Annotated in this window: 61 protein-coding genes (1 of these 61 cut by a window edge); 29 read left to right on the plus strand and 32 right to left on the minus strand. The window is 56.3% G+C overall.

Going from position 1 to position 56,037, the window contains the following annotated elements; translation table 11 throughout:
• From tilS to AC0IM9_RS06870, 17 genes are all read left to right on the plus strand, one after another.
• Window positions 1–107, plus strand: partial view of a tRNA lysidine(34) synthetase TilS gene (gene tilS, locus AC0IM9_RS06790; RefSeq protein ID WP_482803492.1) — the 3' end only. It extends 1,252 nt beyond the left edge of the window; the window shows 107 of its 1,359 coding nt (coding positions 1,253–1,359); the start codon falls outside the window, past its left edge; it ends in the stop codon at window positions 105–107.
• The gene (locus AC0IM9_RS06795; RefSeq protein ID WP_482803493.1) at window positions 91–309 is read left to right on the plus strand and encodes a hypothetical protein; all 219 of its coding nucleotides are present in this window, start codon (window positions 91–93) and stop codon (window positions 307–309) included. Before tilS ends, AC0IM9_RS06795 begins: the two co-directional genes overlap by 17 nt.
• Window positions 310–311: 2 nt before the next feature.
• Window positions 312–506: a hypothetical protein gene (locus AC0IM9_RS06800; protein WP_278209305.1), complete on the plus strand. Its 195-nt coding sequence runs from the start codon at window positions 312–314 to the stop codon at window positions 504–506.
• A gap of 158 nt (window positions 507–664) precedes the next feature.
• A complete protein-coding gene (pyrG, locus tag AC0IM9_RS06805) occupies window positions 665–2,305 on the plus strand; it encodes a CTP synthase (RefSeq protein ID WP_278209304.1) in 1,641 nt (546 codons plus the stop codon).
• Between the two features lie 12 nt (window positions 2,306–2,317).
• Complete coding sequence (kdsA, locus tag AC0IM9_RS06810) at window positions 2,318–3,154, plus strand: 3-deoxy-8-phosphooctulonate synthase (protein ID WP_482803494.1); 837 nt, start codon at window positions 2,318–2,320, stop codon at window positions 3,152–3,154.
• A 43-nt stretch (window positions 3,155–3,197) separates the two neighbouring features.
• Entirely contained in the window at window positions 3,198–4,481 is a 1,284-nt protein-coding gene (gene eno, locus AC0IM9_RS06815; RefSeq protein ID WP_140913026.1) for a phosphopyruvate hydratase, read from the plus strand.
• A 166-nt stretch (window positions 4,482–4,647) separates the two neighbouring features.
• On the plus strand, window positions 4,648–4,881 hold the full coding sequence (locus AC0IM9_RS06820) for a septum formation initiator family protein (RefSeq protein ID WP_445372986.1): 234 nt from the start codon (window positions 4,648–4,650) through the stop codon (window positions 4,879–4,881).
• Between the two features lie 503 nt (window positions 4,882–5,384).
• The gene (gene ispD, locus AC0IM9_RS06825) at window positions 5,385–6,083 is read left to right on the plus strand and encodes a 2-C-methyl-D-erythritol 4-phosphate cytidylyltransferase (RefSeq protein WP_482803540.1); all 699 of its coding nucleotides are present in this window, start codon (window positions 5,385–5,387) and stop codon (window positions 6,081–6,083) included.
• Entirely contained in the window at window positions 6,080–6,553 is a 474-nt protein-coding gene (gene ispF, locus AC0IM9_RS06830; protein ID WP_256612312.1) for a 2-C-methyl-D-erythritol 2,4-cyclodiphosphate synthase, read from the plus strand. The genes ispD and ispF overlap by 4 nt, the downstream gene beginning before the upstream one ends.
• A 15-nt stretch (window positions 6,554–6,568) precedes the next feature.
• Window positions 6,569–7,048 (plus strand): hypothetical protein, encoded by a 480-nt coding sequence (locus tag AC0IM9_RS06835; protein WP_186289608.1) that lies wholly within the window; start codon window positions 6,569–6,571, stop codon window positions 7,046–7,048.
• Window positions 7,049–7,065: 17 nt separating this feature from the next.
• Window positions 7,066–8,109 carry a tRNA pseudouridine(13) synthase TruD gene (gene truD / locus AC0IM9_RS06840; RefSeq protein ID WP_482803495.1) on the plus strand — a complete coding sequence of 348 codons (1,044 nt, stop codon included), beginning with the start codon at window positions 7,066–7,068 and terminating at the stop codon, window positions 8,107–8,109.
• A gap of 125 nt (window positions 8,110–8,234) precedes the next feature.
• Complete coding sequence (locus AC0IM9_RS06845; protein WP_482803496.1) at window positions 8,235–10,385, plus strand: type I secretion system permease/ATPase; 2,151 nt, start codon at window positions 8,235–8,237, stop codon at window positions 10,383–10,385.
• Window positions 10,382–11,746 carry an HlyD family type I secretion periplasmic adaptor subunit gene (locus AC0IM9_RS06850; protein ID WP_482803497.1) on the plus strand — a complete coding sequence of 455 codons (1,365 nt, stop codon included), beginning with the start codon at window positions 10,382–10,384 and terminating at the stop codon, window positions 11,744–11,746. The genes AC0IM9_RS06845 and AC0IM9_RS06850 overlap by 4 nt, the downstream gene beginning before the upstream one ends.
• Before the next feature lie 27 nt (window positions 11,747–11,773).
• Window positions 11,774–12,424, plus strand: coding sequence for a response regulator transcription factor (locus AC0IM9_RS06855; protein WP_278209298.1), 651 nt, complete (start codon window positions 11,774–11,776; stop codon window positions 12,422–12,424).
• Entirely contained in the window at window positions 12,421–13,749 is a 1,329-nt protein-coding gene (locus AC0IM9_RS06860; protein WP_482803498.1) for a TolC family outer membrane protein, read from the plus strand. The genes AC0IM9_RS06855 and AC0IM9_RS06860 overlap by 4 nt, the downstream gene beginning before the upstream one ends.
• Before the next feature lie 262 nt (window positions 13,750–14,011).
• Window positions 14,012–14,926 (plus strand): abortive infection family protein, encoded by a 915-nt coding sequence (locus AC0IM9_RS06865; protein ID WP_482803499.1) that lies wholly within the window; start codon window positions 14,012–14,014, stop codon window positions 14,924–14,926.
• A 700-nt stretch (window positions 14,927–15,626) separates the two neighbouring features.
• Window positions 15,627–15,923: a hypothetical protein gene (locus AC0IM9_RS06870; RefSeq protein ID WP_482803500.1), complete on the plus strand. Its 297-nt coding sequence runs from the start codon at window positions 15,627–15,629 to the stop codon at window positions 15,921–15,923.
• Window positions 15,924–16,082: 159 nt separating this feature from the next.
• Here AC0IM9_RS06870 and AC0IM9_RS06875 read toward each other — a convergent pair whose 3' ends face one another.
• From AC0IM9_RS06875 to AC0IM9_RS06895, 5 genes are read right to left on the minus strand one after another with little or no spacing between them, the layout of a single operon-like run.
• Window positions 16,083–16,304, minus strand: coding sequence for a formate dehydrogenase subunit delta (locus AC0IM9_RS06875; RefSeq protein WP_140913036.1), 222 nt, complete (start codon window positions 16,302–16,304; stop codon window positions 16,083–16,085).
• A 4-nt stretch (window positions 16,305–16,308) separates the two neighbouring features.
• Window positions 16,309–17,148 (minus strand): formate dehydrogenase accessory sulfurtransferase FdhD, encoded by an 840-nt coding sequence (fdhD, locus tag AC0IM9_RS06880; protein WP_278209294.1) that lies wholly within the window; start codon window positions 17,146–17,148, stop codon window positions 16,309–16,311.
• A gap of 18 nt (window positions 17,149–17,166) precedes the next feature.
• The gene (gene fdhF, locus AC0IM9_RS06885; RefSeq protein WP_482803501.1) at window positions 17,167–20,019 is read right to left on the minus strand and encodes a formate dehydrogenase subunit alpha; all 2,853 of its coding nucleotides are present in this window, start codon (window positions 20,017–20,019) and stop codon (window positions 17,167–17,169) included.
• A gap of 21 nt (window positions 20,020–20,040) precedes the next feature.
• Window positions 20,041–21,585 (minus strand): formate dehydrogenase beta subunit, encoded by a 1,545-nt coding sequence (locus tag AC0IM9_RS06890; protein WP_482803502.1) that lies wholly within the window; start codon window positions 21,583–21,585, stop codon window positions 20,041–20,043.
• Between the two features lies 1 nt (window position 21,586).
• Window positions 21,587–22,060 carry a formate dehydrogenase subunit gamma gene (locus tag AC0IM9_RS06895; RefSeq protein ID WP_445372987.1) on the minus strand — a complete coding sequence of 158 codons (474 nt, stop codon included), beginning with the start codon at window positions 22,058–22,060 and terminating at the stop codon, window positions 21,587–21,589.
• Window positions 22,061–22,297: 237 nt separating this feature from the next.
• Here AC0IM9_RS06895 and AC0IM9_RS06900 point away from each other — a divergent pair, with 237 nt between their 5' ends.
• Window positions 22,298–22,489 (plus strand): (2Fe-2S)-binding protein, encoded by a 192-nt coding sequence (locus AC0IM9_RS06900; protein ID WP_140913040.1) that lies wholly within the window; start codon window positions 22,298–22,300, stop codon window positions 22,487–22,489.
• 67 nt (window positions 22,490–22,556) lie between these two features.
• Here the strand turns inward: AC0IM9_RS06900 and AC0IM9_RS06905 are convergent, their stop codons facing one another.
• From AC0IM9_RS06905 to AC0IM9_RS06925, 5 genes are read right to left on the minus strand one after another with little or no spacing between them, the layout of a single operon-like run.
• Entirely contained in the window at window positions 22,557–23,531 is a 975-nt protein-coding gene (locus AC0IM9_RS06905; protein WP_482803503.1) for a peptidylprolyl isomerase, read from the minus strand.
• Between the two features lies 1 nt (window position 23,532).
• Entirely contained in the window at window positions 23,533–23,808 is a 276-nt protein-coding gene (locus AC0IM9_RS06910) for a BolA family protein (RefSeq protein WP_278209290.1), read from the minus strand.
• Entirely contained in the window at window positions 23,805–24,107 is a 303-nt protein-coding gene (locus AC0IM9_RS06915; RefSeq protein WP_482803541.1) for a YciI family protein, read from the minus strand. The genes AC0IM9_RS06910 and AC0IM9_RS06915 overlap by 4 nt, the downstream gene beginning before the upstream one ends.
• The gene (locus tag AC0IM9_RS06920) at window positions 24,107–24,649 is read right to left on the minus strand and encodes a septation protein A (protein ID WP_140913043.1); all 543 of its coding nucleotides are present in this window, start codon (window positions 24,647–24,649) and stop codon (window positions 24,107–24,109) included. Before AC0IM9_RS06920 ends, AC0IM9_RS06915 begins: the two co-directional genes overlap by 1 nt.
• 22 nt (window positions 24,650–24,671) lie before the next feature.
• A complete protein-coding gene (locus AC0IM9_RS06925; protein WP_140913044.1) occupies window positions 24,672–25,001 on the minus strand; it encodes a hypothetical protein in 330 nt (109 codons plus the stop codon).
• Window positions 25,002–25,114: 113 nt separating this feature from the next.
• Here AC0IM9_RS06925 and AC0IM9_RS06930 point away from each other — a divergent pair, with 113 nt between their 5' ends.
• From AC0IM9_RS06930 to AC0IM9_RS06945, 4 genes are all read left to right on the plus strand, one after another.
• Window positions 25,115–25,420, plus strand: a complete 306-nt coding sequence (locus AC0IM9_RS06930) for a DUF1244 domain-containing protein (protein WP_140913045.1) — start codon at window positions 25,115–25,117, stop codon at window positions 25,418–25,420.
• Entirely contained in the window at window positions 25,417–26,157 is a 741-nt protein-coding gene (locus AC0IM9_RS06935; protein WP_140913046.1) for a class I SAM-dependent methyltransferase, read from the plus strand. Before AC0IM9_RS06930 ends, AC0IM9_RS06935 begins: the two co-directional genes overlap by 4 nt.
• Before the next feature lie 64 nt (window positions 26,158–26,221).
• Entirely contained in the window at window positions 26,222–27,973 is a 1,752-nt protein-coding gene (locus tag AC0IM9_RS06940; protein ID WP_482803504.1) for an SPOR domain-containing protein, read from the plus strand.
• A gap of 10 nt (window positions 27,974–27,983) precedes the next feature.
• Entirely contained in the window at window positions 27,984–28,877 is an 894-nt protein-coding gene (locus tag AC0IM9_RS06945) for a 5'-nucleotidase (protein ID WP_445372665.1), read from the plus strand.
• Here AC0IM9_RS06945 and AC0IM9_RS06950 read toward each other — a convergent pair.
• Window positions 28,861–30,357, minus strand: a complete 1,497-nt coding sequence (locus AC0IM9_RS06950; RefSeq protein WP_140913049.1) for a cyclic-di-GMP receptor FimW-related protein — start codon at window positions 30,355–30,357, stop codon at window positions 28,861–28,863. The two genes, AC0IM9_RS06945 and AC0IM9_RS06950, sit on opposite strands and share 17 nt — an antisense overlap.
• Window positions 30,358–30,458: 101 nt before the next feature.
• Here AC0IM9_RS06950 and lnt point away from each other — a divergent pair, with 101 nt between their 5' ends.
• Window positions 30,459–32,000: an apolipoprotein N-acyltransferase gene (lnt, locus tag AC0IM9_RS06955; RefSeq protein ID WP_482803505.1), complete on the plus strand. Its 1,542-nt coding sequence runs from the start codon at window positions 30,459–30,461 to the stop codon at window positions 31,998–32,000.
• 337 nt (window positions 32,001–32,337) lie between these two features.
• Here the strand turns inward: lnt and AC0IM9_RS06960 are convergent, their stop codons facing one another.
• A complete protein-coding gene (locus AC0IM9_RS06960) occupies window positions 32,338–33,588 on the minus strand; it encodes an urease accessory protein UreH domain-containing protein (RefSeq protein WP_482803506.1) in 1,251 nt (416 codons plus the stop codon).
• Window positions 33,589–33,767: 179 nt separating this feature from the next.
• Between AC0IM9_RS06960 and AC0IM9_RS06965 the strand changes: the two genes are divergently transcribed.
• Window positions 33,768–34,148, plus strand: a complete 381-nt coding sequence (locus tag AC0IM9_RS06965; protein WP_482803507.1) for a hypothetical protein — start codon at window positions 33,768–33,770, stop codon at window positions 34,146–34,148.
• Window positions 34,149–34,255: 107 nt separating this feature from the next.
• On the plus strand, window positions 34,256–34,513 hold the full coding sequence (locus tag AC0IM9_RS06970; RefSeq protein WP_482803508.1) for a hypothetical protein: 258 nt from the start codon (window positions 34,256–34,258) through the stop codon (window positions 34,511–34,513).
• 110 nt (window positions 34,514–34,623) lie between these two features.
• Here the strand turns inward: AC0IM9_RS06970 and arsB are convergent, their stop codons facing one another.
• The 7 genes from arsB to AC0IM9_RS07005 all read right to left on the minus strand — a co-directional run bounded on the left by arsB (window position 34,624) and on the right by AC0IM9_RS07005 (window position 39,754).
• Window positions 34,624–35,685, minus strand: a complete 1,062-nt coding sequence (arsB, locus tag AC0IM9_RS06975) for an ACR3 family arsenite efflux transporter (RefSeq protein WP_482803509.1) — start codon at window positions 35,683–35,685, stop codon at window positions 34,624–34,626.
• A 55-nt stretch (window positions 35,686–35,740) separates the two neighbouring features.
• Window positions 35,741–36,184 carry an ArsI/CadI family heavy metal resistance metalloenzyme gene (locus AC0IM9_RS06980; protein WP_482803510.1) on the minus strand — a complete coding sequence of 148 codons (444 nt, stop codon included), beginning with the start codon at window positions 36,182–36,184 and terminating at the stop codon, window positions 35,741–35,743.
• The gene (locus AC0IM9_RS06985; protein ID WP_482803511.1) at window positions 36,181–36,717 is read right to left on the minus strand and encodes an arsenate reductase ArsC; all 537 of its coding nucleotides are present in this window, start codon (window positions 36,715–36,717) and stop codon (window positions 36,181–36,183) included. The genes AC0IM9_RS06980 and AC0IM9_RS06985 overlap by 4 nt, the downstream gene beginning before the upstream one ends.
• 9 nt (window positions 36,718–36,726) lie before the next feature.
• Window positions 36,727–38,484, minus strand: a complete 1,758-nt coding sequence (gene arsA, locus AC0IM9_RS06990; protein ID WP_482803512.1) for an arsenical pump-driving ATPase — start codon at window positions 38,482–38,484, stop codon at window positions 36,727–36,729.
• 16 nt (window positions 38,485–38,500) lie between these two features.
• Window positions 38,501–38,857 (minus strand): arsenite efflux transporter metallochaperone ArsD, encoded by a 357-nt coding sequence (arsD, locus tag AC0IM9_RS06995; protein WP_445372675.1) that lies wholly within the window; start codon window positions 38,855–38,857, stop codon window positions 38,501–38,503.
• 17 nt (window positions 38,858–38,874) lie between these two features.
• Window positions 38,875–39,357: an arsenate reductase ArsC gene (locus tag AC0IM9_RS07000; RefSeq protein ID WP_505331285.1), complete on the minus strand. Its 483-nt coding sequence runs from the start codon at window positions 39,355–39,357 to the stop codon at window positions 38,875–38,877.
• A gap of 67 nt (window positions 39,358–39,424) precedes the next feature.
• A complete protein-coding gene (locus tag AC0IM9_RS07005; RefSeq protein WP_140913056.1) occupies window positions 39,425–39,754 on the minus strand; it encodes an ArsR/SmtB family transcription factor in 330 nt (109 codons plus the stop codon).
• A gap of 198 nt (window positions 39,755–39,952) precedes the next feature.
• Here AC0IM9_RS07005 and AC0IM9_RS07010 point away from each other — a divergent pair, with 198 nt between their 5' ends.
• Both AC0IM9_RS07010 and AC0IM9_RS07015 read left to right on the plus strand, forming a co-directional pair.
• The gene (locus AC0IM9_RS07010) at window positions 39,953–41,545 is read left to right on the plus strand and encodes an alkaline phosphatase (protein ID WP_482803513.1); all 1,593 of its coding nucleotides are present in this window, start codon (window positions 39,953–39,955) and stop codon (window positions 41,543–41,545) included.
• Window positions 41,545–42,375, plus strand: coding sequence for a hypothetical protein (locus AC0IM9_RS07015; RefSeq protein ID WP_482803514.1), 831 nt, complete (start codon window positions 41,545–41,547; stop codon window positions 42,373–42,375). Before AC0IM9_RS07010 ends, AC0IM9_RS07015 begins: the two co-directional genes overlap by 1 nt.
• 513 nt (window positions 42,376–42,888) lie before the next feature.
• Here the strand turns inward: AC0IM9_RS07015 and AC0IM9_RS07020 are convergent.
• The gene (locus tag AC0IM9_RS07020) at window positions 42,889–44,316 is read right to left on the minus strand and encodes a helix-turn-helix transcriptional regulator (protein ID WP_482803515.1); all 1,428 of its coding nucleotides are present in this window, start codon (window positions 44,314–44,316) and stop codon (window positions 42,889–42,891) included.
• A gap of 219 nt (window positions 44,317–44,535) precedes the next feature.
• Complete coding sequence (locus tag AC0IM9_RS07025; protein WP_482803516.1) at window positions 44,536–45,933, minus strand: flavin monoamine oxidase family protein; 1,398 nt, start codon at window positions 45,931–45,933, stop codon at window positions 44,536–44,538.
• Window positions 45,934–46,268: 335 nt separating this feature from the next.
• Here AC0IM9_RS07025 and AC0IM9_RS07030 point away from each other — a divergent pair, with 335 nt between their 5' ends.
• A complete protein-coding gene (locus tag AC0IM9_RS07030) occupies window positions 46,269–46,622 on the plus strand; it encodes a c-type cytochrome (protein ID WP_482803517.1) in 354 nt (117 codons plus the stop codon).
• A 2-nt stretch (window positions 46,623–46,624) separates the two neighbouring features.
• The gene (locus AC0IM9_RS07035) at window positions 46,625–48,013 is read left to right on the plus strand and encodes an FAD-dependent oxidoreductase (protein ID WP_482803518.1); all 1,389 of its coding nucleotides are present in this window, start codon (window positions 46,625–46,627) and stop codon (window positions 48,011–48,013) included.
• A 365-nt stretch (window positions 48,014–48,378) separates the two neighbouring features.
• Here AC0IM9_RS07035 and AC0IM9_RS07040 read toward each other — a convergent pair whose 3' ends face one another.
• The 11 genes from AC0IM9_RS07040 to AC0IM9_RS07090 form a co-directional block, all read right to left on the minus strand.
• Complete coding sequence (locus AC0IM9_RS07040; protein ID WP_140913063.1) at window positions 48,379–48,963, minus strand: hypothetical protein; 585 nt, start codon at window positions 48,961–48,963, stop codon at window positions 48,379–48,381.
• A gap of 1 nt (window position 48,964) precedes the next feature.
• On the minus strand, window positions 48,965–49,483 hold the full coding sequence (locus tag AC0IM9_RS07045; RefSeq protein WP_140913064.1) for a GNAT family N-acetyltransferase: 519 nt from the start codon (window positions 49,481–49,483) through the stop codon (window positions 48,965–48,967).
• Window positions 49,484–49,538: 55 nt separating this feature from the next.
• Window positions 49,539–49,799, minus strand: a complete 261-nt coding sequence (locus AC0IM9_RS07050) for a type IV pilus assembly protein FimV (protein WP_140913065.1) — start codon at window positions 49,797–49,799, stop codon at window positions 49,539–49,541.
• A gap of 62 nt (window positions 49,800–49,861) precedes the next feature.
• Entirely contained in the window at window positions 49,862–50,191 is a 330-nt protein-coding gene (locus AC0IM9_RS07055) for a DMP19 family protein (RefSeq protein ID WP_186289611.1), read from the minus strand.
• 110 nt (window positions 50,192–50,301) lie between these two features.
• A complete protein-coding gene (locus AC0IM9_RS07060) occupies window positions 50,302–50,745 on the minus strand; it encodes a hypothetical protein (RefSeq protein WP_140913067.1) in 444 nt (147 codons plus the stop codon).
• A gap of 82 nt (window positions 50,746–50,827) precedes the next feature.
• Window positions 50,828–51,331 carry a hypothetical protein gene (locus AC0IM9_RS07065; protein ID WP_140913068.1) on the minus strand — a complete coding sequence of 168 codons (504 nt, stop codon included), beginning with the start codon at window positions 51,329–51,331 and terminating at the stop codon, window positions 50,828–50,830.
• An 87-nt stretch (window positions 51,332–51,418) separates the two neighbouring features.
• Entirely contained in the window at window positions 51,419–51,712 is a 294-nt protein-coding gene (locus AC0IM9_RS07070) for a DUF3144 domain-containing protein (protein WP_222101912.1), read from the minus strand.
• 204 nt (window positions 51,713–51,916) lie between these two features.
• Window positions 51,917–52,357: a hypothetical protein gene (locus tag AC0IM9_RS07075; protein WP_140913070.1), complete on the minus strand. Its 441-nt coding sequence runs from the start codon at window positions 52,355–52,357 to the stop codon at window positions 51,917–51,919.
• An 81-nt stretch (window positions 52,358–52,438) separates the two neighbouring features.
• Window positions 52,439–53,017: a hypothetical protein gene (locus AC0IM9_RS07080; protein ID WP_482803519.1), complete on the minus strand. Its 579-nt coding sequence runs from the start codon at window positions 53,015–53,017 to the stop codon at window positions 52,439–52,441.
• Window positions 53,018–53,488: 471 nt separating this feature from the next.
• On the minus strand, window positions 53,489–55,264 hold the full coding sequence (locus AC0IM9_RS07085; protein ID WP_482803520.1) for a bifunctional metallophosphatase/5'-nucleotidase: 1,776 nt from the start codon (window positions 55,262–55,264) through the stop codon (window positions 53,489–53,491).
• A gap of 4 nt (window positions 55,265–55,268) precedes the next feature.
• Entirely contained in the window at window positions 55,269–55,829 is a 561-nt protein-coding gene (locus AC0IM9_RS07090) for a VPLPA-CTERM sorting domain-containing protein (RefSeq protein ID WP_482803521.1), read from the minus strand.
• Between the last annotated feature and the right edge of the window lie 208 nt (window positions 55,830–56,037).

Below are 56,037 nucleotides of genomic sequence, written 5' to 3' on the forward strand. Positions count from 1 at the left end.
CGGTAGCGGGCTTATGGGTCGCGGAATGGGCTTGGGCCAGCGGTGAGGCGGCTTGTTATCGAGTGGATTGGAAGGCCAGTCGCTGGCTTGATGATTCCGTTTTTTGACCAGGGGGTGGAGATGTTTCCGGATGTTCTGCAGAGTGCGATTGTCGGGATGATGGTGGCTATCCCGACCATCGTGGTTTATAAAAAGGCCGGTTTGCATCCGGCTTGGGCTGCGTTGGTATTTTTGCCGGTGTTCGGCTTGTTGTTGGTATTCTTGCAGTTGGCGTTCCAAGGATGGCCTAACCTGAAACAGGAGCGGTGACCATGGAATTGTTTTTTATCCTTTTGCCGGCCTACATTCTCTTCTGTCTTTGGCTGGGCAATCGCATTTTGCAAAAAGCCGGGTTCGACGGGCGTTGGGCGCTAGTGTTGCTGGTGCCGGTGGTGAACATCATCATGATTTGGGTGTTCGCATTCAGCTCCTGGCCGAATTTGCGGTCGGGCGCAAAGTTGGAATGATCGGGAGTTGCCGGCCTGTTAAGCAAAGTCGGCCTTCGGGTTCCGCTTTGGTGCTGTTTGGATTGATCGGGCTAATTTAGCGGCAAGCTGCGGCCAAAGCTGCTAAAATCGTCGTTTGTTTTGATCCTGCTATTCGCTAAACAGGGCGCAAATCCTTAATGACAAAATTCATCTTTATCACCGGCGGCGTGGTGTCTTCCTTGGGAAAAGGCATTGCCGCTTCATCGCTGGCGGCGATTCTGGAAGATCGCGGCCTGAAAGTCACCATCACCAAACTCGATCCTTACATCAATGTCGATCCCGGCACGATGAGCCCGTTCCAGCACGGAGAAGTGTTCGTCACCGAGGACGGCGCCGAAACCGACCTCGACCTGGGTCATTACGAGCGGTTTTTGAAAACCACGATGGCCAAGAAAAACAACTTCACCACCGGCCAGGTTTACGAGCAGGTTCTACGTAACGAACGTAAAGGTGAATACCTTGGCGCCACGGTGCAGGTCATTCCGCACATCACCGACGAAATCAAGCGCCGGGTGTTCGCCAGTGCCGAAGGCATGGACATCGGTATCATCGAAGTCGGCGGCACGGTCGGCGACATCGAGTCCCTGCCGTTTCTGGAAACCATCCGCCAAATGGGCGTGGAACTGGGCCGCGACCGCGCGGTGTTCATCCATTTGACGCTGGTGCCCTACATCAAGTCGGCCGGCGAACTGAAAACCAAGCCGACGCAGCACTCGGTCAAAGAATTACGCACCATCGGGATTCAGCCCGACATTCTGATCTGCCGCTCCGAGCAGCCGATTCCGGCCAGCGAGCGCCGCAAGATCGCTCTGTTCACCAACGTCAGCGAAAAAGCCGTGATTTCGGCGATCGACGCCGACACTATTTATCGCATCCCGCTGTTATTGCGCGAACAAGGCCTGGACGACCTGGTGGTGCATCAGTTGCGTCTCGATGTGCCGCCGGCCGATTTGACCGCTTGGGAAAAAGTCGTCGACGGCCTGACCCATCCGACCGACGAGGTGCAAATTGCTATCGTCGGTAAATACGTCGATCACACCGACGCCTATAAATCGCTGAATGAAGCGCTGTTGCACGCCGGTATCCATACCCGGCATAAGGTCGAAATCAAATACATCGACTCGGAAACCATCGAGCAGGAAGGCACGGCGCAATTGAAAGACGTCGACGCGATTCTGGTGCCGGGCGGTTTTGGCGAGCGTGGCGTCGAAGGCAAAATTTCCACCGTGCGTTTCGCCCGCGAGCACAAAATCCCTTACCTCGGCATCTGCCTGGGCATGCAATCGGCGGTGATCGAGTTCGCCAGAAACGTGGTTGGTTTGGAAGGCGCGCACAGTACCGAATTTTTGCCGAAAAGCCCGCATCCGGTGATTGGTTTGATTACCGAATGGATGGACGAAGCCGGCGAACTGGTGACCCGCGATGAAGATTCCGACATCGGCGGCACCATGCGCCTGGGCGCGCAGAAATGCCGGTTGAAGTCCGATTCGCTAGCCTTCGATGTGTATCAGAAGGATGTGATCACCGAGCGTCACCGCCACCGTTACGAATTCAACAACCAGTATTTGAAACAATTGGAAGCCGCCGGCATGCGTTTTTCCGGCAAATCGCTGGACGGTCGTTTGGTCGAGATCGTCGAATTGGCCGACCACCCGTGGTTCCTGGCTTGCCAGTTCCATCCCGAATTCACCTCGACGCCGCGCAACGGCCATCCGTTGTTTTCCGGTTTCGTCGAAGCGGCCGCCAAGCACAAACAGCATTCATCCGCATCCAATTAATCAAGGTCAAGCATGCAACTTTGCAATTTCGAAGTCGGACTCGACAAACCGTTATTTCTGATCGCCGGCACTTGCGTCATCGAAAGCGAACAAATGACGCTGGATACCGCCGGTAAACTCAAGGAAATCACCGACGAGCTCGGCATCCCCTTTATTTACAAATCCTCGTTCGACAAAGCCAATCGCTCGTCGATGAGCAGTTTCCGCGGCCTGGGCCTGGAAACTGGCTTGCAGATTCTGGAAAAGGTCAAGCAACAACTGAATGTGCCGGTGTTGACCGATGTGCACGAGGACACGCCGCTGGCCGAAGTTGCCGCCGTCGTCGACGTGATGCAAACCCCGGCTTTCCTGTGCCGGCAAACCAATTTCATCCAAAGTGTCGCCGCCCAAGGCATACCGGTCAATATCAAGAAAGGCCAGTTCATGGCGCCCTGGGACATGGGCAATGTGGTTGCCAAGGCCAAGGCTACCGGTAACGACAAGATCATGGTCTGCGAGCGCGGTGTCTCGTTCGGTTACAACAATCTGGTGTCCGATATGCGTTCGCTGGCAGTGATGCGCGACACTGAATGTCCGGTCGTGTTCGACGCCACCCACTCGGTACAGTTACCGGGCGGCCAGGGCAGTTGTTCCGGCGGCCAGCGCGAGCATGTGCCGGTGTTGGCGCGGGCGGCAGTGGCGGTCGGCGTTGCCGGCCTGTTCATGGAGACCCATCCGAAGCCGGAAGAAGCCCTGAGCGACGGCCCCAACTCCTGGCCGCTGCACCGGATGCAAGAATTGCTGGAAACCTTGATGACCATAGACCGCGTCGTTAAAGCTCAGGCCTTCATCGAAACCACCTTAGGCTGAAATAATTAATAACTAATCCATCCTTACCACGGAGCAAGCAAAGATCATGAGAATCGTTGATGTAAAAGCTAGAGAAGTTCTGGACTCGCGCGGCAACCCCAGCGTCGAAGCCGAAGTGTATTTGGATTCCGGCGTCGTCGGCAGCGCGATGGTGCCGTCAGGCGCCTCCACCGGCGAGCGCGAAGCCATCGAATTGCGCGACGGCGACAAAAACCGCTACCTGGGCAAAGGCGTCTTGAAAGCCGTCAATAACGTCAATACGGCATTAAAAGACGCTGTCGTGGGTATGCAAGCCGACGATCAAGCGGCGCTGGATCAAAAAATGATCGATCTGGACGGCACCAATGCGAAAAGCAACCTGGGCGCCAACGCCATCTTGGGCGTATCGATGGCCGCCGCCCGCGCTGCCGCGCAAGAAGCCGGCAAACCGTTGTACCAGTTCATGAACAAATCCGGCGAATTCATCCTGCCGGTGCCGATGATGAACATCATCAACGGCGGTTCGCACGCCGACAACAGTGTCGACCTGCAAGAATTCATGATTCTGCCGGTCGGCGCGCCAACCTTCCGCGAAGCGATCCGTTACGGCGCCGAAGTGTTTCATAACCTGGCCAAAGTGTTGAAAGGCAAAGGCTTGGCCACCACCGTCGGCGACGAAGGCGGTTTCGCGCCTAACCTGCGCTCCAACGAAGAAGCTATCGAAGTCATCCTGGAAGCGATCGAAAAAGCCGGTTACAAAGCGGGCCAAGACATCTACCTGGGTATGGACGCGGCCGCTTCCGAGTATTTCGAAAACGACAAATACTTCCTCTCCGCCGAAAACCGCAGCTTTACTTCCACCGAGATGGTCGATTTCCTGGCCGCCTGGGTTGATAAATATCCGATTATTTCGATTGAAGACGGTCTGGACGAAAACGACTGGGACGGTTGGAAATATCAAACCGAAAAACTGGGTAATCGCATTCAATTGGTCGGTGACGACTTGTTTGTGACCAACCCGGCCATTTTGAAAGAAGGCATCGAAAAAGGTATCGCCAACTCGATTTTGATCAAAGTCAATCAAATCGGCACCCTGACCGAGACCCTGGAAGCGATCAACATGGCTGGCGCGGCTGGCTACAGCGCCGTGGTTTCTCATCGCTCCGGCGAAACCGAAGACACCACCATTGCCGACTTGGTTGTTGCCACCGGCACCGGCCAAATCAAAACCGGTTCTTTGAGCCGCTCCGACCGCGTCGCCAAGTACAACCGTCTGATGAAAATCGAAGACGAGTTGGGTGCGAAAGCCCGCTATGCCGGCCGTAGCGCATTTAAAATGCTGAAATAAAAGCGTAGGTTGGGTTTACCCAAAGGGCATATAACGCGCTAGCCGTAACCCAACACGTCGGCTTTTAAGTTGGGTTACACCCTTAGCTACCGCTCAGGGTTAACCCAACCTACATTTTCGAGATAACGCCATCAAAACTCTGATCCTTGTCATCATTGTCCTGACGCTGCACTTCCAGTACCGGTTGTGGTTCGGCGATGCCAGTCTGTCGCAAATTCGCGAATATCGCGCGCGGTTGGAGGAATTGACTAAGGAAGCTCAAGAGAAAAAAGAGCGTAACGATACTTTGTATGCCGAGGTTAAAGACTTGCGCAAGGGTCTGGAAACCATCGAAGAACGCGCCCGCTACGAACTGGGCATGATCAAGGAAAACGAAACCTTCTTTCAAGTGCTTGAGTAGCTGCGCAAGTGAGCTAATCGCATGAGTCGGATTAAATTATTATGGCTCGTTTTGCTGTTACCGATACTAGTCATACTTTTTATTATTGGATGGATAATAATTGGCACTTATAGAGCTAATCATACCGACGAAATAGCCAGGGCTATACTTTTTGGCAAGCACGATAAGCAAGATTTTCAAGCGAATTTTCGCTCAATAGAAGAACAGAATTATGCTGTCATAAATGCGGCAATAAATACCCGATTTCCAAAGGGTAGCTCTCCGGAAAATGCAAAAGTATTTTTCGAAAAACTTGGGAGCACATGCGAAATTCGGTCAAACAAATCCATATTTTGCCATCTTCCCGAATCGGCAGGCCTTTGCATGTCCTTATGGATTGAAATAACAATCGATGTTGCAGAGGATGGTAGTTTGAAGAATATTTATGCCAAGCCCAACTCCTTGTATTGTTAAGCACAATTCCAATTCAATTTCAAAGAAAAACAATCATATAAATCGTGGCATTGAATAACCAATCCATCAAATGCTGGGCCGTCGTGCCCGCAGCCGGTGTCGGCAAACGCATGCAAGCCGATCGCCCCAAACAATATTTACCTCTCGCTGGCAAGACCGTAATAGAACATACCTTGAGTCGCTTGCTGACATCCGGCGCTTTTCAAAAAGTTGCCGTCGCAATTTCTTTGGAAGACCCGTACTGGCCGGAGCTGGAAATCTCCAAACATCCGGACGTGATTACCGCTCCCGGCGGCAAGGAACGCGCCGATTCGGTGTTGTCGGCTTTGAAAGCGTTGCAAGGCCTAGCTGAGGAAGACGATTGGGTGTTGGTCCACGATGCCGCAAGGCCGTGTTTGACCGCCGCCGATATTCATCTGCAAATCGACAGCCTGAAAGATGACGCCGTAGGTGGTATCCTGGCCTTGAGTTCGCACGACACACTGAAACACGTCGACGGCGATACCATTACTGCCACCATCGACCGCAAGCACGTCTGGCGGGCACTGACGCCGCAGATGTTCAAATACGGCATGCTGCGCGACGCGCTGCAACAGACCGAAGGCAATCCGGCCGTGACCGACGAGGCTAGTGCCCTGGAAATCCTGGGCTTCCAACCCAAGATCGTCGAAGGCCGCCCGGACAACATCAAAATCACCCGCCCGGAAGACCTGGCGTTGGCGCAATTCTATATGGAGCAACAAGCATGATTCGAGTCGGTATGGGCTACGACGTCCACCGTTTCAACGACGGCGACCACATCATTCTCGGCGGCGTCACCATTCCTTATGAAAAAGGCCTGGAAGCCCATTCCGACGGCGACGTGGTATTGCACGCGCTGGCGGATGCTATCCTGGGCGCGGCGGCGCTGGGCGACATCGGCAAGCATTTTCCGGATACCGACCCCGAATTCAAGGGCGCCGACAGCCGGGTGTTGTTGCGCCACGTTTACGGCATCGTTAAGGAAAAAGGCTACAAACTGGTCAACGCCGACGTCACCATCATCGCCCAGGCGCCGAAAATGCTGCCGCACGTCCCGGCCATGCGCGCCAACATCGCCGCCGACCTGGAAACCGACATCGACTTCATCAACGTCAAAGCCACCACCACCGAGAAGCTGGGCTTCGAGGGCCGTAAGGAAGGCATCGCGGTACAGGCGGTGGTGTTGATTGAGAAATAAGCTTGGCGGAATTTGATGCGGAACCGGATTTGTCTCCCTAATTTGAAATTGGCTTTTGTTGGATTGACGGCAATCTGCCTCTCATATTCAGCGTTGGCAGACGAAAAATTCGCCAAAACGTTATGTGGTGGGGCCTCTGTCGAAGTAAGCGCAGAGAGATTTCCGGATGCCAAGTTAGCCTTATCTAAAATAGTCCTCTCCGCCAGCTCCGGGAAAGAATCAATTCGTTTGGTTTTTGACAACACGGTCGACGGTCCAAAAGCAGCCGAGTACTTTTTTGCCGCTTGTCTAAAAGGAAAAGATCAACGTTCGTACATCGTTTTCCAAAATTATTGCGGCGGTTCCGGATGCCATGATTTGGACAACTTTGGCATTATCGATGCGGCGTCACTGCGCGTATTGTTGGCACCGTCGGATAACAATCATTCTCTTGCTGACCAAATTATCGGTCATCCCGTCCAGCCTCTTTTTGACTATAAGGAACGTTTTTTCTGAGCCGCTTGCCGTTAAATTTGGAATCAAGCGGTTTTGATTTAATTTGCGGGCCATACGCCCACGGCGGCCCATCCGGCATTGGCGAAATCAAAACCACTCCCGACGACTTCATCGTCGAAGAAATCCTTGGCTTCGAACCGGAAGGCTACGGCGAACATGTCTTTCTATTCATCGAAAAAATCGGCGAAAACACCGAATATGTCGCGCGCTTGCTGGCCCGCCATGCCGGCGTCCGTCAGCGCGATATCGGCTATGCCGGCCTGAAAGACCGCCATGGCCGCACCCGGCAATGGTTCAGCGTCTGGCTGCCGGGCAAAGACGATCCCGATTGGTCGGCGGTCGAATCGGAAACGCTAACAGTCCTGCAAGCGGTTCGCCATCCGCGCAAACTGAAGCGCGGCGTGTTGGTCGGCAACCGTTTCGAAATTCTGCTCCGCAACTGGCAGGGCGACCGCACGCAAACCGAATCCCAACTGCGGCAAATCCAAGCGCAAGGCTTCCCCAATTACTTCGGCCCGCAACGCTTCGGCCACCAAGGGCGCAACCTCGAGAAAGCTCTGACGCTGTTCGGCGGCGCCAAAATTAAACGCGAGCAAGCATCGATCTATCTGTCCGCTGCCCGTTCCTATTTGTTCAATCTGATCCTGGCCGAGCGCGTCCGCCAAGGCTGCTGGAACCGCGCTTTAGCCGGTGATGTGTTCAAGCTGGCGGCAAGCAATAGCGTGTTTGCCGACGAAGCGGCGGATGCCGGCCTGTCAGCGCGGGTGGTGGCCGGCGAGATTCATCCGACCGCCGTGCTGTACGGCAAATCCGGCTTGTTTGCCGTGGCCGATGCCGGCGAAATAGAACAATCGGTTTTAAACAATAATCCGCTATTGGTCGAGGGCTTGCGAGATCATGCGGATGCCGCCGACCGTCGGGCATTGCGGGCGATACCGGGCGAACTGCGCTGGAACTGGGAAAGCCAGGGCCTGCGGTTAGTTTTTTCGCTGCCGGCCGGCAGTTATGCTACGGCGTTAGTGAGGGAGTTGATCGGCTGCGACAACGCTGGAGATCTGTAAATTTCAAAGTAAATTGGACTTGGGTACAAGTGTTGGTAGGAATGTGATCTTAATCAATTTATAATCTGGAGCCGAAGCCGGACCGGTTCCACTATAAAAATAATCACTACCGACCCAATAACCCCATGCCCGATAGCCTGCAGAGTGTAGGACCTGCCAATCCCAAGTTTGACGATCCGCTATTGCTGGCACTGCTCTCGGTCTGCAAAATTCTGCATATTCCGCAAACCGAGACTGCGCTGGTGGCGGGTTTGCCGTTGCAGAATCATAAACTCACTCCGGAATTGTTCCAACGTGCCGCCGAGCGCGCCGGCTTGCGCAGCAGCCTGCTGCGTAGACCTTTGGCGCGGATTTCCAATCTGGTATTGCCGGTCGTACTGTTGCTGAAGGACGGCAACACCTGCGTTCTGGTTGGCAGGGAAGGCGATCGCTGTAGCGTCGTCGTGCCGGAAACCGAAAGCGGCGAAAAAATCGTCGATGCCGGCGAACTGGAGGCCTTGTACAGCGGTATGGCGTTCTTCGTGCAACTTAACCACCGCTTCGATGCCAGAAGCGAGGAATCCGCGCTGCCAAAAGCCAAGCATTGGTTTTGGGATGTTATCGCCAAGTCCTGGCCGATTTACGCTGAAGTGGTGGCGGCGTCGTTACTGGTGAATCTGTTCGCGTTAGCGACGCCGCTGTTTTTTATGAACGTTTACGATCGGGTGGTACCGAACCGCGCCTTGGAGACTCTGTGGGTGCTGGCGATCGGTATTTTGATTGTATTCGGTTTCGAATTGGCGATGAAATTGCTCCGCAGCTACTTTATAGATTCGGCCGGCAAGCGGGCCGATATCATCCTGTCCGCGACTATTTTCGAGAAACTGATGGGGTTACGGATGGAGGCCAAGCCGGCCTCGGTCGGCGGTTTTGCCAATAATCTGAGCGAATTCGAGTCGTTTCGCGAATTTTTAACCTCGGCGACCCTCGCAACCCTGATCGATCTGCCGTTTCTGGTACTGTTTTTGTTGATTATCTCCAGCATCGGCGGCCATCTGGCTTGGATTCCGTTCGGCATATTGCCGCTGGCGGTGTTGATCGGCGTCACCTTGCAAGCACCGTTGAAGGCTACGATTCAAGCCCTGTTTAAAGCCGGCGCCGAGAAAAACGCCTCGCTGGTCGAAGCGCTTACCAATCTGGAGACGATCAAAGCCGCCGGCGCCGAAGGTCAGTTGCAGGCGCGTTGGGAAAAAGGCATCGGCGAGATCGCACGCTTGGGTTTGAAGTCGCGGTTCTACTCCGGATTGGCGGTCAACTTAACCGCATTCTTTCAGCAATTGGCCTCGGTGATGGTGGTCGTGGCGGGCGTTTACCTGATTGCCGACGGCGATTTGACCACCGGCGGGCTGGTGGCTTGCACGATGTTGACCTCGCGCGCTTTGGCGCCGGTCGGCCAGGTCGCGGCACTGTTGACCCGCTATCATCAGGCGCGCGCGGCGCTGGATTCCTTGACCCGGATGATGGCATTGCCGGTCGAACGTGAAGCCGGGCGCGACTATTTGCATCGGCCGCGCTTTGCCGGCGATATCGAATTCAAAAACGTGGTGTTCAATTACCCGCAGCAGCCGGTCAACGCACTGGAAGGCGTCTCGTTCAAAATTAAAGCCGGCGAACGGGTCGGCGTCATCGGCCGCATCGGCTCCGGCAAGAGTACGCTGGAGCGCCTGATCCTAGGCCTTTACCAGGTCCGACAGGGGGCGGTATTGATCGACGGCACCGATATCCGCCAACTCGATCCGGCCGACTTGCGCCGCCAGATCGGTTATGTGCCGCAAGATATTTCGTTACTCTACGGCAGTGTCAAAGACAATATCACGCTCGGTTCCGGTTTCGCCGACGACCAACAAGTGTTGCGAGCGGCGCGGATTGCCGGCGTCGACGCGTTCGTGAACAAACATCCGGCCGGTTTCGATTTGCAGGTCGGCGAAGGTGGTGCCAATTTATCCGGCGGCCAGCGCCAGAGCATCGCATTGGCCAGAGCGCTGGTGTTGTCGCCGCCGATTTTCGTATTGGACGAACCGACCAATGCGATGGACAACAGTAGCGAGGAAGGTTTCAAACAGCGTTTTGCCGCCGAGCTCCAAGGCCAGACGCTGATTTTGGTCACGCATCGCATGTCGCTGTTGAGCTTGGTCGACCGGCTGATCGTAATGGATGGCGGCCATATCGTGGCTGACGGTCCGAAAGATCATGTGCTGGAAGCCTTGCGCCAGGGCCAGATCAAGGTTGCGGCATGACGCTGTTGCAGAAGATCGCCGCATGGCGGGCTGCCAAGCGTTACCGCGCCGAAGATCAGAATTTTCTGAACGACGTCAACGCGGCCAATCTGTACGAAGTGCCGCTGCAAGGCCACCTGATTCTGTGGCTGACGCTGGCTTTTGTGGTGATCGCCTTAATCTGGGCCGGGTTTGCTCCTATCGACGAAGTGACCCGCGGCCAGGGAAAAACCATTCCCTCCAGCCAGGTTCAGGTGGTGCAGAATCTGGAGGGCGGCATCGTTTCCGACATTCTGGTGCAGGAAGGACAACTGGTGGAAAAAGACCAGGTGCTGCTGCAATTGGACGAAGTCAGATTCGCCTCGTCGTTCAAGGAAACCAAACTGAAATATTACGAGCTGCTGGCCGCCACCGCGCGGCTGAATGCCGAAATCAACGGCACGCCGCTGCAGATCCCGGCCGACGTGGCAAAGCATGCACCGCAGATTGTCGAAAACGCCAAGCAATTGCTGCTGTCGCGGCAAAACGAACTCAAATCCAACAGCGATATCCTTGCCGAGCAAGTCCGGCAAAAAGAGCAGGAAATTGTCGAGCTGCAATCGAAGAGCGAGCAATTGGCTCGCAGCTACCACTTATTGCAGGACGAGGTAAAAATGTCGGAGCCGTTGGTGGCCGACGGCGCCATGTCGCAAGTGGAATTGCTCAGGCTGCAGCGCGCCGCCAACGATTTGAAGGGCGATTTGAATTCGGCCAATCTGGCGATACCGCGCTTGCGTTCGTCGTTGGACGAAGCGCGCAATAAACTGGCGGAAATCAAAATCCGCTACCGCACCGAAGCGTTGAAGGAGTTGAACGAAGTCAAGGCCGAACTGGACCGCACGTCGGAATCGGCAGTGGCGCTGGAAGACCGCGTCAGCCGCACCCGGGTGTTGTCGCCGGTGAAGGGCACGGTCAAACGCATCAAAGTGGCGACGGTCGGTGGCGTGATCCAGCCCGGCATGGATTTGCTGGAAATCGTGCCGGTGGAAGACCAACTCCTGATCGAAGCCAAAATCCGCCCGGCCGATATTGCTTTTCTTCACCCCGGACAACCAGCTGTGGTAAAACTAAGCGCGTACGATTTTTCGATATACGGCGGTCTGGATGCGACGTTGGAGCATATCAGCGCCGACAGCATTCCGGGTGAGCGCAAGGACGAGGAAAACTATTACTTGATCCGCTTGCGGACGGCAAGGAATTATCTGGAAAAAAACGGCCAACGTCTTGATATCATTGCCGGGATGACGGCGGAAGTCGATATTTTGACCGGCAAGAAAACCGTACTGGACTACCTGTTGAAACCGATATTGAAAGCCAGAGATCGGGCCTTCAGAGAACGATAACTTTAGACGATATTCATACTACTCACTGTGGCTAACATACTGATTTATTCCAATAACCCTCAGTTGACCGCGCAATGGACGCATGCGTTACTGGCTGAGTACAGTGTCAGTATGCTCCACAGCATTCGCAGCGATTTTCAGGCCGACGCCGTCATCTTTGATGCCAAAAAGCTGGACGAGGACGCCAGCCTGCTGACGGTTTTTGCCAATAAACGGACCCGCTTCTTGGTGATTGGTTCCGACTGGCCGGAAGAGAAGCAAATCAACATTTTGATCAACGGTGCAGCCGGTTATTGCGAGCAGGCGGAGGCGCCTGCTCTGTTGGCGCGGGCCGTTGCCAGCATCCTGGCTGGCGACATCTGGATCCGCCGGGCGCTGGTACCGAAAGTGATCGGCGCTCTGACCGGGGCTCGGCGAATGCAGTCGGCACCCGCCAGTACGGTGGATTGCGATCGAAAACTGCAGATGCTGGCCGCGTTGTCGGCCCGCGAATTGGAAGTGGCAAATATGATACGCCAGGGCGAAAGCAATAAACGCATCGCGTTGGCGTTGAATATATCGGAACGGACGGTGAAAGCCCATTTATCTTCGATTTTTAGGAAACTGGAAGTCGACGATAGATTGCGCTTGGCCATATTGTTGAAAGAGATCGATCAATATCAGAGAGGAACGTCATGAAACTTGCTTTGGGAATTGGCATCGGCGTAGCCATGCAGATGGGCTGTGTAACTGCGAGTCACGCATTGAGCTTGCAGCAATCGATACAAAAAGTTCTGGACGATAACCCGAAAATCCAGGCTGCCAAGTCGGAACGGCGTGCGGTCGAAGAGGAAATCGACCAGGCCAGGGCTGGCTACTTTCCCACCGTCGATGTGACAGCCGGTATCGGCTGGGAGGAGTCCAACAATCCGACCACCCGCGGCCGCGGCGACGGCTCAGTGTTTTACCATCGCGAAGAAGGCGCGATTCAAGTCAGGCAAATGCTGTTCGACGGCTTGGCGACGCCGAACGAAGTCGAACGTCAGGAAAAGCGCACCGATTCGCGTGCTTATACCGTATTCGGCCAATCCGAAATCACCGCGCTGGAAGGCGTCGAAGCTTATTTGAAAGTATTGCGCCGCCAGGAACTACTGAATCTGGCCAAGGACAACCTGCAATTGCATTTGCGCACCAACGAGCAGATCAAATTGCGGAGCGAGCGCGGCGTCGGTAAACGCGCCGACGTCGACCAATCCATGGGTCGGGTGGCATTGGCCGAAAAGAATGTTTGGTCCGAAACCGGTAATCTGAGAGACGCCGAAACCGGCTTTCAACGGGTGATCGGCATCCTGCCGGATGCGGTCGAGCCGGTGGCCGCGCCGACCGCGGCGTTGCCGGCGACGATGGAGCAAGCCATCGACGAAGCCCTGGCCGAACATCCGATTCTGAAATCGGCCAACTCCGATATCGAATCGGCCTTCGCTCAGCACGAAACCGCGAAGGCGCCGTATTTCCCGCGCTTCGATATCGAGACCGGCGTCAGCCACAACTACAATCTGGACGGCATCCGCGGCACCAACTCCGACATGACGGCAATGCTGCGCATGCGCTACAACATCTTCAACGGCGGCAAGGACATCGCCCGCCGCGAACAAACCGCGCAATTAATTAATCAGGCCAAGGACATCCGCGATAACACCCATCGGCAAGTGGTGGAAAGCATGCGCTTGTCGTGGGTGGCGTATGAGACCGTGAAAAGCCAGATGGATTTTTTCAAACAGCATGCCGAGTCTGCTGAAAAAACCATTACCGCCTACCAGCAGCAATTCAACATCGGCCAGCGCACCTTGTTGGACTTGCTCGATACCTTCAACGAAATGTATATCGCCAAAAGTTCGCTGATCAACGCCAAGTACGACGAGTTGTTCTCGCAATACCGGATTCTGGCGAGCAAGGGCCAGTTGAACAAATATCTGGGTACGCAATTGCCGGCTGAGGTGCAGCCTGTCAGTTTGGCGGATTAGGGGCGTTATTCGGGCCGTTTGGGAAAAAGCCTGCCGTCCGGTTTGGGATGGCGGGCTTTCCGATCGCAAGCTGCCTAGTCTGGGCGCTTGATAGCTCGCGCCAATTCAAGCTCAATTGGGGATATGACGGGTCATTGATAATATACGGAGATTAAAATTAGTTGTGGATCAATGATAAACAGGTGCGAGGCGCAGTTATGCGTAGATATGCGGTTAGTTGCTTAATAGCTTGTCAGGCGTCATTGAAATCAGTAGTTTGAGCATGACCAAGCGAATTTCAGAGGCAACTCGGCGCGACCTAATCGACTTCATGGTGCTTGAGAAGGTACAGTGGGCGGGGCGACTGGAAGAGCCAGACTTTTTGGCTCGAATCTTCGACGTGAACGCACTGCCGTCGAAGGACTACCGCTTCAGGACAGCCTATCGTGACATTTGGCAGCACCGCGTGAACAATCCAAACGACTGGGAAGACGACTGGGTATTCTACGACTCCCGTTTCGATTTGCGTTACACGGACGACGATCAGTTTTTGACTTTCCTATGCGAGACGATTCACCCCGTCGTGCGCAGTGATCCTGAGGAGGTAGAAAGACTCCGCCAGACGTACAACCACTTCTTACGACAGGATGGATACGAACTGGTCGAACGGGCCCGCATGTCGGGCCGCCCGGTGTTCGCGGCGCGGCAGGCGCAGGCGGTCGAGGTGACGTCTGTAAAATCGCTGAAGGGCTCGTTACCTGAAGGTGGTATTTCTTATATTACGCGCCAGATCACGCGGATGGAGTCCGCGATCGATGGTGATCCCGATCTTGCCATCGGCACAGCGAAGGAGCTTGTTGAGACGGTCTGCCGAACAATACTTGCAGAGCTGAAGGTTGATGCGCTGGTATCCCTTGATCTTGCCCAGCTGGTCAAGCTCACGACCAGGGAGTTGAAGTTGACCCCAAACGATATCGCGGACGACGATGCGGCGGTCGAATCCCTACGCCGACTTCTCGGCAATCTTGGAACTATCACGCAGAGTCTCGCAGAGATACGAAACAAGTTTGGCACTGGCCATGGCAAAGCCGCTAACTCGAAGGGGCTCGAATCCCGTCACGCGAGGTTGGCAGTCGGTGCTGCTTCGACTCTCGCCTTATTTCTGCAAGAGACCCACCAAGCGCACCGTGCGAGATGAAGCCGAGTAGGGTGGGCACGGCATTTTGTGCCCACGCGGTTAAAAGTCGTGGTTCGGGTCTTGTGTCGCTAACGCGACGCTTGCTTTGAATGTCGGTTCGCGGACCGACAACCGCGATACTTTCTTTTGTTTGGCGAGCCACATGGATGTGGCGAATGCCGAAAATGCAGGAGCAATTTTCGGCCAAAAGAAAGTATCCAAAGACAAATCCGCCGGGAGCGGATTTGGACGCCATCGGCGCACGAAGTGCGAGCGCCCGGATGACGTGAGTCAGCAAGCCAGCCCATGCCGCGTTGGTCCTGCGCTCCTGCGGATTTGGCGAGGGTTTTCGGAAGGGCTGTCCAAGCCCTCCGAAAACGAGCGGCATCCCTGCCGCTCCCCTACGGGCAGCTTCTCGCCAAATCCTCCGGTGCTCGGCGCGTCATCAGGGGCGGAAAACCGTCCCGACTTCCCGGTGTTCCTGGTTCTCACGGTCATCCGTGGGAGTCCATACAGATGTAGGCCGGAATAAGCGTAGCGTTTCCGGCAGGTTTGGTGGAGGATCTCGCGGCTTCAACGGGTTAGTTATGGAGGGCTAGGGTGAACAGACTTACGATGTTTCCATTGGAACAAGACTATCAATCAGATTAAGCCGACCTACTTGTTGAGCTGAACTACACTTTGCAGTAACAAATTCTGAAACTGTGGAGGAACTTCATTGATGCGAGATTATTTGTCAAAGGCGTTGTTTGGATCACGCGAAGGACTTATTTTTGTTATAGCCAGCGCTATTTACGTTGCAATCTGGGTGTCAGCAGAACTCTCACCCCTTATGGCTTCCGAGTTTGGCTTCATCGGCCTAATGTCTCGCTATATGCCGGTTTTTCTGCTGATCTTTTTTCTTAAGATTGGCGGTCACCGCAGAAATTATCTCTCTACTTGGTTTAACACGTCGATGATGTTGATCTTCGCGCTGGTACCTTTTCTCGTTGTTGCAAAGTCGGCGATTATCGGTTGAACATTCCGTGCAGTTTAGCCCGGTGGGCATTTTGCATGCGACAGTTCAACAAATGATATAAGCCGGAATAAGCCTAGCGTTTCCGGCAGGTTCTGAAGTCTTTGGAGGGTGGAGGATAGGGGGACTAGCCGAGACCTATCCTTTGTTGATCGGTAAAAATTAGGGCTTTTGGGCGATGCGTTTGACGGCTTCGGCGACGATGTCGAGCAATTCGTTGCCGCCGTGCTGGATGTATTCGACGATTTGCTTGCGCATTCTGGGTTCCCAGAAATTGCGGATGTGTTGTTCGACGCCGGCTACGGCAACATCGTGCTCCGGTTCGGATTTAAAAAAGGCGCCAATGTTGTTAGCCATTTTGATCAAATTGCTGTGATTGTCCATGATGCTATGCGACGGATGTTTGTAAATGTTGTAGGCGAAAAGGATGAGTATAAATCGTGTGGTTATCGTTGCGGGTAAAGCCGACCAGGGTCAATCCGCACTCGTCCGCCAAACGGATCGCGAGGGCGGTCGGCGCCGAGATCGCGGCCAGCAAGGTGATGCCGACGCTGGCGGCTTTTTGTACCATTTCGTAACTGGCACGGCTGGTGACCAACAGCCAGCCGGCGGAAAAATCGCAGCCGCCTTTCGCCAATGCACCGATCAGCTTGTCCAGTGCATTGTGGCGGCCGACGTCTTCGCGCACCGCGGTTATGCCTTTTTCGGAATCTAGCCACGCGGCGGCGTGTACGGCCCCGGTCAATAAATTCAACGCTTGTTGCTGACGCATCGTTTCAAAAGCGTCGCGCAGTAGCGGTGCGTCCAGAACCAAGCCTTTGCCAACCGTGCGTGGCGGACGGATGGCTTGTTCCAACGTCGTAGCCCCGCACAAGCCGCAGCCGGTGCGGCCGGTCAGGTTTTTGCCTTTGCCGTGCAGTTTATCGAAACGTTCCTCGGGAATTTGCATGCGGACTTCGATGCCCTTGGAGCGCTGTACTACCTTGATTGACTGGATCTCGGACGGATGACGGACGATGTCTTCGGTCAAGCTGAAGCCAAGGCCGAAATCCTCGAGATTGAGCGGTGTGGTCAGCATGACCACGTGAGGTATCGTGTTGTAGACCAGGACTACCGGCACCTCTTCGGCGACGTAGTCCTGTTTGCGGCTATGCTCCGGGCCGCGCCAGCTATCGAACGTTCCGGTCCGATAGCTGGTCCAGCCAAGTTCCGCGGGTACTGGATCCATGCTAGGTTTTGCTTGGATTTAGCCGGCGGTGACGATACGGTTATCCAGCAAGGACTGCTGGTCGTCGGAGAAGGCCTGGTATTCCTTCTGCCATTCGGACGGTTGTGCCACTTTCGCGACGTGTACCGCCGTAACCTTGTATTCCGGGCAATTGGTGGCCCAGTCCGAGTTGTCGGTGGTGATCACGTTCGCGCCGGAATGCGGGAAGTGGAAAGTGGTGTAGACCACGCCCGGCTGCATCCGGTCAGTAACCAGTGCCCGTAGCACGGTCTCGCCCGACCGGCTTTTGACGCCGCACCAGTCGCCGTCCGCGATACCCAGAACTTCAGCATCGTGCGGATGGATTTCCAGACGATCCTCCTGATGCCATGCCACGTTTTCGGTACGACGGGTTTGGGCGCCGACGTTGTATTGCGACAAAATGCGACCGGTAGTCAGAATCAGCGGATATTTGCTGTTGGTGCGTTCACTGGTCGCTACATACTCGGTCAACAGGAAACGGCCCTTGCCGCGTACGAACTGATCGGCGTGCATGATTGGCGTGCCGTCCGGGTGTTCCTCGTTGCAAGGCCATTGGATGCTGCCCATTTCGTCGATTTTCGCGTAGCTGACACCGGCAAATTGCGGGGTCAGGCGAGCGATCTCGTCCATGATTTCCGAAGGATGAGCATAATTCATCGGATAGCCTAGCGCGTTGGACAGGTCTTGGGTTACTTCCCAATCCTCTTTACCGGCTAGGGGCTTCATGACTTTACGCACCGGCGAAATCCGCCGTTCGGCATTAGTGAAGGTACCGTTTTTCTCCAGGAACGATGAGCCGGGCAGGAACACGTGGGCGAACTTGGCGGTTTCGTTGAGGAAAATGTCTTGCACGATCAGGCATTCCAGTTCGCGCAGGGCGTGGTGAACGTGGTTGATGTCCGGGTCGGATTGGGCGATGTCCTCGCCTTGTACGTACAGGCCTTTGAAGCTGCCTTCGATCGCGGCGGCGAACATATTCGGAATCCGCAGGCCGGGTTCGGAAGCCAGGCTGACGCCCCATTCCGCTTCGAATTGGGCGCGGGTGGCACCGTCCGACACGTGGCGGTAGCCGACGAATTCGTGCGGGAACGAGCCCATGTCGCAAGAACCTTGCACATTGTTCTGGCCGCGCAACGGGTTGACGCCGACGCCTTCGCGGCCGATGTTGCCGGTAGCCATCGCCAAGTTGGCGATGCCGATTACTGTGGTCGAACCTTGGCTGTGTTCGGTAACGCCCAAGCCGTAGTAGATCGCGCCGTTGCCGCCGGTGGCATATAAACGCGCCGCGCCGCGCAGCAATTCAGCGGGTACGCCGGTCAATTCGGCTACGGCTTCCGGAGAGTTTTCCGGTTTGGCGACGAAGCTGCGCCATTTGGCGAAGGACTCGACGTCGCAACGTTCGTTGACAAACGCTTCGTCGACCAAGCCTTCAGTAACGATGACGTGAGCCAATGCGGTGACCACGGCGACGTTGGTACCGGGGCGCAGTTTCAGGTGGTAATCGGCTCTGATGTGCGGGCTGTTGCGCACCAAGTCGATTTCGCGCGGGTCAACCACGATCAATTTGGCGCCTTGGCGCAGGCGGCGTTTCATCAACGAACCGAATACCGGATGGCCGTCGGTTGGGTTGGCGCCGATTACCAGGATTACGTCGGATTGCAACACCGAATCAAAGGTTTGCGTGCCCGAGGATTCGCCGAAGGTGGTTTTCAAGCCGTAACCGGTCGGCGAATGGCAAACGCGGGCGCAGGTGTCGACGTTGTTGTTACCGAAACCGGCGCGGATCAGTTTTTGTACCAGGTAAGTCTCTTCGTTGGTGCAGCGGGAGGAAGTAATGCCGCCAACCGCATCTTTGCCGTATTTGGCTTGAATCGCTTGCAAACGGCTGGCCGCAGTTTCGATCGCTTCTTCCCAGCTAACTTCGCGCCACGGGTCGGTAATTTTATCGCGCACCATCGGTTTAGTGATGCGGTCTTTATGGGTGGCGTAACCGAAGGCGAAGCGGCCTTTCACGCAGGAATGGCCGTGGTTGGCTTGGCCGTTTTTGTCCGGGACCATGCGCACCAGTTGTTCGCCTTTCATCTCGGCTTTGAACGAGCAGCCGACGCCGCAATAGGCGCAGGTGGTAATCGTGCTATGTTCGGGTTGGCCGTGGTCGATCACGGCTTTCTCCATCAGCGTTGCCGTCGGGCAGGCTTGGACGCAGGCGCCGCAGGAGACACACTCGGATTCCATGAAGGGCTGGTTTTGGCCCGGAGAGACTTTCGATTCGAAGCCGCGGCCGTCGATCGTCAACGCAAAGGTACCTTGCACTTCTTCACAGGCTCTGACGCAACGCGAACAAACGATGCATTTGGACGGGTCGAACGAGAAATAGGGGTTGCTTTCGTCTTTTTCGGCCTGCAGATGGTTTTCGCCTTCGAAACCGTAACGCACTTCGCGCAGACCGACCGCGCCGACCGTATCTTGCAGTTCGCAATTGCCGTTGGCGGAGCAGGTCAAGCAATCCAGCGGATGGTCGGAGATATACAGCTCGGCAATGCCTTTACGCAGCTTCGCCAACTTTTCGTTTTGCGTGGTCACCTTCATGCCGGCCGCAACCGGTGTGGTACAGGAAGCGGGGTAGCCGCGCGCGCCTTCGATTTGTACCAGACACATCCGGCAAGAGCCGAATGGATCCAAACGGTCTGTGGCGCACAATTTCGGAATGCTGATGCCGGCTTCGGCGGCCGCGCGCATTACCGAAGTACCGGCATTGACGGTCACCTTGTGGCCGTCGATTTCCAGGGAGACTTGTTCGGCCGACGCGCTGGCCGGCGTGCCGTAGTCGATTTCGTTGTTTAATGACATAGCTACCTCCGGGAGGATAGATCAGGCTTTGGCGGGGTGTAAGCCAAAGTCTTCGGGGAAATGGTTCAATGCGCTCAACACCGGATACGGTGTCATGCCGCCCATCGCGCACAGCGAGCCGCACAACATCGTGTCGCACAGGTCGCGCAGCAATTCGGTGTTTTTGGCCTTGTCGACGTTGGCGACGATGCGGTCGATGACTTCGACGCCGCGGGTCGAGCCGATCCGGCACGGCGTGCATTTGCCGCAGGATTCCTCGACGCAGAATTCCATCGCGTAACGGGCCATGTCTGCCAGATTGGTGGTGTCGTCGTGAACGACCAAACCGCCGTGGCCCAAAACCGCGCCGATGGCGGCGAAGGCTTCGTAATCCAGCGGTGTATCGAATTGGCTTTCCGGCATGTAGGCGCCCAACGGGCCGCCGACCTGCACGGCGCGGATCGGTCGACCGCTGGCGGAACCGCCGCCGTAGTCGTAGAGTAGTTCGCGTAAGGTCATACCGAATGCGGCTTCGAACAGACCGGGATGTTTGATGTTGCCGGCCAGTTGCAACGGCAGCGTGCCGCGCGAGCGGCCCATGCCGTAATTTTTGTAGTACTCGCCGCCCTTGTCCAGAATGATCGGCACGGACGCCAGAGAAATCACGTTGTTGACGATAGTCGGTTTGCCGAACAGGCCAACGATGGCTGGGAGCGGCGGTTTGAACCGCACCAGGCCGCGTTTGCCTTCCAGGCTTTCCAATAATGATGTCTCTTCGCCGCAGACGTAAGCGCCGGCGCCGCTGCGGACTTCCAAGTTGAAAGTCTTGCCGCTGCCCTGAATGTTTTCGCCCAGATAGCCGTTTTTGTAGGCGGCTTCGATGGCTTGGTTCAAGGCAATTTTGGCGTGGGGGTATTCGACGCGCAGATAGATGTAACCTTGGGTGGCGCCGACCGCAACGCCGGCGATGGTCATGCCTTCGATCAGTACAAACGGATCGCCTTCCATGATCATCCGGTCGGAGAAGGTGCCAGAGTCGCCTTCGTCGGCGTTGCAAACGATATATTTCTGGTCGCCGGTGGCGTTCAGCACGGTATTCCATTTGATGCCGGTGGGGAATGCTGCGCCGCCGCGGCCGCGTAGGCCTGAGTCGGTAACATGTTTGACGATTTCGGCCGGTTGCAGCGCTAAAGCGTTTTTCAGGCCTTTGTAGCCGTCGTTGGCCAGATAGTCTTCGAGACTGACCGGGTCGGTGATGCCGACACGGGCGAAAGTCAGCCGGTTTTGGTTTTTGAAATAGGGGAGTTCTTCGATATTGCCCAGGTAAAGCGGATGTGATTTTCCTTCCAGTAATCCGGCTTCGAGCAGCGAAGCGACATCTTCTTCCTGCACCGGGCCGTATGCGATGCGGCCATTCGGTGTTTCGACTTCTACCAGAGGTTCCAGCCAGAACAAGCCGCGCGAGCCGTTACGAACGATTTGTACCGATTGGCCGCGGTCGGCCGTATGTTGAGCGAAGGCGTTGGCGACTTGTTCGGCGCCCAGTGACAGCGCGGTGGAGTCGCGGGAAATAAACAGGCGGGTCATGTTAAGCACCTTTGAATTTTGCAATCAGACTGTCGAATTTATCCGGCGTGACGCGGCCGAATACTTGGTCGTCTATCGTAATGGATGGCGAGCAGGCGCAATTGCCCAGGCAATAGACCGGTTCCAGCGAGAAGGCTTGGTCTGCGGTAGTTTCGTGATAATCGATGCCGAGCACCTGTTTGGCGTGGTTTTCCAGGGCGGTGCTGTTCATCGATTGGCAGGATTCGGCACGGCAGATGCGCACGGTGTGTTTGCCTGGCGGAGTGTCGCGGAAGTAATGATAAAAACTAATAACCCCGTGTACTTCGGCTTGCGACAAATTCAGAGAACTTGCGATGTCTGCCACGGCAGCCGGAGGAATGTAGCCCAGGGTGTCCTGAATGCCGTGCAGAATCGGTAATAAGCTGCCCGGCATCGTTCGGTGAGCGTCCAGTATTTCCAGCACAGTGGCTTGTTGGGTTTGATAGTCTTGCATCATTGGCTCTTGTAAATGACGAAAAGGTTATCAGAGTATTTAAGCACGAAAAAACCCGCCAACGCAATTGGGATTCATGGCTCAATCCCGCGAATTTCCTAAGCATCGCAAGGTAATCCGGCGTTTCGACTAAGAGCGTTTGGCTTAGTTCGGTATCGGAAAAAAATGCCGCCGGCATCACTTTACTTTTAAATGATAATTGTTATCATTAATTCAAAATGATCTGGAGATTTTTGTATGTATGTGTGCGTGTGCAAAGCGGTTACCGATAAGCAGGTTGCTCAAGCGATCAGCCAGGGTGTTTGCAGTCGTAGACAGGTCATGGAGTGTACCGGGGCTGGCGGCGTTTGCGGTAAATGTTCCGCCAGTATCAAGGCGATGTTGGATGAGAAGTGCCAAAATCAGGCGTTGAGGGCGCAGGCAGCTTAGTCCGCTGCTATAGGATTGAGAGGAACAGGGCGGCTGTCCGCCCTGTATTGCCACGCAGGCTGTTTGGTTATTTTGCGGCTGCCGGGTCCGCCGGTTTGGTTTCCGTTGCCGGGGCTGCCGGTTCGGATGGGGCGGCGGCTGGCTGCTCGGCCGGTGCCGCGGCAGGTTGTTCGGTCGGAGCTGCGGGTTGCGCTTCTTCTGGTTTAGCCGGTGTCGGCGGCAACATCACTTCCACTTTTGCGTTCTTGCGCAGGTTTTCGATCATTGCTTGAGCTTTTTGCCGTTGCAACATCGGCCGGATTTGTTCTTTGACGGCGTCCAGCGGCGGTGGGGTCAAAGCTCTGGATTCTTCGCGCAAAATCACGTGCCAGCCGAACTGGGTTTGCACCGGTTGTTTGCTGTATTTGCCGTTCTCCAGCGCTACCACCGCTTCGGAGAATGGCGGCACCATCCGGTCGGCGGTAAACCAGCCTAAATCGCCACCTTCCGAGCCCATCGGGTCGATCGAATGTTTTTTAGCCAGTTCGTTAAAGTTGCCGCCTTTATCCAGCTCGGCGATCAATTTTTTGGCTTCGTCTTCGGTTTTGACCAGAATATGGCGGGCCTTGTATTCGCTGCCCATATTGGCCATTTTCGAATCGTATTCGGCTTTGATTTCTTCATCGGTGACCGGGTTGGCTTTCAGGTAATCCTGCAACGCTGCTTGCGACAGCAAGGAATTTCTGACGGTTGCCATCCGCTCGATCACTTCCGGCGTTTTATCCAACTGCTTCTGCAGCGCCTGTTGAATCAACAATTCGCGTTGAATCAACTCTTCCAATAATTGTTCCTTCGGAAAGGTTTGGCCTTGGCTACGTTCGGAAATCTCTTTTTCCAACGTTTCCAGGGTTTTTTTACTGATGTAGGTGCCGTTGACCGAAGCGACCGCATCTTCCTTGCTGACTGTCGGGGTTGCGGGGGCAGCCTCTTTGGCTTTTTCTTCGAAGCAGCCCGGCAGCAGAGCGGCGCCGGCCAGAACCAGAGGGACAAGTTTCAATTTCATATCAAGAATTTCCTTTGCTGTTTTCAGAGGGAGTTAAAGCGTTAATGCTCAAGGCGTGAATCTCAGCCTTCATCATATCGCCCAAGGCTTGGTAGACCAATTGGTGGCGTTGCACCAACGATTTGTTTTCGAACTGCGTTGAAACCAGGGTGACGTGGTAATGGCCGCCGCCTTGGTTTCCGGCATGTCCTGCATGCGCGGCGCTATGGTCGATAATTTCGATTAATTCCGGCTGGAAAGCGTCTTCCAGCTTGTGTCTGATGATATCGGCAGTCATTGGGGAAATACTTGTTTAAAAGGTTTGACGGTAACGCCGGCGTAAACGCCGGCGGCAAAATAGGGATCGGCATCGGCCCAGGTCTTGGCGCTCTGCAGATCGGGAAACTCGGCAACGATCAGGCTGCCGCTAAAGCCGGCTTCGCCGGGGTTTTCGGCGTCGATTGCCGGATGCGGCCCGGCCAGCACCAATCGGCCCTGGTCTTGCAAAGCCTGTAGTCTCGCCAAGTGGGCGGGGCGTGTCGCCAGGCGTTTGCTCAGGCTGTCGGCCGCGTCTTCAGCAATAATGGCGTAAAGCATCATTCCTTCGCTTCCGGAGTCGGCACATGTTTATAGAGAAATGCCATTTGTACGCCAATAAACAACACCATCAGGCCCGGTACGCCGAAGGTCTTGAAGCTGACCCAGTCGTCGGTGCTGTAATGGTGCATCACGTATAAATTCAAAAAGCCGACGCCGATAAAAAACAAGGCCCAGCTTAGGTTCAGTCGTTTCCAGATACGAGCCGGCAGCTCCAGATTGGCGCCCATCATACGTTCGATGAAGGTTTTATTGCCGACGAATTGGCTGGCCAAGAACGCGCCGCCGAACAACCATTCGATGATGGTCAGTTTCCATTTGATGAATTGTTCGTCTTGCAAATACAGTGTGGCGCCGCCCATGACCAGGATCAATCCCAGCGTAATCCATTGCATCGTTTCGACTTTGCGGTAGAGCAGCCAGTACAGGCAGACCTGAACGACGGTTGCGGCAATCACGACGCCGGTGGCAACGTAGATGTCGTAGAGCTTGTAGGCGACAAAAAACAAAACGATAGGAAAGAACTCTAAAAGCGGTTTCATGATGGATGGTTAAGCAGAATAGTTAGGCGTAAAGATCGATACCGGAAATTGTTTGGTTGAGCTGTTCTTGAACGAGTTGGTTGCGGTTTTCGGTATAAGCGTTCAGGGCTTTCAAAGTGCGCGAATTGGTCGGTACGTTACGGGGTTCAAGCATCAATTCGGTTTCGGCCAAGGCTGCCTGGATTTGCGCGGTGGACGAAGGTTGGCGTTGGCTTTGCGGTTGCCGGTTTGTCAGCTCCGCTTCGGTAATCGCTATCGGCGGTTGTTCGCGTTTGGCGTCTGACGGTCCGGCCTGCGGATATTTATAGCCGACCGGATAGTAGGCCAATGACGAACTGTGTATGGTGCTCACTGGAGTGACGTTAGGGGCCGAAGTAACGATGCTTCATTGTAGAATCTTTGTTTGCAATTGTACATGAGCCGGGCGGCTTTGCTGCTAAAATGCCGAATTTAAAGGAGGATTTCATGTCAGATACCCATAGCACCGAGTTGGAGGCCGCTGCTTTCCGACAACTGCTTGCCCACTTGCAAAAGCACACCGAAGTACAAAATATCGAATTGATGATCCTCGCCGATTTCTGCCGCAACTGTCTGGCCAAATGGTATGCGGCTGCGGCAGCGGAACGCGGTGTCGCCGTCGATTACGAACAGGCTCGGGAGATCGTCTACGGCATGCCGTATGCCGAATGGAAGGAAAAATACCAGCTTGAAGCTACCCCTGAACAATTGGCGGCTTACCAGGCTCGCCAAAAACTCAAGGACGATAAATGAGTGCCGATAACCCGTTCGATGCGATGTTCTCCGGCGTGATCGGTCGGGAATACGACATGCTGAAACTGATCTGCCCGTTCGCGACGGAAATGAGTCGTCTGGTCGGCTTGGAAATCGGCGATTTTTGCCGGGGCCACGCTACCCCGGCCAGTGTGGTCGAGTTGGGCGGCGGTACCGGTATTACCACGCTGGCTATATTGTCGGCGGCGGAAAATTGTCGGGTATTGAGTGTCGACAGCGAACCGGCGATGCAAAACCAAGCCAAATTGAGCTTGCAAGACTGGGAGCAACAGGGGCGGCTCGATTTTTCCGAACAGGACGCGTTAAGCGCATTGCGCGATTTACCGGCAGACAGCGCCGATGCGGTGGCATCCGCCTATACCTTGCATAACTTCGAAGCGGGTTACCGGCGTCAAGTGTTGGCCGAGATTTACCGGGTGTTGAAACCGGGCGGCATCTTCGTCAACGGCGACCGCTACGGCCTGGACGACATCGACGCACACACCCGTGCCACGCAACAGGAAGTCGCCGGTTACTTCAAAGTATTAACCGGCATCGAACGCTTGGATTTACTGGAGCATTGGATCATACATCTGTTCAGCGACGAATCCGAAAACCACGTGATGCGCGAGTCTATCGCGCTGGCACAGATGGCGGACGCCGGTTTCGGCAACATCCAACTCAAGCGGAGGATGGACGTGAATGCGCTGGTGACTGCCGCCAAGAATGCCGGATAAACCTCGCGCAACAGACGCTTAATTCGGGCGCGTAAGCGGCCGCCCGACCGAACCGAGAAAACTCATGGCTGAACCGACTGGTAATAAAAGCAAGAAAACTCTGGATGCCTTCGCCGACGACCTGGATGCGATGTTGAACATCAGCGAGCCGGCTGGTCGCGAGGTTGGCGAAATCGACGACGACGAAGCGATAGACCGCTTGCTGGTCGGAGACGAAACCTTGGGTCGCGAAGCGGACGAGCAGATCGACGAGTTCGGCGATTTCGACAACCTGTTGGAAATCGACCTGCCGGCCGGCAAGAACCGGCCGCTGGACGATATCGACGAATTCGGCGACGAATTCGATACTGAGATTGCCGAGATCGCAATCAATCCCGGCCGGGAGTCGGACGACCTGGCCGACGAAGTTGCCGATGCCGTCGGTGCCGACATTCAACGCGAGTTGGAAGAGGCCGACGCCATTGCCGACGCGGCCGAATTGACAGTGGCCGACGACATCGACGAATTCGCCGACATCGACTCGGTGCTTGCGGCTACCGCTGCCGAGCCGGGCCGGGCCGGCCAGGAAAGCGTGGCAGATATCGACGAATTTGGCGATGAATCGGAGTCGGCCGGTAACACGGCGGATTTTCTGATGGCGGATTTCGATATTACCGCGGACGACGATTTGGCCGAGCCCGTTGCCGAAACGGCCGAGGCGGAGCCAAGCGAGGCCTTTACCGAAACCGATGCCGCCGAAGTGCTAGCCCCTGCTGCCGTCGGCGAAGCGAACCAGCCGGAACCGAATATTCCGGTAGAGCCGGCAGCGGCGGCTGAAGCCGACGATGGCGATATTCTGATTGCCGGCGACGACGAGCCGGAGCTGGCGGCGGTTGCCGCAGCAGCCTCGGTAGCCGCTGCCGCGGTTACCCCACCACCTCCGCCGCCGCCGGCCGTCGACTACAGCGGCGACATTACGGCATTGAACCGCCAGGTCGGCGAGTTGAAACGGCAATTGCAGCAGTTGAAGCATGAATTGGCCGAGAAACCGGACAGGACTCAACTTGGCGAGTGCCAGACCGGCCTGGAAAACCTGCAAGTCGAACAGAAAAAAACCAAACGTGGCTTGGATGCGCTCACTGCCAAAAAACCGGTGCTGGCCTACGCGGCGGCTGGTGTGGCCGGTGTCGCATTGCTGGCGAGTATCGGTCTGGGGGTGCAGGGCCTTATTACCAAATCCCAAGTCGGCGAACTGGTCACCATTATCGGAAAATTGCAGGAACAGGCAAATGCCGCGCCGACCAACGACGCGGCCGAGATGGCAATGATGCAAAAACAATTGGACGAATTGACGGTCAGTGCCGGCGTCATGTCGACCCAGATTACGGAATTGAGCAAAGTGCCGCACGCCAACCCTGGGGCTGCGCCGGCACCTGCTGGCGACCAGGCGACTAAACTGACCGAGCTGGCCAATCAGAATTTGCAAATCGGTGCAGCGATAGAAACTTTGCAGAACAAGGTCAGCGCTTTGGAAAAAGGCCGGACTGTTGTCGCGGCCGCGCCGAAACCGGAAAAGAAAAAACCGGAACCGGTCGAAGAGAACTGGGCAGTCAACCTGGTGGCATTCAAGCAGGATTGGTACGCCAAAAGCAAGGCCCAGGAGTTCGCCGGCAAAGGCGTACCGGCCAAGGTCAGCAAGACCGAAACCAAGGGCGAAAACTGGTACCGCCTCAGCGTCGACGGTTTTAAAACTCAGTACGAAGCGGCAGCCTACGCCGCAAAGGTTAAGAAAACCTTGAACCTCGATTCGGTCTGGGTCACTCGCGTCAAGGATTGAGGCTGCCGGGATGAGTAACCAGAAACTGGTGGTGGCGGTATCGTCGCGGGCCTTGTTCGATCTGGACGAGTCGCACGCAATTTTCGAAACCCAGGGCAAAGAAGCGTTTTGCCGCTACCAGATCGAACACGAAAACGAAATCCTGCAACCGGGGTTCGGCTTTTCGCTGGTCAAAAAATTTCTCGACATCAATAAAGCCTTTCCCGGTTCGCCGCTGGTCGAAATCATTCTGTTGTCGCAAAACAGCGCCGACACCGGCCTGCGCATTTTCAACTCGATCAACCATTACGACTTGGCGATTACCCGCGCCGCGTTTACCAGCGGCGTGTCGCCCTACGAATACATTCCGGCGTTCGGCGCCCATCTGTTTCTATCCGCCAACAACGAAGACGTCCGCAAAGCGCTGGCCGCCGGCTATGCCGCGGCGACCATCGTTTCCGGTGCCGTAGCCAATCCGTCGCCGCAATTACGGATTGCCTTCGACGGCGATGCGGTGCTGTTTTCGGACGAATCGGAACGGATATACCAGCAACACGGTCTGGCTGCATTTGCCGCCAACGAACGTAGCGAAGCGCACAAGCCGTTGTCCGGCGGGCCGTTAAAGGAATTTCTCAGCGCCTTGCATCGGATTCAAACCCATTTCGATCAGGAGGTTTCGCCAATTCGCACGGCTTTGGTCACGGCCCGCGCCGCGCCGGCGCACGAACGGGTAGTGCGCACCTTGCGCGCTTGGGGGATTCGGATCGACGAAGCCTTGTTTTTGGGCGGAATGTCCAAGGGCGCCTTTCTGAAGGCGTTCGGCGCCGATATCTTTTTCGACGACCAGAAAGGCCATTGCGATTCGGCCGAACGGCATCAGGTCGCGGCCGCGCACGTGCCGCACGGCGTTACGAATCAAGAGTGACGCGGAAGCGAGCGTAGTATTCGTTAAATTCCAGACAGCTTTTCAATTGCAAGCTCGGTCCGTGCGCCAAGCTTATTTTGCTTTCCAGCGCATATTTGCCTTTGGGCAGAAATACTTCGGTACCGCTTTCGGCATTGACCAGAACGGCTTGCAGGGTGTCGCCGTCGCCGATGGAGAAGTCGTAGATCGATAATTCGCCTAACACCGGCTCCAACGCGATCAGCGAAGTATTTTCGAATGCCACCTGGCGCCGTACCAGCATCAACCTGGGTGCTTGCTGCTCCCGGCTCAGCATGCCGATGTCGCCGGTATTGAATGCGGCATCGGCACTTTCGGCCACGACAAATTGCTTACTATGGTTGCGTAGCAGCGTTACGGTAAAGCCGGGTTGATTGCTGAAGTTGGAAACGTGGCCGGTACTCGGTTTGTAAAAGTTTTTTTCGTGCTCCAACGGCACCAGACTCATGTCGCGCATGGCGCTCCGGTTCGCCGTTTGTCCGCTTAGGCGCATGATTTTCGACAATTTATCCTGGCTCGACAAATAGGCCTGAACGCTGCTCAAACCCGGAAAAAACTGCGCCGGCAATATCGGCGGCTTTAAATCCACGGTCGCGAACAATTGGTCGTAGCCGCAAAGGTGTTGCGTCAGTTTGTTTAGCGCAGCCTGCGGCAGTTCGCTGCTGATTTCGCCCAGGCGCAGAGCGTGACCTAGTCGATGGCTGCGGATCGCTACCGTGCCGCGCGAGGTGTGCCAATGACCGCGTTTGGCCGGATAGGGTTCGCCGTCTTTCAATTCCCAGCAAAAATCCGGATTCCGGCTCGGTTGCATGCTGGTTTCCAGCAAGGGTTGAGCGATGGCGGCAAGTTTGAATAGTTGTTCGATCTCCACGGCCGGGTAGCGGTTGGGAGCGCAAATCGCGAATAACAGATTGCGTTTGACCACGCCTTCAATTGAATTCGGTTGTCTCAAATCCGCGAACTTGGCGACGATCTCCCGCTGCAGCCAATCTTGCTTCGACGCAATCTGGTAGAGCAGGGCGGTTTTTTTCCATAATGTGGCCGAGGGCGGTTCGTAAAACAAGGCGCTAATGCGTTGGCAATAGCCGATCAGTTGTAGGGCGTGGAAGATTGCGATCGGTTGCGACTCCGCCGCCAGTTGATTGGATTCGACCGTCCGGCACAGCGCCAAACTCAAATGGCGCAGGAGCTGTACGGCCAGCTTGGCAATTTTATAGGCTTTACCCTGGGCCTCGGCGCGGGCCAGATTGGCCAGGCTGTTCGCGAGGTGCAGCGTCAGCGGGCTCAGATTGATTAACAACGGCAGCAACGGGGCGGCATCGGCGTTGGTCCGCGCCAATTCTTTCAGGGCCAGATTGAGCTGGTTGGCGGCAACGGCCGGCGCCAGCGAACTGAGCGATTTCAACCAGCCTGCCAGCGATTCGCTGGTCAGTTGGAACGGCAAGGATGCGGTGTCTGTCATGAACGGCGCGTTGATATGCATAGTAAAACCCAAACAAGTTTAGAACAGAATAGCCGCTGCAACCTTGGCGGATTTTGAATAAGCGCACGCGGCTGCATAAAATGCCGCTCCATTTGCACCCCGGTTTGTTCATGTTTCGAATCTTTCGTCACCGCCCCGAAATCGCCGCGCTCGGCAGCGGCAGCTTTTTGACTCTGGCCTTCGCCCCCTACGCCTACGCCTATCTTGCGCCTATTGCGTTGGCTTTACTTTATCTGAGCTGGAGCGGGCGCACTCCCCGGCAAGCGGCTTTGGTTGGCTATTGCTTCGGTTTGGGCTTGTTCGGTTCCGGGATTTGGTGGGTGTTTATCAGTATTCACCAGTTCGGCGGCGCCGACGCGGTCAGTGCCGCTGCCTTGACCGCGTTGCTGGTGGCGGTATGGGCCTTGTTTCCGGCGCTGGCGGCTTGGTTGATTGCGGTGACGCCGTGGCCTGGCGTTTGGTCGCGGGTTGCCGGAGCCGCCTTGCTGTGGTTGGCGGTGGAGTACTTCCGCGGCAATTATGTGCTCAATGGTTTCCCCTGGCTGCAGATCGGTTACAGCCAGACCGCTACGCCGCTGGCCGGCTTCGCTCCGCTCGGCGGCGCCTATTCGGTCGGCTTTTTGCTGGCGTGGTCCGGGTTTGCGATGGCAGAGATCGTTAAAGGCCGATTGTCTTGGCGGCTCGGCTCGGCGATGTTGCTGGCGATATGGGCTGGCGGTGCCGGGATGCAGGTTATCGCCTGGACTGAAGCCGCCGGCGCGCCGATCGATATTACTTTGGTGCAGGGCAATATCGGCCAAGGCGACAAGTGGCAGGCGAACCAGCAGCTGGCAACCTTGAAGTTGTACCGTAAGCTGACCGAACAACACTGGGATTCCGACGTCATCATCTGGCCGGAGACCTCGATCCCGGCTTTTCTGGAAGATGTGAAGCCGTTTTTTATCGACCCCCTGCATGCCGCAGCTCGCGAGCGCGGCGTCGATATCGTGGTCGGTTTGCCCAGCAGCGGCCAGGGTAAGGATTACTACAACAGCGTGTTGGCTCTGGGCGAAACTCAAGCGCTATACCACAAAATCCATCTGCTGCCGTTTGGCGAATATTTACCGTTGCAACCCTTGTCGGGTTGGGTGTTGGACCAATTGGCGATCCCGCTTGGCGATTTCGCCGCCGGCGGCGCCCGCCAACCGCTGTTGCGGGCCGGAGGCCATGCCTTTGTCACGACCATTTGTTACGAAGATGCATTCGGCGAACTGGTCGCGCGTCAGGCGGCCGAGGCCGGGTATATCGTCAACATGACCAACGACGCCTGGTTCGGCGACTCGGCCCAACCCCACCAGCATCTGCAGATTGCGCAGATGCGGGCGCTGGAAACCGGCCGCTATTTGGTGCGGGCCACCAACACGGGCGTGACCGGCTTCATTGCCCCGGACGGAACCGTCAAGCGCCAAGCGCCGCTGTTCAGCACCGTCGCAATCACCGACCGTATTGTGCCGATGCGCGGTGCTACGCCTTACCTGCGTTTAGGCGATAGCGGCGCGTTTGCGGCCATGGCGCTGCTGGTGTTATCGATTGCTGCCGGCGAGCGCCGCCACACCCGGCGGGCGATGTGCGAAACCGTGTAATACATTTCGCCAAACCTTAATCGGATTGACACCTTGTTTTGTTGCGAGCGGATTAAGATCGGTAACAAGCGACGGTGCGGTTTGGTTTTTCGATTCCGTAGCGTCCGCTTGCCGATGCCGCCGCTCGGCAAACCATCGCCACAGGGATGTGAACTTATCTGGTCTGGTTGGGATTGGGGGCGCGAATCGAGCGCAGGCTTGAAATGCGACTGCCGCAGCCATTTGCTCCGCCGCAAGTTCAAGCCCTTGCAACGGCAGCCGCTCGATTCGACGAGGAGTTACCGGCGAGAGCGACGATCCGGTAACGACACGCTCCGGGGCTGAAAGCCGGTTATCGTTAGCGCAGGATTTTTTGCCACTGTTCGCGAAATAGGTGTAACAGCCGTTGCCAGACAGTCTCCCCGGCATCGACTGCGGCGGGCGAGGTGGGATCGGGTTCCGCCGGCTTGACATCGTCGACAACGATAAACGTACCCGGAATCATGCCCATCCAGCAGCTCCACGCTACCACGCCGGCTTCAGGCGGAGTGAATTCGACCACTTGCGTACCTTGCCGCAGCTGAATTTCCAGGCCGTAGTCGCGGACTACGATTTCTTTGTTGCATTGATTGAGCTCTTTGACGTCAATGACCCATTTCACCGGGACGCCTTTGCGCAAGGTGAATTTGTTCGGAGAAAAACGGTTTTCCAGCACCTCCATCCGGATGGTTTGTTGGTTCTCGCAGCTCTGTGTTTGCGCCGAGGTCGGGGCGAATTCCAGCGACAGCCGCGCCAGCAGCGTGTTGAAATCCGCACCGCTGCCCGTTACCGACAGACCACGGTTCAGCATAATGACGCCCAAAGCGATCACAATCACGCCGGACGCTTTCAGCAATTTGGGGGTCAAATTAGCCGATAACAGGCTGGTCAAAACACCGAAGCCCATCAACAGCGGCAAGGTGCCCAGGCCGAAAAATAACAGAATGGCGGCGCCTTGCGACCAACTGCCGCTGCCGGCCGCCATCACGTACATGGCTTGCAGCGGGCCGCAAATAATCATCAGGCCGTTCAGCAGTCCGATCACGAACGGATTGCTGTGCTTGCGGTATTCTTTGCCGACGAAACGCATGACAAAAGCCGGTGTCTTGAACTGGAAATGGTGCAAAGCCGGAAATATTTCCAACATGTGGATGCCGAACAGAATCAGGAAAAAGCCGGCGGCCACGCCGATCACGCCTTGGGTAAACGGGGTGAAGGCGACGATGGCGCCGAATGCGCCGAACAGCGCGCCGATCGACGCGTAGGAAACTGTCTTGCCGGCGCCGTACAACAGATGGGCCGTATGCGAATGTTGCCCGGCCTTGGCACTTTTGGCGATATACCCCAGGATCAACGGGCCGCACATGCCGACGCAGTGGAAGCTGGTCAAAAAACCGATCAGAAACAGCAGGCCGAAATTCAGGTCGCCGTTCAAATCCGGCATGCCGGCATGATCCATGAACCAGCTGTCCAGCCACAAGATCAGCCCGATTCCGACCAAGGCAAAACCGATAGTCAGTATTTTTTTAAAAACGCTGCCGGAACCGGGTGGGGTAGGGGCTGATGGCATAGTGGAATCTCGGATAATCGATTTGGCGGCTAAATTTAAGGGAATTGACCGGACAACAAAACTGGAGCAAGATTAGTGAAGTCTGATATACCGGTCAAGCCTGTGCCAGATCGTAGCCGGCCACTTTGGCGTCGGCTGCATGGCGCAGGCCAATTCCCGTTGCCAACACGGAGACAGTTATGAGCGACCACAGCATTACCGCCCGCGAACAGCACGATCCCCGTAAAAAATCCGGAACCGGCGGCCGCAAAACCAAACGGATGGCACCGCCGACCCGAGGCGAGGCCTTGGTCAAAGGCGTATTCATGGGCATCGTCATTTCCGGCGTGACCCACGCCAGCAAAAGCATTACCGGGGTCTTGGTTCGCCACCCGTTGGCCTTGTTCGCCACCGGCGTGGTCAGCGGTTACCTGACCCACAAATACCGTAAAGAAATCATCGTCGTCGGCAGCCGCACGGCTGTGGAGAGTAAGAACTTTCTGTTGCGGCAACGCGAGAGTGTGCTGGATTTGGTTGCCGAAAGCCGCGAATATGCCGCCCGGCGCGATGCAGCCGAATGAAGCCGATCCAACAGGCCCGGCCGCTAAAACGGTTTCGGATCGAGCCGGAGACCGGCTGAACCGGAGGCTTGCATTACTTTATTTTTATAGCGATTGAGGTGATTACCATGGCACATGTACACGGAGCGAAAGCGGCGGTCGAGGCCGGCAGCAAAATGGTCGGCACGGCCATGAAAATGGGGGAAGGCATGATGCATCCGGCGCTGGCCGGCGCCGTGGCGGGAGCGGTTGCCACCACCAAGGCCGGCTTGGTCAGAAAAATTCTGCGGCACCCGCTGGTCTGGTTCGGTGCCGGCGTGGCGTTGGGTGTGGTGGCCTATAAATACCGCCGGGAATTGGCTGAAAAAGCGGAGCACGGCGATTAGGTGTCCGGCATCGACCGGAGCAATAGCAGTCTACTTCGGAAACTTGGCACCATGACCGCTTCCGGATCGGAATACTTTGGTTGATGTCGTGCATCCGGCGCCCATCCGCCCTAGCCGACGGCGGAGAACAAGCGTTTTCGAAACCAAAATGCCACGTTGACTAAGCCCACCATCACCGGAACCTCGATCAACGGGCCGATCACAGCGGCAAAGGCGGCGCCGCTGTCGATGCCGAACACCGCCACCGCCACCGCAATTGCCAGTTCGAAGTTGTTGCTGGCGGCGGTGAAAGCCAAGGTGGTGGTTTGGCCGTAGTCGGCGCCGATCAATTTGCCGCTGGCAAAGCTCACCAGAAACATCACCACGAAATACACCAGCAGCGGCAGCGCGATGCGCAATACGTCCAGCGGCAGTTGCACGATCAGCTCGCCTTTCAACGAGAACATCACCACAATCGTGAACAACAGCGCAATCAAGGTCAGCGGGCTGATTTTCGGTACGAACAGCTCTTGGTACCAAACCTTGCCCTTGGCTCTGATCAGAATCCAGCGGCTGCTAAAACCGGCCAGGAACGGGATGCCCAGATAAATAAACACGCTGTGGGCGATATCGCCGATGGTAATGTCTACCAGACTGCCGGGTAGGCCGAACAGCGGTGGTAACACGGTCACGAACAGCCAGGCGTAGACGCTGAAAAACAACACCTGAAACACGCTATTGAACGCGACCAGTGCCGCGCAATATTGGTTGTCGCCGCGCGCCAGTTCGTTCCAGACGATCACCATCGCAATGCAGCGCGCCAGGCCGATCATGATCAATCCGGCCATATATTCCGGATAGTCGCGCAAAAATAAGATCGCCAGGCCGAACATCAAAATCGGCCCGATAATCCAATTCTGCACCAGCGACAAGCTCAGTACCCGCCAGTTGCGAAACACGTCGCCCAATTCCTCGTAATGCACCTTGGCCAGCGGCGGATACATCATCAGGATCAGACCGATCGCGATCGGGATATTGGTGGTGCCGACGGAAACCGTTTCGTTGATCTGCTTGACCTGCTCGGGCAGTGCAAAGCCCAGACCGACGCCGATGGCCATCGCGATAAAAATCCAGAGCGTCAAAAACCGGTCCAGGAACGATAAACGCGGGCTAGGGCAGAGTGGGGTATTCATATCAAATTTCCTCCAAACGGTTTTCCGGAAAGGGTGTCCGAATCATTGCAAACGATCACTGGCTGGGATCGTTTTGGGTAGAGCCGCAGCAGGTCGCAGCCGGCGGCATCTGGATCACATCGTCTGCGCCGAACATCGGGATCTGTTCCAGGGAGTGGAAGGCTTCCCAGGCAATGCCCTGCGGGTCCACCGTCCAATACTTGTCCGACTTGGCGTAGCAGCAGGCGGCCTGCTTTTGCTCGGCCAGCGGTACCGCCGCAGCGGTCAAGCCCGACTGCACCGCTTCCAGCTCCGGCGCCGATTCGACTTGTATGCCCAGATGGTCCAGGCCCGGTTTGCGCCCGCGCCGCGATATGGCAAAGTTGACGCGCGGATCGTCCAGCAACCACTTGGCGTAATCGCTCTGCTGCACTGTGGGTTCGGCTTGAAATAGCGCGTTATAAAAGCGGATATTGGCGTCGAGGTCGTCGACGGCGATATGGATATGAAAACGTTTCATGGCGGCAATATCCTCGGTTCGGAAGGTGAGTGGCTGTCGGCGGCACTGCGGCCGATTTCGTCGATTCTTCGGGTCAGGGTCAGACTGTCCAAGGTCGGCAGCGGTAACGCGCACAACAATTCGATACGGCGTTTCAACAGGCTGTAAACCTCGAAAAATAATTGCTTGCGTTGCTGTTCGGAGCCGTAGAGTAGTGCCGGGTCCGGTACGCCCCAATGGGCTCTTGCCCGTTTCGGCCAGACCGGACAGGGTTCGCCGGCCGCTTTGTCGCAAACGGTGAACACAAAATCCAGCGGCGGCGCCTCGGTACCGCTGAATTCGGACCAATGTTTGCTGCGCAACGGCCGCGTGTCGTAATCCAACTGCTCCAACAACTCGATGGTCAACGGATGCACGCTGCCGGCGGGTTGGCTGCCCGCGCTGAATGCCTCGAATCTGCCGCGGCCCACTCGATTGAGGATGGCCTCGGCCATGATGCTGCGCGCCGAGTTGGCCGTGCACAGAAATAAAACAGTCGCAATTCGTTCCGGCATCGAAAAATCTCAGTGATCCGAGCCGGTCAGCTGTTGCAGGCGGGCGATTCCGACCGGCTCGTCCTGCAGCAACGGTACCACGGCGTAGCGCGGCGCATGGCGCTTGGCAACGGCGGCAATTTCTACCAGTTCGTTACTGGCGCGTTGCCGCAATAGCGGCGAGGTCGCGTTGGCGGCGGCGATGCTGTTATTGATTATCCAGGCCCAGGGTTCAATACCCGCCCGGCGCAAATCCTGTTGCAGATTGGCGGCTTCCAGCACCGGCGTGGTTTCCGCCAGCGTGGCAATCAGCACTTTGGTTTGTCGGCTATCCTGCAATTGCATCATCGGCGTCTGATAGTGAATACCGGGTTGCATTTGCCGCGCCACCTCGCGATGGTAGGCGCCGGTGGCGTCCAGTAGCAATAACGTATGGCCGGTCGGCGCGGTATCCATCACCACGAATTGCCGGCCGGCCTCGCGGATGATGCGGGAGAAGGCCTGGAACACGGCGATTTCCTCGGTACACGGCGAGCGCAGATCTTCTTCCAGCAGCGCCCGGCCTTGGGCATCCAGGCGTGCCCCCTTGGTAGCCAATACCTGCTGGCGGTAGCGTTCGGTTGCCTCGGCCGGATCGATGCGGCTGACGGTCAACTGTTCCAGCGCGCCGGCCAACGTTTCCTGCAAATGCGCGGCCGGATCGGAGGTCGTTAAATGCACCGGCAGGCCGCGCCGGGCCAGATCGACTGCAATTGCCGCTGCCAGCGTGGTCTTGCCGACGCCGCCTTTGCCCATCAGCATGATCAGGCCGTGACCTGCTTGGGCGATTTCTTCGACTAATTCGGCCAAACCGGGATGAGCGTCGGGCCGGCAAGGCTCGCCGGCCGGGGCCAAACCTGCGCCGTCGCCGGTCAGCAAGTGGCGCAACGCAGCCAATCCCACCATGTTGAAGGGCCGCAGCATCACGGCGTCGCGAGGCAAGGCGGCGAGGACGTCGGGCATGTTCGCCAATGCGGTTTGTTCGCGTTGATGAATCGCCATTGCCAGCGGGTCGTCGGCGACTTGCTCGGCCGACAGTATCGCGTTGATCAGCAAATATTGATTGCGCAGGCCGATCTCGGCCAGCTCGCGATGGGTTCGCGCCACTTCCCGCAATGTGGATTGCTGGGCGCGAGCCACCAGAATCAAGCGGGTACGGGTGCTGTCCGCCAGCGCATCCACCGCGGCTTTGTACTGGGCACGTTGTTTGTCCAGGCCGGCCAGCGGCCCCAGGCAAGAGGCGTCGCCTTTGCCCGCTTCCAGAAAGCCGCTCCAGGCGCCGGGCAATTGCAACAAGCGAATGGTGTGGCCGGTGGGCGCGGTGTCGAAGACGATGTGGTCGTAACCGGCTACCAACTCGGCATCGGTCAATAAACCGGTGAATTGGTCGAAGGCGGCGATTTCGGTGGTGCAGGCGCCGGAGAGCTGTTCTTCGATCCCCCTGACCACGTTATCCGGCAACAAGCCTTTGACCGGGCCGACGATGCGGTCGCGGTAAGCTTGGGCGGCGGCTTGCGGGTCGATTTCCAGGGCACTCAAACCGGAGACGGCGGGAACGGCGGCGATGCGATTGCCGATATCCAGGCCGAAAACCTGGCCGACGTTGGAGGCGGGATCGGTGCTGACCAATAGCACTTTAGAGCCGCTATCGGCCAAATGAACGGCGCTGGCGCAAGCCACCGAGGTCTTGCCGACGCCGCCCTTGCCGGTGAAAAACAGAAAGCGCGGCGCTTGCTGCAGAAAGTTCAAGGCAGTCCCCGGCCGATCAGCAGCAGCGGCTGCCGCTGCAGCAGGCCGCTTCCGGTTTGTCCGTCGCCGGGTCGAGCGCGGCCCAGCGCGCCAATTCGTTTCGATTCGGATAGCGGCCGGTCAAGGCAATTTCACCGTCGACCAGAATCAGCGGTAATCCCTCCGCGCCCGACCGCTCCAGGAAAGCTTTCACAACCGGATTTTCGGCAAAGGCCAAAGGCTGCTGCGCCAGATTGAAGCGTTCGATGGCGGCACCGCTTTGCTGGGCCCAGGCGATGTCGGCGGCGACATCGACCAGTTGCTGATCGACCTCCACGCCGCAGACGCCGCTGCTGCAGCACAGCGAGGGATCGAAGATTTGAATGCTGCTCATGGCTGTTCTCCTGCTGGTTAAGGTAAAGACACGCCGATCCGGTCCATTTCCGCTTTCAAGCGTACCGGGTCGTGTTGCAATTCGGTCAACGGTAAAGCCAGAAATTGTTCGATGCGATAGCGCAGAATGGCGTAGGCCGTTTCGAATGCGGCTTTGATTTCAGGTTCGGTGCCTTCGGCATGGGCTGGATCTTCCACGCCCCAATGGCTGCGCAGCACCGGGCCCAGATAGGCCGGGCAAGTTTCGTTGGCGGCATTGCCGCAGACGCTGATGACGATGTCGGGCGTGACCGGCAGATCGTTCCAGGACTTGCTGTAGTAGCCGGCGGTGGCAATGCCTTTTTCCTCCAGCAAGGCCACGGCGCCGGGATTGAGCCGGCCAAGCGGCTTGCTGCCGGCGCTGATGGCATGCCAACCTTGCGGCGCCAGATGGTTGAAAATCGCTTCGCCCATCAGCGAGCGGCAGGAGTTACCGGTACAAAGAAAGAGAACGTTCATCATAGATCGGGATGCTGAATTGAGATTAGTGTTATCGTGACGAGCGACCGCTCCGGCAATCGCCCGGATTTCATGTTTGGGGCTCGCAGCGGCTGACCGAGGCCCCCGAACAGTCGTTTCCGCCGCAGCAGTTCTCGCTCAAAAATGCCAGGAGCTGGTTCATCGCCGCGAAATTGGCCGAATAGATCACGAAGCGGCTTTCGTTGCGGGACTCGATCAAACCGGCATGGACCAATTCTTTTAAATGAAACGACAACGATGACGGCGAAATTCCCAGCATTTCGCTGATCTTGCCCGCTGCCAAACCGGCCGGCCCGGCCTGGACCAGGGCGCGGAACAGCGATAAGCGGGTTTCTTGGGCCAGTGCGGCGAGGGCGGTAACGGCGGTTTTATTTTCCATATTTCAAAAATAATTGAAATATGGAATTGTGTCAACCGCTTCATAAATCTGTCATATCCGACCGATAATCTGCTGGATAAAGAGGGCTCTAAAAAATTGCACTCGATACGCGCCAGACGAACGGTTTTTATGAATCGGAGCCAGCGGAACGGATCGTTTTTAGGGCTGGCGTGAAGATATCAGCCCAAGGATTGACTTGTGAAGAAACCAAAATTTTCCGGATTGGCCGCGGCCTGGGTCGTGTGGGTTTGCGCGTGGCCGGTTGCGGCCGACGCAGAACAATGCAGCCACCAAGCCGATAGCTGCCGCGCGCCGCGGTCGCCGACTGAATGGTTTCAGGCTGGCAAGGCCGCGGTAGCCGCCAACAAACTGAAAACCGCCAAATTGGGCAAGGCCAAAAACGTCATCCTGTTCATCGGCGACGGCATGGGCGTTGCCACCGTCACTGCCGCCCGCATCCTGGAAGGCCAATTGCAGGGCCGCGACGGCGAATTCAACCGGCTCAGTTTCGAACGCTTCGGCAATACCGCGTTCTCGGTCACGGCCAGCGCCAATCAGCAAACTTCCGACTCGGCGCCGACCGCAACGGCGATGGTGAGCGGTATCAAAACCAACGACGGCGCCATTTCCGTCGACCAAACCATCAACCGGTTCGAAGCGAACGCCGACGTCACGGCCGCGAAGAGCGTCGAAACCATCCTGGAACGCGCCGAACAACGCGGCATGTCGACCGGCGTCGTCACCACGGCCCGCCTGACCCACGCTACGCCGGCGGTCAATTACGCCCACATCGCCAATCGCGACTGGGAAGCCGACAGCAATCTGCCGGCCGGCGCCAGCGTCAAAGACATCGCCCGCCAATTGCTGGAATTTCCCCACGGCGACGGCTTGGAAGTGGCGTTGGGCGGCGGCCGCAGTTACTTCATGCCGAACACGGCTTTCGACCCGGAATATCCGACCCAAAAAGGTCGCCGCGCCGACGGCCGGGATTTGGCTGCGGAATGGACGGCCAAGTACGCCAACGCCGCATATGTCTGGAACCAGGCCCAATTCGAGGCGGTAAATCCGGCCAAGACCGAGCATTTGCTGGGGCTGTTCGAGCGCTCACACATGCGCTACGAGGTCGACCGCAAACAGGACGCGGCGGGCGAGCCGTCGCTGGCGGAGATGACCGAAACAGCCATCAAAATTTTGCAGAAAAACCGTAAAGGTTATTACCTGATGGTCGAGGCCGGCCGCATCGACCACGCCCATCACGCCGGCAACGCTTACCGGGCCTTGGCCGCGGCCATAGGGTTGTCGGATGCCGTCAGAACCGCGAGACGACTGGCCGATGCCAAGGACACCTTGATTCTGGTCACCGCCGACCACAGCCATGTATTCACCATCGCCGGCTACCCGTCGCGCGGCAACCCGATTTTGGGTAAAACCGCGGTGGACGGCGTGGCAGCGAAAGACTTGCTGGGCCTGCCTTACACGACCTTATCCTACGCCAACGGTCCGGGCTGGACCGGCGGCCAACAGCGCAAGCAATTCGACCCGGCCCACGAAGGCACTGCGGCGGCGGCTTACGTCGGCAGCCAATCGCGCCCGGATCTGAGTGCGGTCGACACGGCAAACCCCAATTACATACAGGAAGCGACGGTGCCGCTGGCCACCGAAACCCACGGTGGCGAAGACGTGGCGATTTATGCCGACGGTCCGGGCGCCGAGCTGGTGCGCGGCACGCTGGAGCAGAACGCGATTTACCATATCATGGCCGAGGCGCTGGGCTGGAACGGCCGCCGCTGATGCCTGTGGAATACTGTGCCGAAGACGGTGGCAAAGTCCCCGGCTTTCTCTCCAATCCCGTAACCGCAACGTTCATGGCCCACAGGTTTGTCTTGTTTCCCAAGTTCATCGCGGCCTTTGCGTTGGCGGCAATGCTGGCCGGCTGCAGCACCACACCAGACCGTCAAGCCGCGGCCGGCGGAGCGGTTGACTTGGCTGCCGCCAAGTTGCCGGCAGTGGCGGCGGAATATCGCACCGTCTTCAGTGCCGAGCCAGCCCGACACCAAGACGACGCGCCGGTGGCGGCAGCGGAAACTGTGGTTTGGCGGTTTTGGCGCAACGACGGCCAAATCGTCGTCGAGCGGCCGCAGCTTGGTTTGGGCGAGCTCTGGCAACGCGACGGCAAGACGTTGATTCATCGTAAGCTGTACCACCGCGAGCGGCGGGCAATCGAATTTCAGGAAGACGATTTGAAAATGCTCGGCGGCAAACCGGCCTGGCAAAAGCTGGCGTTATTGATCGATCCGGCGCTGTTGGCGCAATTGGCGGCCGCAGACCCCGATTGGCTGGACGCCAAGCCGATCCGCGAATACCGCGGCGCGGTGGCCGGTGCCAAATGGCATGTCGTAATCCGGCTGGATCTGGGCCTGCCAGTGTTGATCGAACGCGAAACCGCCACTGCGGCCGAACGGACCGAGTTGCTGAACGCCTACGCCCTCGGCTCCGCTCCCTGGCAACCGATCCCGAGCGACAGCTATGAGATTGTCGATTTCGCGGACCTGGGCGACAAGGAATACGATCCGTTCGTCGTCAAAGTTCAGGCGCAAATGGGACACGATCACCGTCACTGACCGGCAGCGGGCAGCCATTCAGGGATTGACGGCGTAAGAGGTACCGGGAGCGGTGCGAGAACGGGGAATAGGGACCGGACAGCGTTGCTACCGGGTGTGAGAGGCTGCCATGATTTGAGTGCCGATTTCACAACGGCCTAATTCCGGGCATTCGGTGCAGCGATTTGCCGCGTCGGATAAAATCTCGATTTGTCCGGACTCGGCGATAGATCGCAACAGCTGTGCCGTGAAAGTAACGTCCGGCAAGTTCCGGATAAAATCCGGATAACCAAATCCGCACAGCAAGGCGCCGGCAAACTGCGATTTACGGCCGCCGGCGTCTAACATCGATATTTTCTGCAAATAACGGGTAAGCGGGCAGTTCTGCCCGAAATCTATTTTGTCCATTGTTTGAGTTGTTGCGCGTCCAACATAGGGCAAGCATAAGATAACGGCACAAAAAAATAACCACCATAATATGGTAACTCTATAGCGTATATATGCTAATTTCGGCGCGTAGCCGACTGGGCCGGCTTATTTGGAAGGAAGTAGGCCGTGATCGATTGCAAACTTGGTGACTTCGGCGGTGCTGTGCAGATCCAGCTTCGCCATCAGGTTGCGGCGGTGCGAAATGACCGTTGGCGTCGCCAGATGCAAGCGCTTGCCGATTTCAGCCGAAGTCATGCCGATCGCGATCAGCCCCAGGATCTGCCGCTGGCGTTTGGTCAGACTTTCCGCGGTTTTGCCTTCTGCCGTTGCTGCAGAGGGGGACGATGAACTGTCGCGTATCAACGATTCGATCCGCTTCAACAAATCCATGCCTTCTTCGTTCAGACGCTTGCGCATCGTAATATCTTGAATGGTGCCGACCATGCGCAAGGGCATGCCGTCCTTGTCCCGGCGAGTCACCTTGCCTTTGGCTTCGACCGTAACCCAATGTCCGTCTTTATGCCGCAACTGGTGTTCGCTTTCGAAGCTGGCGGTTTCGCCTTGCAAATGTGCTTGAAGCTTGTGGCTAAAGCGTTCCAGGTCCCGAGGATTTATTAAGGCCATCCAGTCGTCTTCGTCCGTACCCAGTTCCGCGTCGGTGTAGCCGAGCAAGTCGAACCAGCGATTCCCGGCAGTGACCTTGCGTTCAGGTATATTCCAGTCCCATAGCACCAGCCCCGAGGCTGCCAACGCCATTTCCAGCCGCTCGTCGCTTTCGCGCAGGTCCGATTCGATTTGTTTCAGACGCGTGATATCGCGGCCGACCGACTGAATTTCTTTCAGATTTCCGGTTTCGTCGTAAAAGCCGCGATTGACGAATTGCATCCAGCGCAGCTCGCCGCCGGCGATGAACACCCGGTTCTCGATCACGACGACAGGCTGATCCGGCGCCATTGTGTCCAGTCCGGCTTCGATCATCGGCACGTCGTCGGGGTGGGCTACGGGTTGCCAGCGGTGGCCGATCAATTCGGCGGCGGATTTTCCGAATAGCCGGCAATAGACCTCATTGACGAACAAGAACGTACCGTCCGGCAAAAAGCGGCTGATGACTTCGGTCTGGTCTTCGACGACCGACCGGTAGCGCGATTCGCTCTGTTCGAGTTTTTGCACCTCGCGATGGCAGGCGGTGCGGTCGACGATGGCGCCTATGGCCATGTCAGGACAGCCGGCAAGGCCGGAAACGTTGAATTCGTACCAGCCCGTCGAGCCGTCCTTGCGTCTTTGCGGGATGGTTCCGGTATAGGTTCGGCCAGCCGCTATCGCCGAATACGCCTCGCGGCCGAACGCCTCGTACCCGGCCTGATCCAGAAACAGCTGGCGAGTGGCTTGGCCCACCAATTCGCCCGGTGCGTAACCGAATATACGATGCATCGCGGCGTTGGCCCAGACGACGTGCCGGTCTTTGACGATCGCAATGGCGATGAAGTCGCTGTCTAGAATTGCGGCGGACTGGCCGATGGCGTTTTCGGGCATAGGAGGCTTTGGCCTTGTCTGGCACTGAATGTTCAGGTGGAAGAATCCGGTTTTTGCGGCTTGGAGCGCCGGTTACTCATGGTATGGGGCGGGAGTTTAAGCCGCGACCAAGGCGCTCGGCTCGCAAAAAATGCACGGTAACCCAACTATACCCTATGCCATGATCGGCTTCCAAAAACGCCGAATTGTTAAAGTTCGAACCGAAGCAACTGGCGCTTTTCAGTGGGGCCGCGACGCCGTCAGAATCGCCTGCACCGCGCGTTGGGCCGATTCGACTGCGCCGTTGGAATGAGTGTCTTCGCTAAAGTCGCCGGCGAAATAGATTCTGCCTTGGCCTGCGCGCAGCGCATCGGCCAGTTCGTCGAAGCGCGAGCGCCCCACCGGCCACGAGGCGATGGCCCGCGGATGGTAGCGGTAGAACTGCATCCGCTTGATCGCCGGCCGCACGCCGGGCCAGAGCTGGTCGAACGCGACCAGCAATTCCTCCCGAATCTGGTCCGGGTCGTTGACGCGGGAATTGAAGCGCTCCGCGCTGGCACCGTTGACCAGCAGATTCAACAGAATGTCGCGGCCGGGCTGGGACTGACCGGCATAAATCACGCCCAGCGGGCCGTCGCTGAGGATGGGCAGTACGCTCTGGCCTTGCACGGTCCAAAACCGGGCGGCGTCGGGGTCGAGAAACACGTGGGCTGTGAAATAGGCGCCGGCGGATTGGGTTTGAATCGCCTGTTTGCGCTCGGCGCTCAACGGCGGTTCGAATTGGATATCGTTCAGACGGAACAACGGAATGGCGGTTATCGCGTAATCGGCTCGGTAAATCCGCTGGCGAAAATTGCGTTGATCGACGGCGGTGACTTCCACGCCTTCCGCCGTGGCGGTGATATGCGTCACCAATTGGTTCAACCTGATCCGCTTGCGGCCGACCGCATCGGCCAGCCTTTCCGCGGCGCGCTGGTTGCCGCCGATTACGTGGTACGGCGTCGCGCCGTCGCCGGAAAACAAGCGCCATTCGGCGATGCCTTCCAAGGCGCTGATTTTTTGCCAGGAGGTGGCGAATTCCGGTTCGGTTTCGATCCGCACCAACTGCTGCGCGGTTTCCGGCAAGCCGCTGCGGGTTTCGATCCATTCGGCGAACGAAATATCCTGCAAGGCCCGCAATTCGGGACTCAGCGGTTTTTGCCCCAGTTGCCGCTGCAACGCCGACATGTCGCTATCCCAGGCTTGGTAAGCCTTCAGCTCGGCGGGGTTTAGCACCGATGCCAGAAACGCCCGATTGGAGTCCTGAGTAAACGGATACAAACGGCCTTGGCGGTAAAAGCTGGAAAAACTGCTGTACGAGGTTTCCAACGGAATCTTCAGCGCCCGGAGCAACTCGATGGCCGGGCTGTTGCTCCAAAACTCTTCCAGGCCGATTTCGGCATGGGCACCGTCCGGATAGTGTGCGGTCCGAATCCGGCCGCCGATATGCGGGCTCATTTCCAGTAGCGTCACGCTTTTTCCGGCCTGCTGCAAATAATACGCCGCGCTGAGCCCGGATAGACCGGCGCCGACGATGACGACGTCGCTGTGCTGCGGTTTCGCAATCGCCGGCGGTAAAGCCAAAACCAGGCATAACATCAGCCAAATCGAAGCAACAACTTGGTTGCGAACGGTTGGCGACTGACAACTGTTAGCCGCCCGACCGCAAGGCGTATCGCGCATACCCATTTCCCCTGGATGGTGGTTACGGGCGAGATTAGCCGAGCAATGTGGCGGAATTATGACAATCGTTGCTGCATCGGCGTCGGCGGCGTCCTTTTACAGCTGAGGCAAAGAATAGGCGGCATAAAAACCACAGTTTTCACCAGATTTTAATCTTGAATTCAAGTTGGATTCATCTTGGCGGCTTAATGTATTAGAGCTTCATTATTAAATAATGAAGCGATGCTCTGCACCAGGAGACGAGGAGAACCATGATGAAAAAAAATGTGTTGTTAGTGTTGCTGGCGGTTGCAGCAACAGAGGTTGCCGCTGCGCTGCCGGCGGATTGTAGCGTGACCGACGCCAACGGCGTGCGACGGGTCATGCAGTCGAACGGCGAATTGCTGGCGGCGCAATGTTATCAATGCCACGGTTACCAGGGGCGATCGTTAGGCGAAATCGATTCCATCGGCGGCAAGTCCGCCAGCGATTTATACGGCGATTTGCGGGAATTCAAGAGCAACGGCAAAGCGGACATCATGAGTCTGCAAGCCCGCGCGTATCGCGATTGCGAGCTGAATGCCATTGCCCAATACCTGTCGACTTTGCCAAATCAAGGGGATTAACCATGGATAGAAGAACGTTTGTCAAAAAATTGGGCCTCGGCACCGTCGCTTCGGCTGCAGTCGCCGGTACCCTGGCTAAAGCCGACAGCGGCAGTGCCGCAGCTACTGCACCGGAGCCGTTCGAAATCGTCGTGGTCGGCGGCGGCTTCGGCGGGGCTTCGGTCGCGAAATACATTGCCTTGTGGGGTGGGACAGCCGTCAAAGTCACCTTGGTCGACAGCAATGCCGCCCACGTTTCCTGCATCTTGTCCAACCTGGTTTTGAACAACCAGAAAACGTTGGCGAATTTAACCTTTCCGTTAGTCAAAGCCGCTGAAAAATACCAATTTGCCTTCAAACAAGGCGCCGTGGCCGGGATGGGAGCCGAACTCAACGGCAGTCGCTTCGTCACGCTGGCGGACGGCAGCAAGATTTACTTCGACAAACTGGTGCTGTCGCCCGGTATCGATTTCGATTTTCCGCCGGGCATGCTGCAGAACGGCTGGACCGACACCAATACCCCGTTTCCGCATGCCTGGAAAGCGGGCCTGCAAACCAATAATCTGCGCGATCAATTGAAAATGTTGCCGAGCGGCGGTAAAGCCCGGGTGGTGATGACGATTCCGCCCAAGCCCTACCGTTGTCCGCCGGGGCCTTACGAGCGCGCTTGTTTGATCGCGGATTATTTAAAAAACAAAAAGGGCGGCGGCAAATTGTTCGTGCTGGACGCGAATCCGACGATCCAAGCCGAACCGCTGAATTTCGGCAAGGCTTTTTCGGGACTGTATAAAGGCATAATCGAGTATCAACCCAATGCCACGGTCAACGCCGTCAGCGCCGCCGCGGCCTTCAATCCGCGCCTGGCCTTGCCGCAGGACAAAACCATCAACGTCAGTTATACCGGAGCATTGCCGCCCAACCCGATTGGTTCCGGACAAAAATTCCATTTGATCAACGTGATTCCGAAACAAAAGGCGGCCGATTTATTGTTCGGAACCGATTTTCGGCATTTGCTGGGCGGAAAGGCCTGGGCCGGCGTTCATATCGACAGCTACCAGTCACTTTACGATAACGATGTCTACGTGATCGGCGATGCCCACGATTCGGTGCAACCCAAAGCCGGCCATATCGCCAACTCCGAGGCCAAAGTCTGCGCCGACGCGCTGTTGCGCCATCTACAGTTAAGGCCGGCAAGAGTGATGCCGGACGAAGCGCCGGTCACCAATTCCGCCTGTTTCAGTCCGATCACGGCCAGCACGGCGTCGTTTTTGACCGCCGGTTACCGCTATAACCCGGCGCTGGATGCGATGGAAAAAATCGCGGCCGCCTCCGGCGAAGCCGAGCAGATTAACTCCGACAATTACAAGATGATGTTGGCGTGGGCCAATAACCTGTTTGCGGAAGTATTCTGATTAACAGTCGATAAACCGATTCCAGTTCCTCGCTGGTCTAGCCGGGTCTGCCAAAATTGGCAGGCCCGGTTTTTTTTCGATCTCAAAAAGGGCGATGTGAAGACAGGGTTGGAAATGATCTCAACACGCGTTAAAGCCGCAGTAGCCGGTTAATGCATGCTGGGTTGAAATCGAAGGGAATTTAGCGTCAATAACTTTCCTGAGATTGGTTGGAACTCTCGGTCTTTAGGCTCCTGCCGACCAAAAGCCGGGACACGAAACAAAATTGCCAATGTCAACAGTCCAGCCCAAAGCAGGCGTAGGGTGTGGTGAGTTTATGAACCGCACCGATCGCGAACGATGCGGTGCACGTTGTTTACCGCATCCTACCGTGGTCCGGGTTGGAGGCCCGTGTGCAAGGCAGACTGCATGTCATCGGCTAGGCCGGCGACGCCCCGGACGACACCTGGGCCGCCATTCTTCCAGTGCACGACAAACTGGCGCACTTCAGCGGCTGACTGAGGCGAGTATTCAGCAATGCGCAGGACCACTTCGGTTCCGCCTTCAACCAGCGCCAGAGACGACAGGAGCTTGACAATCGGGCCAAGCTCGCGGACCTCAATGCCAACTACCGAGCCGACCGGCTCGCGTGTGTTGCCAAGCGCCGCTTGGACTGTCGCCGGCGCCAGCGCCTGCACCCTGCGGAGTTCAGTGCGGGCGAAACAGCCCGATTGAGCAAAGAACTGGTTCAGACCGGAGGCGGCGGCTTCCTCGCGCGCGGTCCGGTCCTTTTGATCGGGACGCCAGTTAGGCGCCCACAGGACGAGCGCGTTGGTCGAGGAAGTGCAGACAGGAGCCTGTGGCGTGGGCTGCAAAGTGACGCTTGTGCTGGCGCACCCGGCAAGTAGAGCGCAAGCCGCGAAGGTAGCGAATCGCGGTGCGATGCCGCGAAGGCTCGGGTTGATCGACATGTTAGGCTGTATTTGGGCGGCCCCGCACCAGCGCCCAGCGCTCGTGGTCGCGCCAGCGGCCGCCGAGCTTGAGATACGCGGGCGAGTAGCCTTCCTGCCTGAAGCCGCAGGCGCGAACAAGTGCGATGGAGGCTAGATTGCCGGGCTGAATGTTCGCTTCCAGGCGATGTAGCCTCAGCTCGCGGAAGGCGTGGCGTACGACAAGAGACAAACCCCGCTTCATGTAACCACGGCCTTCGTGGCCCTGGAATGCGAAGTAGCCGAGGTAGCCGCTCTGAAACAGCCCGTAGACCACGTTCGTGAGGTTGATCGCACCAACGAGTTCCCCGGACTTCGCAAGCACGACCACGAAGCCAAAGTTGTTCCGGGCATCAAAGCGGGCAAGGTATCGCGTGAACGCCGCTTCATCGCAAGGCGCCGATGTCCATGGCCGATGAAGCTCGCGGCTTCGTCGTGCAGCCAAAATGAACTCATGCTGGTCTGACGCAGCAACGGCTCGGATCACAATCGTCGGAGACATGCTGCCTTACGTGGAGGTGAGGGGCGCGCAGCGAAGCGTCCCTTTGAGCGCGGGGTTAGGGTTGCTTAGATAGCTCATCCAGTTTTTCTCCAATATCAACACGATTCGGGGTCTCCAGTTGGGCCTTCTTGAGTACTTCAATTGCTTTCTTTCTTAGCCCGTAGGCCAGATAAACCTCTGCTTCTGCAATTGGATCAGATTGTTGATTCTTGCGTTTGGGGTACTTGATTCGTTGCCAAACCGTCAGACCGAGAAGAGCGATAGTGAATATTCCTGCAAGTACTAGCCCGGCGAGTTGTGAGTTTTCAAGACTCATAGTCGCCCTAACGTAGAGCTAAGGGGCGCTTAGCATAGCGGAGCGTCCCTATGAGCGATGTGTTAGCCGACATAGTTTGCAACCAAACCAGAGAGATCGTCTTTGTATTCCAAAAATGCCTGATCCTCTTCTTCAAAAGCATCACTGTCAGGTGAAACCTGCTCGAGGACTTCCTGACGGGCATCTCTATCTTTTGGAGGCATACCTCCAGGAAATTTTGCGCAAGCGGCTCGCACTATATTCGCAGTATGTTCTGCGCCAATTGAACTAAGTGCGCTGATAATGTCTGCGGCTTTGTCACCTGCTGAGTTAAAAAAGAATTGATCGAAGCCACCATTATTTATTTCAGCTTCCAATTCATCAATCAGTTCTTTTACGAGTTCAGTTTCCATAATTGATCTCCTGATGGCTAACGATAAGGGTAACTTGCCGGCAAAAGCGTAGCGACGATAGGCGCGGAGCTTCCTTTTTGTGGTCAAGTTAACGCGTTGGTTGGGCATTTTCATTGAGTACACTCAAGTACGGCCTCATTACTTGATCCGTTTTTAAGACCATTTAATTCATTTAGCCAATTATCAAACAAGACCGGCTCTGTCTTAAGATATAAAGTTGCGTTGCTTGCAACTTTTGTGTGAGTAAAATCATTCCAATCTGACTCCGCCTTAGCTGTAATTGATAATTTTCCATTTCCAGAGCGGTGAAACTCGAAACGCGCATGAAATGCACCGCTAGCATACTCCGGTCCAAACTCTCCAAACCTCAAGTCATAGAGGCCACCATAAATTTGATTTTTGAAAACGCTAAGATCGTTTACAGCTTCGGCCATTGTTTGATGGCCAACATAAACATCACATTGGAATAGTGATTTGCCATCTGAAAAAGATATGGTCAGTTCTACCATATCATCATCTTCCCAAATTTTTTTAAATGCTATAGCTGGCTTCATTTTTTATGCCCAACGCCAAGCTAAAGCGTGCGCAGCGAAGCGGAGCGTCGCTTTGAGCGCCGGGTAGGCTCCGTGGCTCACACTAGCCAACTGACAACAAGCCAATTTCGTTACCATGCACTTGGTGCAACCACTCCTTCAAAGTGCTCCACGCTTCCTGAACGGGAATGACCCAATCGGATGCGTCATAGCCCCGGTCATCTTCTTCGAAATAGGCTCGAATCTTAGCATCGCCGGGAGGTTCAGAACCCAGTGCCGACAAAGCCTCCTGCGCTTCGTGTTCCGTGAACGATAAATAGGTGCTGTCCATCGCCTTGGCAATACGAATGCCTAAAGACGATTTACTAATAGCGGTAACATCAGGGAACAGCGCGAATAACTCGACAAAAGCAAACCCAGAGTATTCGTATTCATTCAACTCCGATACGTGGTTAGCTACGAAGTCCCAGAACTTCGTTTTTGTATCCACCACCTTTTTAGGAAATATCCCCAGAAATTTTTTCTGGGCTGGAATCAACTCTGCCAAAGAGACAAGTTCTTCTGCTTGAGACGCTTTCACGAGGTAAAACGAAGCGATGTAGCTCATATTTTCTGCCTAACGATAAGGGTAACTTGACGGCGAAAGCGTAGCGACGATAGGAGCGTAGCTTTTGCCGTCAAGTTGACCCGCTGGTTATGCATTGCCGCCACCCATGTAATTTTTGAAGTTCTTGATGTAGTCGTTTAGGTTTTCGTCTAGCATCTTTCGGTACTCATTTACGAAGTACTCAATGGTTTCTTCTTTTGCGGCTTCCATTTCTTCTGAATTGGCCCAGCCGGTTGCGCTCACCCACGAATTGAACCTTGCTGTGGCGTACATCATTGATGCACTGACTTTGCCTTTCGTGACGCCTCCAGAAATCTGATCGTTCGAAAGATGAATATGTGCATCTGCACGATCAAAGAATTTGTCATCGGGTTCCTGCACAGATATCTCCTGATGCATAACGCAGAGCTAAGGGGCGAGTAGCGAAGCGGAGCGTCCCTTTGAGCGCGTTGTTAGCAGGTTGGTGAAAAACTCTTTTTTGGCTTTGAATGACTCTATATTTAGTGACGATGAAGCCGATTTCCTACTAAATGTTGGTTCGATTGAGCAAAATTAGCGTCTCAAATATGGTTTTTCACCAACCTGTTAGGCATGATATTGCCAAATATAAATATGAGGACCAATTTCCCCATTTTTCCACCATTGTTCTAATTCTTCAAATGCATTGATTAGCTCATCCACAACTTCCTGCGGCTTATAGTTCCATTGAAGGGTGAATAGTCTATGTAAAAGAGGTCTTCTTACACTAAACCAACATGCCATTGAGCCACCTCGCTTTCGTTGAAGGCGACCGCCATAACTCCAGCGTGGATCATCTGTTTCCTGCTTCTTAAAATTCAGAACAAAATAAGGTCGCCAATATTTGTCCCACTGAACTTCAAAAAAATCTTCCCCCACAGAGGTTTGCCTTTTGAATTCAGTAAAATGGGGATCGCTAGACTTTAGCTTTTCAAATCCTCTTGATATTACCAACGGATAGAATCGCTTCCTTAATTCGTCATTTAGAGGCTTCGCTTTCGATGCCATGAAGCGCCTAACGCCAGCGTAACGGGCCGGTTTGGAGCGCCAGCGGAAAACCGGTCACGTTGACGCAATCGTTATGTTTTTTCATATCCATCCTTTGAATTCATGCACTTTGAAGTCTTTAGGCGTTAATGATTTTTCATACTCGCACACTTCATTAAGTGCTTGGGAAACTATCGTATCACTACTAGGCCATGCGTTTGAAAACGCTTGCCAGCAGATACCTTTCGCTATCTCGGTAAGTGTTGCAGATGCAAGTAACGCCATTCTCAGATCAAAAGTGTCCGATGAGCCAAAATTGAATAAGGTTGATTTCGTGCATTTTTTAAGCCGTTGATCTATTTCCGCATTAGCGAAATATGCAACGGGTACTGGTTTTCTCAAGAGTTTATCTATCCATGATTGTTTAGGCTGCTTTATATGCTTATTGACATCGAAATGGTCGTAATAGAACTCAAACCCTGCATAGTAATCTTTGCCTATTAAGTCAGGGTGAGAATGGTCCCGTATATTGATTTTAAAAGGCAAAAACCCCGAATGCGTGCGAAACGAGAACTCGGGATGAATTTGGCAAGACATGCCGAGCTCTTGCATTTTTTCTAACCAAATTGGAACGATTGAATCGTCCAACTCATTTAGAAATACATTTATATCCATACTCATGGTATTTCGCTCCAAGAAACATAACTAGTAATTAGATGGTTCTGTATATCTACCGAAAAATGATCCTCGAAACGATAAATCATTGATCAGCATATGGGTTTCCCTTCTGTATATCATCGGAACTTGGTAGGTATGACTCGTAAACATCACGCGGAGGCCATTGAATCAGATTAGGCGATAGACCGCAACGGGCCGTTTTACTCGTTCGCGTAAGCAAAAGCTGGAATGTCATCCATAGAGCTAGCTAAATTCGCGAGTTCGACCAAAGCGGCCCGCGTTGAATTCCAACCGCAGTTTGCGCGAATCAGACCTTGCGAATCAGGTGGTGCGTCAACCCGGTATTGCACTACTCGGGTAATCATGGCTTTGGATGGGCTTTGGGCTATCCAGCCTTAGAATGCACAACGCAAAAAAAAAGCCCGCCGTAAGCCTACCGGCGGGCAAAGTGCTGCAGAGCTTTAGCCTGAAACTTTAAGGTGTCGGCGCCAACAAGATGCGGTTGCGCGGGCCGGGATTGACGCTGCCGTTGGCGAGGAAGTAGCTTTCCAGGGCGTCCAAATCCAAGGCGCCGCCCAGGCGTTTACGGCCTTGGGTCAACACGTAGTATTGGTCGCCGCCGTCGGCCATGAAATTGTTGACGGTCACCCGGTAGCCGGCGGCCGGATCGACCACGACGCCGTTGATTTTGATGCTGGCCGGATCGACGTTATCGCACGGTGTGCCTTTTTCCGACCACTCGTAACTAAAACCTCCCGAAACTTGCATGATCCGATTGAACGGTTGGCCGCTAGCCGGCGCGCCGGCCGGGTAACCTGCCGTGCAACCGGTGAATTGCTGTTCCAGCAAAGTGTGGATTTGGGCGCCGGTCAGGGTCAATGTCACCAAGGTGTTGCCGAACGGTTGCACGGTAAAGGCTTCGGCGTAAGTGACCTTGCCGTCGCCTTCGCCGGCGCTGCTGCCGGGATAGGTCAAGTCGGCACGGATGCCGCCCGGATTCATGAACGAGACTACGGCGTTGCCGAAACCGGCCGGGCTGGTCGCCGCCAATTGGGCATCGGCGATCACGTCGCCCAGCGCGGATTCGCCGGCAGCCGTTGCGGTGCGGGTAATCGCCGCGCTGATGGTTCCGATCACCCGGTTGGCGATCGGCGTGGCCAGCGCTTTGTAGTTGTCGACGATGGTTTTGATCCCGGCATTCGGCGTGATGGCCGGGTTGTTGCGCACCACCGCGATGTTCTCGGCATTGACCGCGCTGACTTCGCCGTTAGCGGTGTTGATCGTGACGTCGATGTCGGTCAATACCCGGCCTTGCGAGTTGGCGCTGGTCACCGAAATCAAGCGGCCGGCTTTGTTGGCGATTTGGCAGTTATAAGCTTGGTGGGTGTGGCCGGAAATCACCAAATCCACTTCGTCGTCCAGTTGGTTGACGATGGTTTTGATCGGCGAACCGGCCAGGTCGCCGTTGCAATTGTTGATTGTGGCAACGCTCTGTGTGACCGGAATCGTGCCGCCTTGGTGGATCAACACCACGACCGCTTCGACGCCGCGGGCGCGCAGTTTCGGGATCAACGCATTGACCGTGGCGGCTTCGTCGGTAAACGTCAAGCCGGCGACACCGGTCGGGGTGACGATGGTCGGGGTTTCTTTCAAGGTCATCCCAATGAAGCCGACCCGGACGCCGCCGACGACTTTTATCGCGTACTGCGGAAACAGGGTTTTGCCGTTGGCGGTTTCGACCACGTTGGCGGCCAGGAATTTGAACTTGGCGCCCTCGAACGGCACCGGCGTCCCGACCTCGGCACCTTTGCAGCTATTCGGATCGGTCGGATGGCAGCCGCCGGTTTGCATCCGCTTCAATTCGTCCTTGCCTTCGTCGAATTCGTGGTTGCCGACCGCGTTGAATTCCAGGCCCAGCCGGTTCATGGTTTCGATGGTCGGTTCGTCATGGAACAGTGCCGAAACCAGCGGCGTGGCGCCGATGATGTCGCCGGCCGAGACGACGATGGTGCTGGGGTTTTGCGCTTTCAGGTCGGCCACGTAGCCGGCCATCCAATCGACGCCGCCGACCGGGATGGTCGAAGCCGCATCGGTCGGCAGGTTACGGAAATTGCCCGGCGATTCCAGTTGGCCGTGGAAGTCGTTGAAGGCGACGATTTTGATCGTCGTGGCCGGCATGGTGGTTACCGCTTGGGCGGTTGCGGCGCTCAGGCCCAAAGCGATGGCGCCGGCTAAGGTATGCAGATTCATGCGCTTAAACTCCGGATTTGGATTGGCGGCGGGCGGTCAAGCCCAGCAGGCCGGTTCCGGCCAGATACAACCAGGCGGCGGCCGGTAACGGCACGGCGGTCAGGCTGATCGCTCCGACCGTGGCATTGATGGCGCCGGCGCTGTCGTCCAGCGCCGATTGGCTCAGTAAGCCGCTGATGCTGTAACTGCCCGGCCCCAGCAGGAATACGCCGCGGCTGTAACGGTTGTCGGCAAAGGCTGCGTCGAAATCCAGGCCCAGCGAGTCGGGGTAATTATTGCTGGCCGCCGAGGTCCGGCCCAGCAGCTGGTTGCCGTTGAACACGTCGAAACGGTCGCCGGCAAAGCCGCCGTCGACGATTCTTAAAATGGCCGAGCCGGTCAGGGTAAAATCGAAACTCAAGGCGTTGCCGTCCAGGTCTATCCAGTCCAGACCGGCGGATGCCGAGACAGCTTCGTCGACGTCGAACGGATGCCATTGGCCGTCGGCATTCAGCACCGCGGCGCCGGCATTGGCGGATAACGCCGACAGTAACACTGCCTGGCAAAGAAATTTTTGGTTGAACATTTAAGCGGCTCCGGTTGTGTTTGGTGTTGAGTGGCGGCCGCTGCAGTGAATGGGGGACACTGCGGCAACAAAGGTTCGTCCGATCGCCTCGCCACAAAACAAAAATCCTAAGTGTTGGGCCGCAGCAGTCCGTTAGCGGTCGGCACGCCGGGCACAATAGGGATGTTTTGTGATGGAGTTGTGATTGTTCGATGAAGATTTGGTGAAA

This window comes from Methylomonas sp. Uni0011 (assembly GCF_056850255.1).

Coding starts and splice junctions, on each gene's coding strand:
- AC0IM9_RS06795 (WP_482803493.1), top strand. CDS start 91: ATGATTCCGTTTTTTGACCAGGGGGTGGAGATGTTTCCGGATGTTCTG.
- AC0IM9_RS06800 (WP_278209305.1), top strand. CDS start 312: ATGGAATTGTTTTTTATCCTTTTGCCGGCCTACATTCTCTTCTGTCTT.
- pyrG (WP_278209304.1), top strand. CDS start 665: ATGACAAAATTCATCTTTATCACCGGCGGCGTGGTGTCTTCCTTGGGA.
- kdsA (WP_482803494.1), top strand. CDS start 2,318: ATGCAACTTTGCAATTTCGAAGTCGGACTCGACAAACCGTTATTTCTG.
- ispF (WP_256612312.1), top strand. CDS start 6,080: ATGATTCGAGTCGGTATGGGCTACGACGTCCACCGTTTCAACGACGGC.
- AC0IM9_RS06835 (WP_186289608.1), top strand. CDS start 6,569: ATGCGGAACCGGATTTGTCTCCCTAATTTGAAATTGGCTTTTGTTGGA.
- AC0IM9_RS06845 (WP_482803496.1), top strand. CDS start 8,235: ATGCCCGATAGCCTGCAGAGTGTAGGACCTGCCAATCCCAAGTTTGAC.
- AC0IM9_RS06850 (WP_482803497.1), top strand. CDS start 10,382: ATGACGCTGTTGCAGAAGATCGCCGCATGGCGGGCTGCCAAGCGTTAC.
- AC0IM9_RS06860 (WP_482803498.1), top strand. CDS start 12,421: ATGAAACTTGCTTTGGGAATTGGCATCGGCGTAGCCATGCAGATGGGC.
- AC0IM9_RS06865 (WP_482803499.1), top strand. CDS start 14,012: ATGACCAAGCGAATTTCAGAGGCAACTCGGCGCGACCTAATCGACTTC.
- AC0IM9_RS06870 (WP_482803500.1), top strand. CDS start 15,627: ATGCGAGATTATTTGTCAAAGGCGTTGTTTGGATCACGCGAAGGACTT.
- AC0IM9_RS06875 (WP_140913036.1), bottom strand. CDS start 16,304: ATGGACAATCACAGCAATTTGATCAAAATGGCTAACAACATTGGCGCC.
- fdhD (WP_278209294.1), bottom strand. CDS start 17,148: ATGGATCCAGTACCCGCGGAACTTGGCTGGACCAGCTATCGGACCGGA.
- fdhF (WP_482803501.1), bottom strand. CDS start 20,019: ATGTCATTAAACAACGAAATCGACTACGGCACGCCGGCCAGCGCGTCG.
- AC0IM9_RS06890 (WP_482803502.1), bottom strand. CDS start 21,585: ATGACCCGCCTGTTTATTTCCCGCGACTCCACCGCGCTGTCACTGGGC.
- AC0IM9_RS06895 (WP_445372987.1), bottom strand. CDS start 22,060: ATGCAAGACTATCAAACCCAACAAGCCACTGTGCTGGAAATACTGGAC.
- AC0IM9_RS06900 (WP_140913040.1), top strand. CDS start 22,298: ATGTATGTGTGCGTGTGCAAAGCGGTTACCGATAAGCAGGTTGCTCAA.
- AC0IM9_RS06905 (WP_482803503.1), bottom strand. CDS start 23,531: ATGAAATTGAAACTTGTCCCTCTGGTTCTGGCCGGCGCCGCTCTGCTG.
- AC0IM9_RS06910 (WP_278209290.1), bottom strand. CDS start 23,808: ATGACTGCCGATATCATCAGACACAAGCTGGAAGACGCTTTCCAGCCG.
- AC0IM9_RS06915 (WP_482803541.1), bottom strand. CDS start 24,107: ATGCTTTACGCCATTATTGCTGAAGACGCGGCCGACAGCCTGAGCAAA.
- AC0IM9_RS06920 (WP_140913043.1), bottom strand. CDS start 24,649: ATGAAACCGCTTTTAGAGTTCTTTCCTATCGTTTTGTTTTTTGTCGCC.
- AC0IM9_RS06930 (WP_140913045.1), top strand. CDS start 25,115: ATGTCAGATACCCATAGCACCGAGTTGGAGGCCGCTGCTTTCCGACAA.
- AC0IM9_RS06935 (WP_140913046.1), top strand. CDS start 25,417: ATGAGTGCCGATAACCCGTTCGATGCGATGTTCTCCGGCGTGATCGGT.
- AC0IM9_RS06940 (WP_482803504.1), top strand. CDS start 26,222: ATGGCTGAACCGACTGGTAATAAAAGCAAGAAAACTCTGGATGCCTTC.
- AC0IM9_RS06945 (WP_445372665.1), top strand. CDS start 27,984: ATGAGTAACCAGAAACTGGTGGTGGCGGTATCGTCGCGGGCCTTGTTC.
- AC0IM9_RS06950 (WP_140913049.1), bottom strand. CDS start 30,357: ATGACAGACACCGCATCCTTGCCGTTCCAACTGACCAGCGAATCGCTG.
- lnt (WP_482803505.1), top strand. CDS start 30,459: ATGCCGCTCCATTTGCACCCCGGTTTGTTCATGTTTCGAATCTTTCGT.
- AC0IM9_RS06960 (WP_482803506.1), bottom strand. CDS start 33,588: ATGCCATCAGCCCCTACCCCACCCGGTTCCGGCAGCGTTTTTAAAAAA.
- AC0IM9_RS06965 (WP_482803507.1), top strand. CDS start 33,768: ATGAGCGACCACAGCATTACCGCCCGCGAACAGCACGATCCCCGTAAA.
- AC0IM9_RS06970 (WP_482803508.1), top strand. CDS start 34,256: ATGGCACATGTACACGGAGCGAAAGCGGCGGTCGAGGCCGGCAGCAAA.
- arsB (WP_482803509.1), bottom strand. CDS start 35,685: ATGAATACCCCACTCTGCCCTAGCCCGCGTTTATCGTTCCTGGACCGG.
- AC0IM9_RS06980 (WP_482803510.1), bottom strand. CDS start 36,184: ATGAAACGTTTTCATATCCATATCGCCGTCGACGACCTCGACGCCAAT.
- AC0IM9_RS06985 (WP_482803511.1), bottom strand. CDS start 36,717: ATGCCGGAACGAATTGCGACTGTTTTATTTCTGTGCACGGCCAACTCG.
- arsD (WP_445372675.1), bottom strand. CDS start 38,857: ATGAGCAGCATTCAAATCTTCGATCCCTCGCTGTGCTGCAGCAGCGGC.
- AC0IM9_RS07000 (WP_505331285.1), bottom strand. CDS start 39,357: ATGATGAACGTTCTCTTTCTTTGTACCGGTAACTCCTGCCGCTCGCTG.
- AC0IM9_RS07005 (WP_140913056.1), bottom strand. CDS start 39,754: ATGGAAAATAAAACCGCCGTTACCGCCCTCGCCGCACTGGCCCAAGAA.
- AC0IM9_RS07015 (WP_482803514.1), top strand. CDS start 41,545: ATGCCTGTGGAATACTGTGCCGAAGACGGTGGCAAAGTCCCCGGCTTT.
- AC0IM9_RS07020 (WP_482803515.1), bottom strand. CDS start 44,316: ATGCCCGAAAACGCCATCGGCCAGTCCGCCGCAATTCTAGACAGCGAC.
- AC0IM9_RS07025 (WP_482803516.1), bottom strand. CDS start 45,933: ATGTTATGCCTGGTTTTGGCTTTACCGCCGGCGATTGCGAAACCGCAG.
- AC0IM9_RS07030 (WP_482803517.1), top strand. CDS start 46,269: ATGATGAAAAAAAATGTGTTGTTAGTGTTGCTGGCGGTTGCAGCAACA.
- AC0IM9_RS07035 (WP_482803518.1), top strand. CDS start 46,625: ATGGATAGAAGAACGTTTGTCAAAAAATTGGGCCTCGGCACCGTCGCT.
- AC0IM9_RS07040 (WP_140913063.1), bottom strand. CDS start 48,963: ATGTCGATCAACCCGAGCCTTCGCGGCATCGCACCGCGATTCGCTACC.
- AC0IM9_RS07045 (WP_140913064.1), bottom strand. CDS start 49,483: ATGTCTCCGACGATTGTGATCCGAGCCGTTGCTGCGTCAGACCAGCAT.
- AC0IM9_RS07050 (WP_140913065.1), bottom strand. CDS start 49,799: ATGAGTCTTGAAAACTCACAACTCGCCGGGCTAGTACTTGCAGGAATA.
- AC0IM9_RS07055 (WP_186289611.1), bottom strand. CDS start 50,191: ATGGAAACTGAACTCGTAAAAGAACTGATTGATGAATTGGAAGCTGAA.
- AC0IM9_RS07060 (WP_140913067.1), bottom strand. CDS start 50,745: ATGAAGCCAGCTATAGCATTTAAAAAAATTTGGGAAGATGATGATATG.
- AC0IM9_RS07065 (WP_140913068.1), bottom strand. CDS start 51,331: ATGAGCTACATCGCTTCGTTTTACCTCGTGAAAGCGTCTCAAGCAGAA.
- AC0IM9_RS07075 (WP_140913070.1), bottom strand. CDS start 52,357: ATGGCATCGAAAGCGAAGCCTCTAAATGACGAATTAAGGAAGCGATTC.
- AC0IM9_RS07080 (WP_482803519.1), bottom strand. CDS start 53,017: ATGAGTATGGATATAAATGTATTTCTAAATGAGTTGGACGATTCAATC.
- AC0IM9_RS07085 (WP_482803520.1), bottom strand. CDS start 55,264: ATGAATCTGCATACCTTAGCCGGCGCCATCGCTTTGGGCCTGAGCGCC.
- AC0IM9_RS07090 (WP_482803521.1), bottom strand. CDS start 55,829: ATGTTCAACCAAAAATTTCTTTGCCAGGCAGTGTTACTGTCGGCGTTA.